The organism is Streptomyces sp. NPDC042364 (assembly GCF_056437585.1).
Genome location: NZ_JBWKAJ010000034.1, coordinates 1 through 54,247 on the forward strand (window position 1 = coordinate 1; position 54,247 = coordinate 54,247).

Below are 54,247 nucleotides of genomic sequence, written 5' to 3' on the forward strand. Positions count from 1 at the left end.
CCCGCGGAGCGGGATATGCAGCGCTGGCGCGCTGCATAGGGAACGGCTCCGCTGACGCTTCGCCAAATTCCCGCGCAAGCGCGGGAATTAAATTCCGCAAGCGGAATTTGACAGGACGTCAATTCGCGCACGCGCGAATTGAGCGCACCCGCGCAAGCGCGGGTGCCGAGGCTGGCAGCAAGAGGGGGTGCATCACGCGCGGGACTGTGTAGCTACTGGAAATCCCAGCCGCTACCTCTATAACGGAGGTGACGGGTCGTCGGCTCGACATGTGCCGGCCCTACCGCAGTAACGGGCTCCGCTGCGCTCCACCCTAACCCCTCCTCAACTCGCAAGACCCGAACAGGAAACCTACACAACGCTCCACCAGCATACAGGACAACCGGCCGCTACAGAGTGAGAATCGGCCATGCATCACTCTGGTGGTGGAAGTTGTCTCAAGGATGGTGCATCACTGTGATGCACTGTGTAGAGTCTGGGGACAGACACCACACCCCCGGGACGCAGCCACCGCGCGGGGAATCCCTTTCATATGCGCCACATTCCGCGAGAAGGAGACCACGGGGCATGGCCGTGAAGCTGCGTGACCACCAGATCGAAGCCGTTGCCGCCATCGTGCGCGGTCTCGATATCCCGCCGGGCGGTATTCCCTGGAATGGCTTGCGCGGGCAGGTGCACGCTGCGTGCGGCACCGGAAAGACGATTATTGCTGCCGCGTCGGCTAAACGGCTTGCGCCGAAGGGGCGCATTCTCGTCTTGGTGCCGACGCTGGATCTCCTGGCGCAGACGGTGAAGGCGTGGCACGAGGCCGGGCACAAGGGGCCGGCGGTTGCCGTGTGCTCGCTCCAGGACGACCCAGAGCTGTGGAACCTGAAGGTGCGCTCCACCACTAACCCTGTGCAGCTGGCGCTGTGGCACGGCCAGGGGCCCGTCACCATCTACGCGACGTACGCGTCGCTGGGCGTGCTGGCGGAGGCTTTCGAGGGCGTCTACGGCCAGCAGTTGGCCCCGGTGGACCTCGCCGTGGTCGATGAGGCGCACCGGACAAGTGGCTCGATGGGTAAGGCGTGGGCGGACATCCACGACCAGACCGTCATCCCGGCGCACCGTCGCCTGTATCTGACGGCGACGCCGCGGATCTGGCAGGAGCGGCCCAACTGGGAGGTTGCCGAGGGGGTGCGGGATCCGCTGCCGCGCGAGATGGCGGCCTCGATGGACGACGAGAAGGTCTTCGGGCCCGTCCTGTACAAGCTCAGCCTGGCGTCGGCTGTCTCGCGCGGTCTGCTGGCGCGGTACCAAATCATCGTGCTGGAGCTCCAGGACCCGGTCGTCACCCCGGAGAAGCTGATGGGTGAGGAGCGGCGCAGCGAGGAAGTGCGGGGGCAGCGGCTGGGAGCCTTGCAGGCCGCGCTGCTGCACACGATGGCGCAGCACAGCCTTCAGACGTGCATCACCTTCCACCATCGGACGATGGAGGCACAGGCGTATGCGGAGGGCCTGGAGCGTGTGGCGGCGAAGCTGCACGCCGATCAGCCGGAGAAGTACCCGGCGAAGATCTGGGCGGACTGGCTGTGCGGGGAGCACGTCCCGGAGCGCCGGCGCGGCGTGTTGGGTGAGTTCGGCTCCACCGCCTGGCGTGCGGTGCTGTCGAACTGTCGTGTCCTGGGTGAGGGTGTCGATATCAGGGCCGTGGACAGTGTGGCCCTGTTGGACCCGAAGGGGGCGCCTCACGACATCGTGCAGGCCATCGGACGTGCTTTGCGGCAGAAGCCGGGGCAGGGGAAATTGGCTTCTTTGATCGTGCCGGTTTTTCTCCAGCCGGGAGAGAAGCCGGAAGACATGTTCACCTCGGCATCGTATCGGCCTTTGGTGAAGGTACTCGAAGGTCTTCGGGCTCATGATGAAGAGGCCGTGGAATTGCTAGCGATTCCGCAGGAGCCGCAGAAGGACGTGGCGCAGCCGTCCGTGAACATCGGCTCTGCGCCCGAGGAAGGCGAGGAAGAATCTCGTCTGTTGCTCCGTTTCGCGGCTCCGCGTGACCCAGTGATGGTCGCGGACTGGGTCAGCTTCAATGTGATCGACACGGAGAAGCAAGACTGGGCGAGGGGCTGGGCGGCGCTGAAGAAGTTCACGGAGCGTGAGCAGCATGCCAGAGTCCCATATGGTCATAAAGAGGGCGCATACCCTCTTGGATCATGGGTGGCGGAACAGCGACGGGCCTACGGCGCGGGGCAGATAAGCGGCCTGCGTGCCCGGCGGCTGGAGAAGCTGGGCATGGTCTGGTCCCTGGCCGATGAGCGGTTCCAGGAGAACCTGGAGGCCGCGAAGGCGTACTACGACCAGCGCTGGACTCTCTGCGCTCCGAGGTCCGCAGTGGCCCTGTCCAGACCGGTAGGACAGTGGTTGAGCAATTTGCGCCGCGCGGGTGCGTTGGACGGCCACCCCGCGTGGGCGACAGCGCTCAAGGAGGTCGACGAGGACTGGAACCCGCCGTGGCCGGCCGACTGGCAGCGGCACTACGCCGCACTGCGCGGACTGGTGGCCGAGGAAGAGGGCCAGGCGGAAGTCCTGCCTGGCGTCACGGTCCACGGCATGGACATCGGCAAGTGGCTGGCCCGGCAGCGGACACCGAAGGTCTGGCAGGCCCTGACCGACGGACAGCGCGAGCGCCTGGAGCAGCTCGGCATCACACCGCTCGCCCCAGCGCCGGAGGAGCCCACAAGGGCTTCCACGACGTTCGAGCGGGGCGTGGCGGCCCTCGCGCAGTACAGAGCCCGCACAGGCTCTGTGAAGGTCCCCAGGCCCCATGTAGAGCTACTGGAGGACGGGGCCGAGGTCCGGCTTGGAGTGTGGATCATGAACCAGAAAAGCCGCCGCGCGAAGCTCACCACCGACAAGCTCTCTGCACTCGCCGCGCAAGGGCTGGAGTGGGCCCATGAAGGCTAAGGAACGGGATAAATTTGTGGTTAAGCAATGCCTGCCTGAAGTGAGGGTACAGGGTCATGGCCTCTGAGGAAGAGCTGTTCGCGTCCGTCGACGCTCTGTTGAACGAGGAGCCGCACCTGCCGCCTCCGGCGGAGCGTGCCCGGCTGCGTGAGGCCGCCGGTATCACCCAGGCCCGCCTCGCCACCGCGTTGAAGACCACGACCCAGTCAGTGAAGAACTGGGAGAACGGCCGTAGCGAGCCGAAGTCGCCACGCCTGGAGGCATACCAGCGGCTGCTGAACGGGTGGGCGGCGAAGTACCCCGCCCCTGGCGCAGCTCCGACAGTCTCGGTTGCCGCGGCGTCTACCGAAGCGGGTGCGTCCAGGGTGGAGACGGCAGATGCCCTGCAGGCTCCCGCCGTTCCGGCTGCGGCGCCGGCGCGCCCCGCCGTCCGGCCCGCTGCGGCATCGCGGCGTCCGGCCACGAAGAAGGCGGCGCAGCCCGCAGCCGACCTGCGCTTCCCGCACGGGCCCCTCGCGGTGCTGGACGGCGACGGCTGCGCGTACGGCGTGGACGGAATCGTGCTGGACTGCCCCGCGACCACCGTGCCCGAGCTGGTGGAGTGGACGCTGCGCGAGTCCGGCCTCGGAGCACCGCGCCTGCACCGCAACGGCAAGGACAGCGACCCGCTGATCGTCCTCACCGCCGCGGCCGCCGTGAAGCTCGGGCTGCCCGAGCGCCTGGAAGGCCACGAACAGCGCCGCTCTCTGCGCCTGCCGGAGGACCACCCTGTGGTCAAGCAGGTGGTGAAAGCCAAGTGGCGGCTCACCCAGCGCGGGTTCGGCCCCTGGGCAAGGATCTACCGCAAGGCCCAGGGCCGCGAGCGGCAGTGCGTGCAGCTGGCGATCCTGTCCTGGGACGCGCTCGACCCCCGGTCGTGGCCCGGCGTTACGGAGATGGAGCCGGCCGACGTCGCGCGCGTCCTCGGTGTGTACGCCACCCGGGTCATCACCCCGCGCGGGTCGGCGGCCGTGTCCGGACTGGAGCTGATGACGGCGCTGCGCCCGCCCACCCGCGCGGTGCGCGACGAAGCGACCGGGAATTGGGTGCCCGGCCACAACCCCGGCAGCCTCGGGACGGAGCCGATGGACCCCGCGCCGCCGGAGGCAACCGCTGAGCACCCCGTGGTCGTGGACAGCGGCTGGACCGGTGGCTTCCTCAATGAGGAGGCGTATCAGTGGGTGCGCGAGGTCAGCCTGCTGACGGATGAGGAGTGCACGCTGCCGTACGCGGTCGGCCTGGACCTCAACACCGCCTTCCTCGCCGCCGCGGCCCGCCTGGTCGTCGGCCTGTCCGCCCCCGACCACTTCCACGCCCCGGCCTTCAACCCAAAGATCCCCGGGAGCTGGCTGGTCGACCTCTCGCACATCGAGGTGGACCCGCGCCTGCCCTCACCGTTCACACCGGACGGCACCCGGCCCACGGGCCCGGCCTGGTACCAGACACACACCGTCGCCTACGCCCAGGAACTCGGCTACAACGTCCAGCCTATGGAGGCGTACCTGCGCCGCGAGACCGGCGCCTACCTGGACCCGTGGCACGACCGCCTCAAGACCGCCTACGTCGACACCCTCGCCGACCTCGGCGTCACCAAGGACCTGACCGACGCGGAGTTCCTGGCGGCGATGGAGCGGCACAAGGACGTCGACCCGGCCCTGGCGGCGGTACTGGCTGCCATCAAGGCCACCATCAAGGGCGGCATCGGCAAACTCCGCGAACGCCCGCAGGGCAAGCGCTACAAGGAGGGCGAGCGGTGGCCGGCCCTGCAGCGCCCCACCTGGCGCCCCGACATCCGCGCCGCCGTCATCTCCAAGGCCCGGGTCAACATGCACCGCAAGATGCGCAACATGGCCACGATGACGGGTCTGTACCCGCTCGCCGTGCTGTCCGACTGCGTCGTCTACCCCTCACCGGGCGACAGCCCGCTCGACTTCCTGCCCTACGCCGCCTCCGGCAAGCCCCAGCCCGGTGCCTTCCGCCTCGGGCCCACACCTGGCCTGGCAAAGCTGGAGGGCGTTCAGTCGATGCTGTGGGCGGTCGACCTCATGGAACAGGGCCTCAACCCGGCCCGTCACATCAAGGGCGGCGACGCTGTCCTGGACGAAGGCGAGTAGGCGCTGTGGGAGAGATCGACGACGCCATCGAACGCGCCGACCGGGAAGCCTTCACCCGCCAGCCACCCAAGACCCTCCAGGCCCGCATCAACTTCCTGATCAAGCAACTCAAGACCACCAAAGCCGTCGCGGCGGAGATCGGGGTCAGCCAGCGGTCGGTGGAGCGTTACCGCAAGGGCGAACGTAAGCACCCGCCGAAGGGCATCGCCGCGAGGATCGACGATGCCGTGCGGCGGCGCTGGCAGCCCCAGGTCCGCAAACGCCGGCGCAAGCAGGCCGCCACGACCGGGATCACGGTCGAGACCCGCGCCCGGTTCGGCTACACCGCGCCGATCGGCACGACAGACGACGGACGCTTCCGCCGCCTCACCGTCCGCCTCCCCGCGCACTACGCGCAACGTCTGTTCGACGCCCGCGACGCCGGAGCCACCGACCAGCAGATGCGCCAGATCATCGCCGAAGGCTTCAAAGACATCTACTTCCAAGACGGCGGAAACCGCGCCATGGGACTCTCCGACGTCACCCTCAACGACATCGACTACCTCGACCTCGACTACTGACCCAGCCCCGGCTCGCAGGCCCGGCCCCGGCTCGGGTGAGCCGAAGCACGATAGCTGTCACACGCGACGGGATGGGTGGGGAAGCTGTTGCTGGCCTCGGGTGCCTTTCGGGTGGCTCCCCTGCAGGGTGAGATGACGCTGTCGTTCCTGGGGCGGATCGCGGACAGGTACGGGCTGACGGTGCGGAGTCTGCTGTCGTCGGTCACCGAAGTGGCCGGCCAGCAGAGCGTCGTCGGGGCTCTGCAGGGCGACAGTGAGGTGTTCTTGAACGCCGCGGCCCGGGACCGGGTCGCGGCGCTGTGCCGTGTGCCGCAGGTGGACATACGCCGTGCGCTGCCGGCCTGGACGCGGGAGGAGCCGCTGGGCCCCTCGACGGAGAGACCGGCGGCGCGGCTCCACAACGGGGTGGAGACGGTTGCTGCCTGGGGTCCGGCGTGCCCGGGCTGTGTGGCTGCACGGACCGGCCGCGTTGCACCAGCCCGGCTGTACCTGGCGACGCACCAGCGAGTCTGCCCACGCCACCGGTGCTGGCTGATGGGCGTGCCTGGCAGCGGGGGCCGTGTCGTGGGGCTGGCCGGATGCCCGGAGGTGGTCCAGGCGCAGGCCGATCACCGCAGGCTGCTGCGCCGCTCCCCCGTCGCTGCTTCGGCATTCGAGGTTGCTGAGGCGGTCACCGCCTCGTGGTGGGCGCAGAAGTGGCCCGAGGAACGCCTGTGGGCGATGCGGCTGGAGGCGGCCATGCCTGCGGGCGAGGATCCGCAGCGGTGGCGGATCCTGGCGCGGGATCTGGTCACCTACCCCGAGACCGTCGCCCTCGCCACGCTTCTGGCCAGCCGGGCCTGGCGGCTCCGTGTCGCGGCTGACGGTGATGGTCACCTCCCCTACCGGTTGGCTGATGTGCCCTGCGTGCCCAGCGAGCTGGGCCATCGCCTGCGGCGATCGTGGCTCACCGAGCGTCTGGCCGCCTGCACCCACGGACCGCTGTTTGCCTGGACGTACCAGTGCATCCGTACCAAGGGCGGCCGTGGAGACGCCGAACAGCGGCTGTGGCAGGTCCCCTTGGCGCTCCGGCCCCGGCCTCTCGCCGACGTTCTCGCGGGCTACCAGCGTCGGCAGACCGCGGGCACAGAGGGTCTGCCGGCTCAGAAACGGCTGCGGGGCCACAGCGTGCACGCCGACGGGGCCTTCGCCGCCGGCCTGGCCCACGCGCGTACCTACGCCGCCCAGCACGGCCACCTCGCCACCCGACGCGACACGCGAGTCGGTTCCTTCTCCCTGGGGAAATGGGTGCACAACCAGCAGTCCCACGCCTTGGCCCTGCCTGAAGAAAAGGCCGCTGCCCTGAAGGAGGTGGATCCGTGGTGGAACATCCCCTGGTCGGTGAAGTGGCAGCGCTCCTACTACCGCGCCCGCGACCACGTCAGACGCCACGGCCCCCTCAACGCCGCCGACGGCTTCCCCGACACCCACGTGCTGACCGGGGAGTGGCTGTACCTGCAGTGCACCGACTACAACTCACTCCACCCCGAACAGCGCCGTCTGCTGGCCGACATCGGCATCACGGCCCAGGCCGCCGGCAGCGCACGCCCGCGCCGAACGAGCCGGACCGCGGGCATCGATACGGCTGTTGCCTGTGCGCGTGCCTTCGTCGCCGAACACGGATGCCTGGCCCTGGCCACCAAGAACGTCTCGTACCAGGGGTTTTTGCTCGGGAAGTGGCTCGCTGCCCAGCGTTGCCTCACCCGCCGCCAGGACGAACCAGCGCACCTTCAGATGCTCGACGCAATCGACGTGTGGTGGAACCCGCCGTGGCCCTTGGCGTGGCAGCGAACCTGGCACCGGATCCGCACTCATGCCCAAGACCGGCACCAAGGGGCTGCAGAAGAGGGCTGGCCGGACGGCAGTGACGGCTGGGCCACGTGGCTGTCCGTACAGTGCACCGGCTACAAGCAGTTGCATCCCCCGCAGCAGCATCTGCTGGCGGAGATCGGCATCACCGCCGAGACCGCCGCCGCTCGCCCCCACGAGATCATCGCCCGGCTCTGCGGTACGGGCCCCGGGCTGGCCCACGCACGCACGTACGCCGCCGCACACGGCCACCTCGCCACGCCCCAAAAGGCTTGCCTTGAGGGGTTTCCGCTGGGCCGGTGGCTGAGCGAACAGCGCCGCCAGGCGCGGGAGCACCGTCGCAGTACAGGCGGGACATGGCCGGTCAGCACACTCCTCGCAGCGCTCCACCCCTGGTGGAACCCGACCTGGTCCTTGGAGTGGCAACGCAATTGGAGCCGCGTACGGAAGCGGTCAGAGTCCGCGTCCGCAGCCGACAGCAGTGGTGGTATCGGCATTGAGGATCTTGAGAAGGAGCTGGCCAGCTGGCTGAGGCGCCAGTGCACCGACTACAGCAGACTCCACCCCGAACAGCACCGCCTGCTGACCAAGATCGGCATCACCGCCGAAACAGCCCGAGCCGCCCAACCACCAGCTTCCCGCACCGAGCCCGGTCTCCTGGACACCGCTCTCGCGCAAGCTCGCGTCTACGCCGCCGCGTACGGCCATATCGCCGCGCCCGCCAGCACCGTCCTGGACGGGTTCGAGCTGGGGAAGTGGCTGGCCTGGCAACGACGACGCGCCCGCCAGGGCCGCCTCTCCCCCACCCGTGCCGAAGCCCTGACCATGATCGATCCGTGGTGGAACCCGCCCTGGCCCCTGCAATGGCAGCAGGCCTACCACCGCCTCCGCACAGCAGCTACAGGTGCCGACGGCGTACCGACCACGAACCTCCCCCGAGGTCTTTGCCACTGGATCCGTGTCCAGCAGGATTCCTGGGAACATCTCCACCCAGGCCAGCAGGACCTCCTGACCACCCTCGGCATCACACCCCACACCGTCGTAGGCAAACGACCCGCCCCGGCCACACGCTCCTACCCCGCCAGCCCCGGACTCCACCACGCACACGCCTACGCCGCCCAGCACGGCCACCTCACCCCCGACAAGCACACCCGACAAGCTGGCTTCCCCCTCGGCCAATGGCTGAGCCAGCAACGCCGCAAAGCCCGCGCCGGCACCCTCTCCGCCACCACCGTAGCCGCTCTCACCAGCCTGGACCCGTGGTGGAACCCACCCTGGCCCTACACCTGGCACCGCACCTGGCAGCAATACCGCGCCACGATCAGGGGCAACGAGCCCCTCCCCGACACACTCCAACGGTGGGCCAACGCCCAACGTAGTCAATGGAGCACTCTCCACCCCGGCCAACAACAACTGCTCACTGACACCGGCGTCACTGGATGAGATCGGGTGTCCAACAAGCCGGTCAGCGACCATGCGTGACGAACCATCAACTCACGACGTGAGCTGCATCACACATTTTTGAGCACGGCGTGCCCATGCCCTGGCCGCAGGGGTGGGCCGGTAGGTTGCCCACCAATTCTTGGTGGGCAACCTACCGGCCCACCCCTCGCGTTAAGGGCATGACCTGCAGGAATGCAAGTTGCCCGCCTCCACGAGTTCCCACCAGTCTTGACGGCGTGCCGCGGCGCCCGGCACGCCTCAACATCACGTCAAGCTGGAGGGGAAAACCCCTGTGCTCAACACCATCGGCAGCCTCCTGCCCACGCTCCTCGGATGCCTCGGACTCATCGCGCTCGCCTCGAACGCAACCGCGCCCTGCGGCACCCGCGCCAAGAAAGCCGCCACCACGGTCACCGACCACCTGCGCGCCATCACCAACCACGCTCGCGCCATCGTCGCGGCCATCACCAATCGCAGCGGCCTGAACGGCGACCAGGACTGAGCAACCACACCCGAGCACCAGTTCCATCCTCAGGCAGTCACACCATCGCCGTTCCCGGAAAGGCCGCCTGAGGATGGACTGCTCCACGCCCCCAGAGGCTTCTGGGCGCGACGTTTCGCCTCGATTCCCGGGCCGCACCGCTGCCAAAAGCATCAGACCAGCCCTCCCATCACGGCCGGAGACGCTCCCGTCGGCCGGGATGGGATCTTCGGTCGCTCTCCTACGTTGACGCGCCCTCTGCAACGTTGGGATCCCAGCTCTCCCATGCCTCACCAGACGCTAGAGTTTTCCCACCTCGTCCCGAAGTGGTGTGTTTCAACGGCGCGTTGACGGCTGCTGGCCACCCGCGTGTCCGTGCCGTACAGCAAGGGAGCATTGTGCGACTCGTCGAACTCAGCGTCACCAACTTCCGCTCGCTGGGCGACGTCCAGGGCATCCCGATCCACAAACAGACCATCCTGACGGGGCACAACGACTGCGGGAAGACAGCGACTCTGGACGCCATCGCTTTCCTGCTCGGCGAGCGCCCTCTCGCGGACAGTGACATCTCTCAGTTTGCCGAGAGTGAACCCGCGCGCGCTGCCCTGCCATCGGACGAGGACGCCGCGGAGCCGATCGCGGTGACGGTGGAAGGCCGGTTCGACCTGTCCGACGCCGAGAAGAAGGCCCTGGGTCTCCCCTCTTCCATCCAGGTGCGCCGTCGGCACGTGGAAGGCGAAGGCGTCTCACTTGAGTGGCTGGCGCAGGTGCCGCAGAACCCCGCGCTACGGAACATCTCCTCCCTGAAGGCGTCCGAGCTCCGCAGCCTCGCCTCCGATGTAGGCGTCAAGTTGCGTGAGGGCCAGCCGAACGTCAAAGCGAGCTGGACCGAGGTTCTCGAGGAGCATGCGGCCTCAGCCCCGACGGTTGCCGGTTGGGCGCAGGCGCCCGAGCACGTCGTCAGCGCCCTGCCTCAGCTCCTCTATTTCCGGGGCGATGCTGCGGAGACTCCCGACACCGTGGTCCGCAGCATCCTGACGGCGAAGTTGCGCGAGTACACCCTGCGCGAGGAGACCCGGCAGAAGATCACCGATCTGGAAACCGATTTTTCCGGCCTGCTCAAGGACGATGCCGCCCGCCTGCAGAAATTGGTCGAGGAACGATGCGGCTTCGACTCCTTCTCGCTGGAGCCGACCGTGCAGTTCCGGCCGACTGTCAGTGGCGTCTCAATGACCGCTGCGGCACCGGGTCAGCGGGCCGTGTCACTGGCTGCGGCCGGGGCCGGCCGGTCCCGCCGGATTTCGCTGGCGCTCTGGGAGGCCAGCCAGCAGCTTCTGTCGGAAGCAGCGGAAGACGGCGTCACAGGCGGTGTGATCATCGCTTATGACGAGCCCGACACGCACCTCGACTATGAGCACCAGCGTCGCATCATGGACATGATCAAGGTGTCGGCGTCCGCCGCTCAGTCCACCGTGATCGTTGCCACCCATTCCCTGAACCTGATCGACGGTGTCGACATCCAGGACATCGTGCATCTCAATAGCAGGGACGGACGAGCCTACGTACAGTCGCTCGGCGCAGAGGACACCGACGAGGACACCCGGCGCTTTCTGTCGAACATGGCGGTTTCCCTGGGCTTCCGCAACAGTGTCCTCCTGCACGAACGGTGTTTCGTCGGTGTCGAGGGCCCCACCGAGTACGCGGCTCTGCCGGCACTGTTCAAGCTGGCGTTCGGCTACCCGATCCAGTCCGCGGGCATCGCACTGTGGGACTGCGGCGGCAACGACGGCGCCCTCAACTTCGCCAAATTCCTCAAGAAGCACAAGCGCACCGTCGTGTTCCTGGTCGACGGCGACTCTATCCGCGACAAGGAAAAGGAGTTCAGCCTCAATCGTTTGGAGAAGTACGGTTTCTCCGAGAAAGACTGCCTCTTCCTCGGAGACCCGAACGAACTGGAGGACGTCTTCAGCGACGATCAGTGGGCCGACACCATGAACGCCGAATGGCCTCGCAAGGACGAGCAGCAGTGGACACCCAAGGATGTCGCAGACCTGCGCAGCAGCGGCAAGTTCAGCAAGTCGCTTCACAGCCTGCTGTACCAGCACTCCGAGCAGGCTCCGCGTAAGAAGGAGAGCATGGTCGTCGAGTTGACTCGTCGGCTGCGCAAGCCCTCCGACGTCCCGCCCGCGCTAGTGAAGTCGTTCGAGGACGCAATCAAGGTAGCCCGTGAAGCCGGACTGGCCTACTGGCCCGAGGAAAGCTGAGTCAGGCGCAGTGCACGGCGGGCTCGCATCCGGCTCAGACGCTGCTCTCGGGTGGGCTCCTCCCATGAGTGCACACCCACAGACGACGCCCAGCGCCGACCATGCCGGCTCTTCTCCTCACCGCACCACCGGCATCCAGACGGCGCAGGGGGGCCTGAATGGCGAACACGGACAGCCATAGCATGCACCTCAGTACTCTCCGCTCGTTGTGCCGGTGACCTACTCAAAGAGTCCCACGCAGCACTGACAATCGGCAGAGCGGGAGCAGAGCCCCAGCAAGCTGGTACCGCCCGGAAACAACCAGCCCCCCGCGCGACGCCTCCAGACCGTATGCCGCAGACCGAACACCGCTCCCCTGAGAGATCAGTAGTCGATGTCGGTGAACTCGACCTCAAGCTGTTCAGCACGGTTCCCGTGGTCCTTGAAGGACACCTCCTGGATACCCTCAGCAATGACCTCATATGTGATCTGAGCAGCGTTGCCCCCGCTGGGCGTCGAATGGGCGCCGGGCGTACTCGGCCGACAGGCGGACGGTGATGCGGCGCAGACGTCCGTCGTCGGTGGTGCCGACGGACGTGATGCAGCCGAAGCGAGCGCGGGCCTCCCCGGTGCTCCCGTTACGGATCACAGCCTGCTTGCGGCGCCGGTCGCGGACGCGGTGCTGCCAACGGAGCTCGAACCGCCACGTCGACACGGCCAGCGATGGCCCTGGACGGCTGTTTGCGCTCGCCGGTGCGGTAGCGCTCCACAGACCGCTGAGTGATCCCGAGTTTCTGGGCCACGGCCTCGGTCGTCTTCAGCGGCTTCAGCAGGAAGTCCGATCCGCCCTATTGAGGGTCTTGGGCGGCTCGTGGGTGAAGACACGGCCGCCGGCCGATCAACGCAGGGCGGTGAGGTGGCCTCGCCTTGTGTCTGACGGTCAGCTTCCCGGAGGAGCTTCGGTGCCGTTGCCTGCCCTCACCGGGTTCTGCCATTGCCTACAGCGCTGCCGACGGCCCCTCGCATGTCCTATACGTCGTCGAAGCTGGGCTGACTCCATGGCTGGTCGGGGGGTGGGCCTTGGGCGCCGAGGAGCTGGGTGATCTTCTCGGCTTCGTCGCTTGAGAGATCAGAGAGCAAGCGTGTCGTTGTGCCGAGGAGGGCGTCCAGCGGTACCTGGGTACGTGCGCCGCGAGCGCTGGCGATGCCGGTGCCGAACAGGCACTGGAGAGTCTCGCCGGAAGGGATGCGGGCATCGGCCTCGATGACTCCCTCGGCCTGTCCCAGCGCGTCGCTGATGCCGTCGAGTTGGGCGTCGTGGGAGATGTCGTCTCCGGGGCCGCCGTATCCGACGTGGCGGTCCGTGACGACCATGCGAAGAGAGGTCAACGGGATGCCGAAGCGGTCGGCCCTGTTCCTCACCTCGTCGAGGCGGGGCAGATCGTGCTCCTGTCCCTGCGGGAGCTGGCGCCGGGACTGGGCAACAAGCACATGGAAACGCGGGGTCTGCAGGATCAGCTGGCCGGCCTTCACCGCCCAGCGCCACGGGCTGATGTTCGCGTCAGCCATGCCGGGCACGATCATGCAGACGCGGCTGGTCCAGAGCTGGATCGCCTCACGCATCAGGTGCTGAAGGTTGCCGGTGCCGGCGGCCGGGGTGCGCAGCAGGATAGGGAGGCTGATCATGCGGACGACCCGGTTCCAGAATGCGGAGTCGGTGATGTCCTCGGATTCCAGCAGGTACATCAGGGCCGTCTCGTCGAGATGGCCGACGCCTCGCTGGGGCGCTGGGAAGCTGGCGAGCGTGGATCCGCCGCCCTGCCAGAGCGCGGCGAGGAAGGTCGACATCCGGTCGGCGACGTCGGTGGTCATCCGTGCGGTGAGGGCGTCGACGGCGTCGCGGGTGGGAACGCGTTCTCCCGCACGGGCGGCCTCGGCTCCCTGAACGACCGTGTTCAGGAACTCCTCGGTCGCCGCTTTGTCGAGGGTGCCGCGGCCGCCTTCGAGAACGGAGCGGGACACCAGACGGGGGATGCCGGGAGAGTCGTCGGCCGGTTGGAGTGCGCCGAGTGCGGAAGCGTCGAGGAGCAGCGCGGTGCTGCTGCCGGGCAGCGAGGGAAAATCTCCTTGCTGCCGTTCGGTGGGCAGTTGACCGAGCGCCAGGAGCACCGGCCGGTCGGCACGGGGAAGGCGCTGCAGGTCGTCCTCGAGCTCGCGCTGGTCGGATGTGGTGCGCAGGTAGATGAACCGGCGCGGTGTGCGGGGTCTGCCGGGCCATTCGAGGACCATGTCGGGGACATGGGTGTGGTTGAAGAACTCGGTCTTGGTGATGGTGGCGCCGGGGTCCATGCGGCGCAGGTGGCGGGCGACGATGTCTTTGACCCGGGTGAACATCATCCGGTCGTCGGGCTCGTCCATGGCCTGGGAGATCGACTGTTCGACGAGGTTCACCACGAGCCCTCTCTGCGGGTGAGTTCGGCGGCGACGATGGCTGCCCAGTCCTTGAGCGGCAGAAGGGTTTCCTGCTTGTCCGAGAGCACGATCAGCCACAGGCGTGCGGCGACCGACTGGGCGAGTTCAACGTCCAGGAGTTTTCGGGCTTCCTCGGTGTCGCTGGTGCCGAAAACGCGGCTGCTGTGCTGAAGGACCGCGGTCTCCACCTGGCTGGGTGAGTTGAGGGTGGACCAGGAGTTCGCGCGGAAGGGTGCCCAGGTGATCCACATGAAGTGGTCGCTGAGGTGGTGCTGGGCCTGGGCTGCGACGTAGCACTTGGCGAGGAACTCGTCGAACTGGGTTCCCTGATCGCTGGGTTGCGCGTAGTTCTTGACCTCCGCGCAGAACATGTCGTTCTGGTAGGGGTCGCCCCGCATGGCGCCACCCAGATCGAAGGAGAACGTCCGGCCTCCGTACGGCCAGGACAGCGTCAGCCGGCGGCCGCAGGACTCCGAGTCCGTGTTCGCGTACGCGCCGAAGATACGCATCGTGCCCTCGAGCCACTGCTTGGCTCTGCGGGCCCCCGAGAAGCCCTTCACCTGAGCATCTTCGCCAACCACCACGTGCGTAGCTTAGTGCGATCAGATCATCACGGTGCGCTTGAACGGGCCAATCCGCCGCCGCACCGACGCCTGCAGTCCCTGAAAGGGAGACTCATGGCCCGGGGAAGTAGACCGATAACGGGACCGAGGACCGGCCGGCTGCTGCGAAATCCCCCGCCCAGAGCGGTGAACACGAGACCGTGGTGGAGTGACTCATCTTCCCCGCCCATTGCGGACAGCTCCCCTGCAGGGGGAGACGACCTCGTCGCTGATCTGCCGCATCGCCAGCCGATATGGGATGGAAGCGAAGGTGCTGCGGGCCTGCTGGAAGTGGCGCAACTACCCGCCTGGGCACGAGGGCGGAGGCGCACGTGCCGACGCCGAGGTGCTGCTGAACGCAGCCGGACGCCAGCTCCTGGCGGGCATGTGCGGCGTGGAGGAGGACGTGCTGGCAAGGGCGTTGCCGTCCTGGGAGGAAGGGGACACCAAGCTACGCGCCGAGGATGGCGATCCGGTGGGGCTGTGGCGGATCGGTGGCGCGGTGGTCGGTCCGGTGGCGTTCAGCTGCCGACTGTGCACGGCCCGGCGCACGGGGACTGCTCTCCGGGCGGTGCGGTACGCGCCGCGGTGGGAGCGGGTGTGCGTGCGGCACGGACGGTGGCTGCTGGACGCGGACGCCAACCAGCCGCTGGAGCACCTCGACCTGCGCGACCTGCCGGAGGTGGTGGCGGCGCAGCGGCGGTGGCCCTCGGTGGCGCGGCGGGCGGTGCGGGCCGGTGCGGAGCCGGAGAGGGTGTTCGCTCTGGGTTATGCGGTGGTGGCCCGGTGGTGGGAGCAGGCCCTGCACTGGGAGCGCGAGGCGGTCTGGCCGCGGCGGCTGCACCAGGTCGCGGGCGGCAACGCCGGGACGGAGCTGGAGTGGTGGCGGATCGTGGGCCGGGACTCGGTCGTCTTCCCCGAGGTGGTGGCCGTCGCCGACGCGCTGCTGGACCCGGTCATGGCCGAGCTGGCGTGGCGGGACAGCGGGGCCGGGCAGCCGCGGCCGCTGCCCGCTGACGGGGCGTTCTGCCGCCGGCTGGGTGAGCGGGTCGGGCGGGGGTGGCTGGGGCCGCTGGCCGCCACCGACTACGGCGGCCCGCTGACCTCGTGGATGGGCGCCGTCATCCGCATCCGCCGCGGCGCCGGGGGCCCGCCCGGCTACGGCAACGATCCGTGGTGGCTGAGGCAGGAGCACCAGCCCGCGTCCATGGCCGCCCAGCTGCGTGTCCTGTCCAAGGAACGCAGCGCGCCCGGCTCGGGCACCACGTGGCGCTCTGCGGTGCCGGCCGAGCAGCGGGCACGGATCACCAGCCTGGTCAACGACGCCGAAGAGCAGCTGACCCAGCTGCGCGGTGCCCAGTACGGCAAGACCGCCGACGCCGCTCAGCAGTTGCTGGGCAACCTCGGCCATGCCGCCACGCTGATCGAGCAGGCCGTACAGGAGACCGCAGCGGCAGCCCTCGGGGCCGGGATGGCACTGGAGGATCTGGCGCGCTGGGCCCGCCTGCCGGCCGATGTCCTGGCCGAAGCACTCCCGGACCACCACCGCAACAGGCAGCCGGGAAAGGAGCGGTGAGCAAGTGTCAGGAGGCAGGCAGGGTGTGCACGGATCGTGATCTGCAGGGCATACCTCATCGCCCGGCACTCGTGATCAGAATCCGTGAAGCCGCCCGCCAGCGGGGCGGGACGGGCTTGACTGGGGCGCGTGGGCAGCAAGGACGCAGCGGCCGCAGCAGGCAGCCGCTCACAGCACATGCAGAGGGACACCGGATCTGAGTGGGAGGCGGTCTTCGTCGACCCCGTCGGGCAGGTGGTGCAGCAGCGGTGGGCGGACGCGGTTCTCGCGGTGGCCTTCGAGGAGCTGGAGCCGGTGTCGGCGTTCCCGGTGGTGCCGGGGCGGCGGTGGGGGCCCGGCCAGTGGTGGTCGGCCACGACCGGCCGGCATGTGGCCTGCGGGTCGGCCGCGATGCGGGCGCAGCTGATGGTGCTGGACCGCGACCCTGAGGTGGTCGGCCTGGCCGGGCGGCCGGTCCGTCTGCTGTGGCGGGAGGCGCGCGGCCAGGTGCGCTCGTGGGTGCCGCAGCTTTTCGCCCGCCGCCGCGACGGCACCGCTGTGCTGGCCGACTGTCCCAGCCACCCGGAGGTCGGCGGCGAGCGGGCGCAGCGGGCTGCGAGGGTCCTGGAAGCGGCGTGCGTGCAGGCTGGCTGGAGCTACCGGCGCCTTGAGCCACTGGAGAAGATCCTGGCCGCGAATCTGAAATGGCTGGCCGGCTACCGCCACCCCCGCAACGCCGGGCGTCCCCGTCTCGCGGCCGCCGTTCGTGAGGCGTTCGCACAGCCGCGGCCGCTGATCGAGGGGGCCGAAGCGGTGGGCGACCCGATCGAAGTCCTGCCCGCTGTCTTCCACGCCCTGTGGCACGGACACCTCACCACGCCCCTGGACATACCGCTGCACGAGCGGGTCCTCGTCAGCACCGGCGCCGGTGGTGCGAACGGCCGCGGCGGCCCGGGCAGCTGGGACGGGCGGTGAGCGGGCGGCGTGGCGGGCGGCCGGTGCTGCAGGTCGGAGCGCACGTCCGTTTCCGTGAGAGCACCTGGCAGGTCATCGCTGTGGCGGGGCAGCAGGTCCACCTCGCCGGTGAGACAGGTGAAGACGAGACGGTCGTGGCCGGGCATCTGTTCGCCGACCCGTCCTTCGCCATCGTGGGCGCCGAGATGCCCCAGGCCGTGACGCAGTGGGGGCTGTTCGAAACCGCGCCCGAGGACGCGCGGCGCAAGGCGCTGGCCTGGCAGCGGCACATCCGCGAGGTGGAGTCCGGCCTGCCCGGCGGGACGGACAGCGGCGGGGTGCCCCGGGCCGAGTACGACCCCGACCGGTTCACGCTCGCGCAGCGCGAGGAGGCCAAGGCGGCAGAGCTGACCGCGATCGGCTTCGGACCGGTCTCCCGGACCACGGTGCAGCGCATGCGCCTGGCTTACCGCAAACAGGGCTTGTGGGGGCTGGTCGACCACCGCACCACCCGCCGGCCCGTGCCTACCGGGCGCACCGACGAACGCGTCATCACCGCCATCGAGGAGGCGCTGCGGCGCCAGCGAGGCCGCTCCAAGGGCACCGTCAAGGGCCTGATGCCCCTGGTCACCCAGATCCTCTCCGACCGGCATGGGCGCGGCACGGTGACCATGCCCTCTCAGGCCACCTTCTACCGGCTCGTCCACCAGCTCGCCGGTCCCGCCGAACACCCCCACCGCCCCGCCCGGACGCTCCCCTCCCCGGCCGGCAGGCGGGCGTTCACGCCGACCGTGGCGCTGCGGCCGGGCGAGCAGGTGCAGGTCGACACCACGCGGCTGGACGTTCTGGCCGTCTTCGACGACGGCACCACCGGCCGGCCCGAACTCACCATCGCCGTCGACGTGGCCACCCGCGCCATCCTCGCCGCCGTCCTGCGCCCCGCCGGCACCAAGGCCGTCGACGCCGCCCTGCTGCTCGCCGAGATGGCCGTCCCCCACCCCGCCCGCCCCACCTGGCCCGACGCACTGCGCCTCGCCCACACCCAACTCCCCCAGCTAAAGCGGCTGATGGGTCTGGACGAACGCCTTCAGGGCGCAGCCGCCCGGCCGGTCGTGGTGCCCGAGACGATCGTCGTCGACCGGGGCAAGATCTACCTGTCCACGGCTTTCAGCGCCGCCTGCGAGAGTCTCGGCATCAGTGTCCAGCCCACCCCGCCCCACGCCCCCGCCGCCAAAGGCATCGTCGAGCGCACCTTCGGCACCATCAACGCCCTGCTGTGCCAGCACCTGCCCGGCTACACCGGCTCCGACGTCACCCGCCGCGGACCCGACGCCGAAACCGAGGCCTGCTTCAGTGTCGCCCAGCTGCAGGACCTGCTCGACGAATGGCTGATCCACTACCACCACCGCCCCCACGAAGGCCTGCGCCACCCCACCCTGCCCAAGAAGGCCCTCACCCCGAACCAGATGTGGGCCGCCCTCATCGCCGTCGCCGGCCACGTGCCCCTCCCCCTCAGCGGCAGCGACTACCTCGAACTGCTACCGGTGCGCTGGCAAGCCATCACCGAACGCGGCATCCGCATCGACCACCGCACCTACGACGCGGACGTCCTCGCCCCCTACCGCGGCCAGCCCTCCCCCGTCACCGCGCGCGGCGGCAAATGGGAGATCCACACCAACCCCCACGACGCCCGCCAGGTCTGGATCCGCCTGCCCGACGGACACCTGACAGAGATCCCGTGGATCCACCGCGACCACATCCACGCCCCGTTCAACAACGCCACCTGGCAGCACATCAAAACCATCACCACCCGCCACGGCGACCGCGACACCCACGAAACCGACCTCGCCGACGCCCTCGACCAGCTCATGCGCCGCGCCCACACCGGCACCGCCACCACAGGCGAGCAACGCCTGATCACCCGCACCGCACCGCTGAAAACACCCCCGCCCACGGCCGGCACCCGCACGCCCCACGCCCCGGAGCCGCAGGCCGACGGATGGGACGACGACAGTCTCGACGACCTCGACGACCTGCCTGACGACCCAGAGCAGGCTGACGGCGAGGAGGAAACCGTCGACAACGGCGACGCGCCCGTCCCGTACACCGGACTCGGCCTCTACGACCCCGCCCAGGAAGCCCTCAACTGGTGACCAGCCCCGCACGCAACCACCACGCCACCACCGACACCAGGGCACCGCTGCCCGGCACGCACGCAGCAGAACCGGAGTGGCCGATCACCACCTGGCAGGGCTGGCAGCACTTCGCCACCACCCCGCCCCTCGCCCCGCCCCAGCCCGGCGATACGCCCCGCGGCACGGAAGAACGCCTCGCCTACCACTCCGCGTTCGTCACCGTCCGCACCCCCGCCATCAACACCCTCGCCACCCAGGTCCGCACCCTGATGCTGCTCGGCCGCCACCAGCAGACCACCGCCCGCCCCTCACTGATCGTCACCGGCCCCGCCGCAGCCGGTAAAACCACCGCGCTCCTCGAAGTCGGGCGCACCTGCCACCTTGCCCACACCCGCAAGAACCCGGCCCCGCCCGGACGTGCCCACGAGCAGGTGCCGGTCGCGTACCTGCTGGTGCCGCCCGGCGCCACCGCCAAGACCCTCGCCATCGAATTCGCCCGCTACCTCGGCATCCCCGTCACCAACCGCATGACCCAGGCCCAGATCACCAGCGCCGTCTGCCACACCTACACCCAAGCCGGCGTCCGCCTGGTCCTCATCGACGAGATCCACCGCCTCAACCCGCGCACCACCACCGGCGCCGAAGCCGCCGACCTGCTGAAAGACCTCACCGAACGCATCAAAGCGACCTTCGTCTACAGCGGCATCGACGTCGCCGCCACCCCTCTGTTCAGCGGCATACGCGGCGCCCAGCTCGCCGGCCGCGCCAGTCTCATCACCTGCGGCCCTCTCCCCGCCCGCCACGGAAACACCCGCCCCTTCACCGACCTCGTCACCGACATGGAAACCGCCCTCGACCTCACCCAGCACACCCCCGGCACACTCCCCCGCCACGCCTCCTACCTCCACCAGCGCACCGCCGGCCGCATCGGAAGCCTCGCCCGCCTCATCCGCCAAGCAGCCATCACCGCCATCTGCGACGGCACCGAACGCATCACCAAGAAGGCGCTCGAAGCCATCCAGCTCGACCACCTCGCCGAAGAAGCAAGCCGCCCCCGAACCCGCCAACCCGCCAGAACGGCATGATGCGGACATGAAGACGACCACCGAGACACCGGGCAGCAACGAGTTCGCTGCCCTATGCCGGCATGCCTGGGACACCCTGATCCCCGCCCGCGCCGGCTACCTCGCCGACGTCTCACCTCACTACGACGAGGTCTTCCACGACGTCGCGCAGCGAACCGAGTACACCGGCAGCCTCGGCAAGACGGACATCGCAGCCCTCGTCGTCTGGAAACGGCTCTCCGCACAAACCCGCTGGGTGACCGCCCTCATGTCCCTGCCCGACACCCACGTACGAGCCGTCACCGAGCGGGCCGTCACCGCCGTCTGCGACACCACCCTCACCCGCAGCGAAGCCGCCAGCACCGGACGCAGCATCATCGCCGAACTGCCCGGCTTCCGCACCGGCGACGCCCTCGCCTCAGCCGTCCTCACCGCAGCAGCACCCCAGCGAATGGCCGTCTACGACCGCCGCGTCCAACACGCCCTCGACACCCTCCGCCTCCCCCTCACCCCCGCACCGGGACGCTACGGCCGCTACCTCCAGCTCCTCGACGATCTCCTCCACCACGGCGGAGCACGCGCCGACGGCTGGAGTGCACGCGACATCGACACCGCCCTGTTCTGGACCGGCGGCAACCCGCTCCAGCCGGTGCCGGTGTAGGCCCACCCCACACAAGCCCTGACCACGCAACAAGCCGCTGACCAGCACAAACCCGCACCAGCTCTTTAGATGCCAGGAACCATCACCAACACCACACCGCTGTTATCAACGAATCCCGAACAACCGCAGCCCAGACGCCCCATCACCACTTCCTTCAGCGTCCGCAAGCGCCGAAATAGTTATCAGAGAATCCACAACATCCCAGCTCAAGCCACCCTCACCACACCAACTACGAACCCCGGAATCACAGCACCCCCTCACCCCGGGCGCTGGCGCTGTCGGCGATCGACCCCTGGTGGAACCCGCCCTGGACCCTGGAATGGCAGCGTTCCTGGCACCAGGCACGCACCCACGTCCAAGACGGTCACGTCCTGGACGCCGCGTCCGGGTTCCCCGGCACCAGCAGCGCGCTGGCCACGTGGCTGACCACCCAGTGCGCCCAGTACGACACCCTCCAGCCCGACCAGCAGGACCTCCTCGCCCACATCGGGCTGACCGCAGACCGGGCTCGCGGCGCTGCCGCACGGCCCGCCGAGCGCGAGACCGACGTTGCTGTCGGCCTCGGCTACGCGCGCTCCTACCACTCCACACACGGCACCCTCGCCGCCGCGATCAGTACCGTCCACGACGGGTTCGAACTGGGGCGGTGGCTGCGCCGGCAACGCCAGCACGCCCGAACCGACGCCGACAGGGGCGCGCCTCAGTCTGCTGCGGCGAAGGCGCTGACCGCCGTGGATCCGTGGTGGTGTCCGCCCTGGAGCCTGGCGTGGCAGCGCGCCTGGCAGCACATCCACGACCAGATCAAGGCAGGCCATCACCTCGACGCCGACCACCACTTCCGCAGCTTCGCCCCCGCCCAGCGCACCTGGCTACGCACACAACGCAACCACTACGACGACCTCCACCCCGACCAACAGAGCCTCCTCGCCGACATCGGCCTCACCAGCGAAACCGCCCGCACCCGGCCCCTCAACCCCTACGCCGAAACCGCGCTCGCGCACGCCCGCGCCTACGCCGCCGCCCACCACACCCTGGCCGTGGCCTACTCCACCATCCACGACGGTTTCCCCCTCGGCCGCTGGCTCAACGACCAACGCCAACAAGCCCGACGCGACACCACCACAAACGCCCGCCACCAGGCCCTCACCACGATCGACCCGTGGTGGAACCCACCCTGGGACCTGGCGTGGCAGCGCGCCTACACCCGCGCCCGCACCACACAAAGCCGCCCCACCGGCTTGCCGGCCGACGTACGAAGCTGGATCAGAGCACAACACGCCGCCTGGGATGGTCTACGCCCCCAACAGCAGAAACTCCTGACCGACCTGGACATCACCCCCGAAGCCGTCGGCCGCCGCCGGACCAGCCGCGTCTACCCCGCAAGCCCCGGACTCGCCCACGCCCGCGCCTACGCCGCCCTGAACCGCCACCTCTCCTGCAGCAAAGACACCCGCCACGACGGTTTCGCGCTGGGCGACTGGCTGACACAAAAACGCCGCGCCGCCCGACAAGGCCGCCTCTCCCCCACCACCGCTCACGCCCTTGAAAACCTCGACCCCTGGTGGAACCCACCCTGGCCCCACACCTGGCAACGCACCTACCACCAAGCCAAGCTGCACCACCACACCGGCCAGGACCACTCCCCCACCCTCCAAAGGTGGGCCGAGCGGCAACGCACCCGCTGGAACACCCTCCACCCCACCCAACAGGAGCTCCTCACCACCATCGGCATCCACCCCGGATAGAACCGACAACACCACCACTGTCAGACCCATACGGAACAATCCCGCCATGGGAGATTCCCTCGCGACACAGTTCCTGAGCGCGGACCTCGAAACGGCCTGCCCCGCCTGCGGCTACCTGATGTGGGTCCGCTACTCAGAGATCGTGGCCCAGACCGCCGTGACCTGCCCCTGCTGCTACACCCACATCTGGCTGGTCGACGAGACCGGCAGCGCGCAGAACGCGGGCGACGCCGTCCAGCAGCAGATCGCACAAGCTCTGAAAGGCCTCTTCCGGTGAAGTACCAGCAGCGCCTCCAGGTCGCCGTACGCGAACGCCTGCGCAAACTCATGACCGCGCCCTACTCCAGCGCCAGCCACGAAGTCCACCTCGCCGTCACCTGGATCAACAGCCAACCAGCCCTCAAAGGCCTCCTCGAAGAAGCGTCCCGGGCAGAGCCAGGTGTAGACCGGGAGCGATTCCGCACCGGACTGACCCGCAGCGGCCGGTTCGTCTGGCCCAGCCGAACCGAACAAGGGCGAGCCGCTCTCATCTGGGAGCTGATGCAGGACATCGCTTCCAAGGAAGCGAGCAACCCCGACGTCGGGCTGCGGACCGCGATCGGTTACAGCATGCAAAAACGCCATCAGGACAGTTGGCGAGAGTTCGCCGAGGACATCCTGCAGCCCCTGTTCGACTTTCTCAGCGAACGCGTCGGCGCCGAAAGCAGCATCCTGCACACCCTCGAGCGCTACCGCACCCGCATCGAGTGGTTCGACCGCGAAGAGCTCTACACCCGCTTCGACGCCGACCGCACCAACGGCGAAGAGGTCTACAACCTCGACCTGCAGCGCTTCCTCTTCCTCGAAGGCGACCACATCACCCACGCCAAGCCCCGCTCAGCTTCTGGCGAAGCCGACCTCATCGGCGACCTCGACGGCCGCGACCCCCTCGTCTGCGACGGCAAGATCTTCGACGGCAAGAGCCGTAGCAAGAGCTACCTCGCCAAAGGCGTGCACCAAGTCATCAAGTACGCCCACGACTACGGGCAGCACACCGCCTACCTCGTCATCTACAACATCACCGACAAGCTCCTCGAACTCCCCACCGACGGCACCCCCGGAGCCTGGCCCCCCTACACCGAAATCTCCGGCGTCCGCGTCTACTTCATCCACGTCCGCGTCCTGCCACCCACCACCACCGCCAGCAAAGCCGGCAAAGCCTCCCGCGTCACCCTCACCAAGGAGAACCTCACCAACCCGGACGCCGCCTGACGTCCGACTCAGCAGGTACAGAATCCATGCCTCAGCCATTTCGACGGGGAGCACTGTGAACAGCCGGGACCGCATCCCGTACTTCCGCTGGCAGCGCCACTTGCCGCGCCTCATACAGGACCGGAGCGCAGGCCTGATGATGGCCGCGGCGGCGGTCATCGCCCTCTCGTTCAGCGTCATCGGCGGTCTCGCTGAGCTGTCCAGCCCATCATCAGACCCGTGCCAGCGGGCCCGCGACATCGCCGATGACGCCCGCCCCGCCGACGGAAGGGTCGACTCCGGCATCGAGCGCGAGCAAGCCATCGAACCAGCAGGCGACTGGCTCGACGCCGCGACCGAATGCCGACAGCGCGGCGGTGACCCGGGCCCCGGGTTTTAGCCCGACACCACAAACGATCACCTGACGCCGCACCACACGACACCTCAAGTAGCCGCCCAGAGAAACTGCACTGCGCTCGATCAACCTGTGTACAAGCAGGTCAGACAGTCGATGTCCTCCGCCCAACCCCACACTCCGAGCACCCCAGCCACCACAAGAGCACCCAGAAGAAATGAGAAACCGCAGTGCACACGCACAACAACAGCGCAGAAAGACCGGGCGACGACAGCGGGCAGCTTCGCCGCATCGTGATCGCGGAGCCGGGGGTCTGCGGGTGACAGCAGCTGGGCCTGCCCGGCCGGGGGCTGGCAGCAACTGCACCCTGGCCTGCGGGGCGGCGCCCGCTACCGGCTGCATCGTTGCGGATTTGCCCTACTGGCGGTCCAGGGTCTGCTCTGACGTAGTGCGGCGGGCTGCCGGGCACTGGCTGGTCGCTGGTGGAAAGCAGCAGTGTGCGTGCGTCGCCCAGTCGGCAGGCGTTCGTTTCCTCTACCGACGTATACGTGTGGACAAAGGAGCGCCGGTGGGCCCGTCGTTGGTGATCGAACGGTTTGAGTTCCAGCGCGGCGGGGTCTGGTATGCCCGCTACTTCAAGGGGCTGGTGACCTTCATGGTCGGGCATTCGAAAGCGGGAAAGTCGACCGCTGTGGAGGCTCTGCTGTATCCGCTGGGGCTGACGACCGCGACGGTCATGCCGGAGGTGCGCAGCTGTCAGTATCTGCGCCTGGTGTTCCGCGTCGCCGGGGTGCGCTGGCAGGCAACGCGCAACGGATCGGATCCGCGGGCGCGGGTGTCACTGAAAAATCTCGACGATCCCCGCGCGATCGAGCTTTCGCTTGCGGTCACGTCGTCGAAAGCCACGGAGATGACGGCGGGCGCGTTCGTGCAGGACCTGCTCGGCTTGTCGGCCGCGGTCCGCGGCACGTCACGTGCTGGGCTGGATGAGTTCTACACCACTGTGATGGCGTTGCGGCAGAACACCATCGCCTCGGAGTTCCTCGGCGGGGGCAAGGACGCATCGCGCGTGCTTGCGCTGGAAGTGGTGCTCGGGCTGTGGAACGAGGAGCTCGCGGGTCTGGAGAAGAACGCGTCCGAGACTGAAAGCCGATTTCGGGCTGCCCAATCTGCGCTGAGGCAGTTCAAGAAGCTCCGTGACACCGGCGCTCTGGCCGATCCGGACAGTGTGCGCGCCGAGTGTGAGCAAAAGCAGCATGAGCACCAGGCTGCCGCCGGTCGCTGGCAGAAGGCAGCCGGTGCGCTGACCGCTGCGGTGGGGGAACACGGGCGCTTGGTTGCCCTGCACAAGGCGGCGGACCAGCAGCGCAGGAAGGCTGCGTGGCAGGCCGAGGTGGTCCAGGGCAAGCTGAGCCGGGTCATGGCGGATCAGGCCGGACGGAGGGCGAGCTCGCCGCGCTACTCAACCCGGTGGCGCAGGACTGCTCTCACTGCGGGCAGGTGTTGCCCGAGCGGGCGCCCGGCCTGTGCCCGCAGTGCGGCCTGGTCCACCCCGGCGGCCAGGACCGGCGTGAACGGCAGATCGCCACCGCGCGGACGCGATCGGAGCGGCTGGCTCGGAAGGTTAAGGCGCTGCAGGAGGATATGACGACCGTGGCGCAGGCAGCGCAGGAGGCGGAAACGGCCGCAGCAGATGCGCTTGCCGCGCGTGATGCCTACGACCGGAACCATGTCGCTTCAGCCCGCACGCTTGCTCAGTCGGCGGAGAAGGAGGCCCATGGTCCGGGCCGGGACGTGGCCCAGCTCAAGCGGCGTCTTCAGGACGCCGACTACATCAGCGCCCAGGAGACGGCCGTCGCGGCGGCGAAGGAAGCGATGGAGCAGGCGCAGGCCGCCCGCGACGCCGTGAAGAGCACCCAGGAGGTACGCCGAAAGGCGGTTACCGGTCGCTGGTCGCAGTTCTTCCTGGAGCGGCTGCGTCAGATCAACCCGGCTGTCGAGGCCGCCTCCATCGATCCGTTGGACTTCACCACACGGGTCAAGGAGCACGGCGATGTCGACAAGACGTTCGCCGACAGCTCGGTCGGAGGCAGCCCGAGGGCTGCCACGAACGTCGCGCTGCTACTGGCCCTGCGTGACCTCGGCCGCGTGGATCCCCTGGCCCGGGTCCCTCCGCTGCTGATCATCGACTCGCCTCTGGCTGGCCTGGGCGCGACAGGTCTCGACCAGGACACTAGTCTGCGTCTGATCGACACGCTGATCTCCATCGCCGATGACCCCTCGGCCGACGGTTACGCCTGTCAGGTCATCGCCGCAACCAACGACCCGCTCCCCCGTCCTTACCCTGGTGTGCGGGAGATCCACATCAACGACGAGCACCGGTTCTTCGATCACGCCCCCGTCCACGCTGGCTGAGCGAAGCAGGCCGGGAGTACCGAGAGGCCGGCCGGTCCCCTCGGTCCCGGCGGCCGCTGCGCCAGCTCGAGCGGCAGCATCTGGCCGCCGAGTTGCTGGCTTTGCCCGGCGGGCACCGGTGTTGCAAGCCATGGATCAGCGACGACGCCTGGAACACCCCCTCCACGCTGCCGCGGGCGGTCCAAGCGGTGCGTGTGAAAAGCCGTCGTCCTCCGAGCGAGGCAGGCCATGGGCGGACGCTGGAGATTGCCCTGCCCGCGAACGGGGCAGCTCTTTTACTTTCACCTGTGGTCGGGGAGCGGCGAATGGCGCGTAGAAAGTCGTTGGCGGCGCAGTTGTTGCAGGCGTACCGGGACAGCCAGAAGGCCAAGGCCGCAGCGGCCAGGGGGGCTGAGGCGGAGCAGGCGCGTCAGGCGCGGGCCGCGGAGCGCGAGGCCGCCGAGCGGGTAAAGCAGGAAGCACGTCGAGAACGCGAGCAGGCGCAGGCGTGGATGCGCGCACAGAAGGAGAAGCAGGCACAGCGGACTGCCGAGTCACGTAAGGCCGAGCAGATCGTGCGGGATCTTGAGAAGCGTCAGGCTGCGCGGGCGAAGGAACTCGAGCAGAAGCGTCGCGCGGAGGCCCGCGAGAAGGCTGCGGCGGAGCGGCGCGCGAAGCAGGAGAGCGTTGAGAATTTACGCCGGGAGGCTGCAGGGCGGACGGCCCAGGTTGAAGAACGGCTCGAGGAGCTGACTGCTGTCCTGATTGACCGCCCCGGTGGGTTGCCCGGGCTGCGGCTAGAGGCGGAGCAGGCGCTCGGTGAAGGAGACTTCGAAGGGTTCGCGGTCGCAGTGGAGAGGGCGCTGGGCTCCATCAGGTATCCGGAAGGCCTTGGTGGCGCTCGGCGGGCGGCGTTCGCTCCTGAGTCCCGGGAGCTGATTTTGGAGATCGAGCTCCCCGTCCAGGCGGTGGTTCCCTCGGTCACGCAGTATCGGTTCAAAGCCTCTGCTCCCCCGGCTGTGGTTCCGCAGCCACGCAAGGAGAGTGAGTGCAAGGCGTTGTACAGGGATTTGGTGGCCAGACTCGCGCTACGGGCGATCGACGAGGCCTTCGCTGTGACGCCGCCGTCGCTCGTGGACGGAGTTGCGTTCAACGGGAAGGTGCACGCCAAGGACCGTGCCACCGGCAAGTCGATCGAGCCGTGTCTGATCAGTGTGCGGGTCAGCCGGGAGACATTCGGTGAACTCGTGCTGGACGAGCCGGAACTCGCCCCGGTGCAGAGCCTGCACCATCTCAACGCGATCGTCTCCCAGCACCCTTACGACCTTGAACCGGTTCCGCCCGTTGTCACGTTCGACCTGACCCGGTACAAGATCGCCCCGGAGCGGGACGTCGTCGCCGGCCTCGACAGCCGGCCCGACCTCGTCGCGACGGACCCGATCGATTTCGAGCATCTCATCCGGCGCCTGTTCGAGAAGATCGGGCTCAAGTCGTGGGTGACCCAGGCGTCTAGGGACGACGGCATCGACGCTGTCGCGGTCAATGAGGAACCCCTCATCGGCGGGCTGTGCATCATCCAGGCCAAGCGCTCGAAGAACGTGGTCTCCGCCGAGACGGTGCGGTCGGTCGCGGGCATCGTGAACGATAAGAACGCTTCGAAGGGCATCGTGGTCACCACCGCGTGGTTCGGCAAGGCGAGCTGGGACTTCGCTCCCCGTAACCGCGTCGAACTCATCGACGGCCGGCATCTCAAAGCCCTGCTGCTGGAGCATCTCGGCATCGACGCTCTGATCGGCCTGCCCAAGCTCCCGCCGGGCTGGCAGACACGCGACCTGAACTGACGCCACCCTCGTGTCCTTTCGTGCCGGTGTGCGGTTGGAGACAGCGGTTCGACACGAGAGGAACAAGCATGTCGTACGGATATGGCGGCGGGCCGGACTGGCCGATGATCCAGGCTAGGCGCCGAGCCGAGGAAGCGGCGCGCTCGGCTGCCGGCCAGGCTGTGGCCCACCAGGCGTCGGCTGACCGGTGGAAGGCTGCGTTCGAGGCTTTGGCCGGCCAGGTTCAGGCAGCGGTGGGCCGCAGTGGCGCCGAGCACCGTGACGGCGGCAGGTGTGGCTGCCCGTCATGCTGGGAGGCGCTCATCACCCGGCTGGCCACCGAGGCGCAGGGACACCGAAGCTCAGCCGCAAGCGCCGGTTCCTTCGCGTTCTCGATCGATGATCTGTTCGGCGGGACCGGCACGCAGCGGCATCCCTGAACTCACCGGGCCCGTCAGCGCTCGGGATGCCGAGTTTTCAGGCGCGAGGAACGGGTGTGATGTGCAGGGCCTGAAGAGGCTGCCGGGCAGTTGCGGGCAGGACCTCGAACCACGCCTGACCGTCGTCCAGATAGCACTGCGCCTTGCTCCAGTAGCGCCAGCCCAGGTCGACGAAGCAGTCGATCATGTGATCGCTCGCGCCCGGCGTCATGTACCGGTCGTGCACCTCGGCGCGGCCCAGTTCGAGGCCGGTGTTCTCCAGGTGAGCCAGCGCTGCGGCGGCTGCGCGGCGCAGAGGGCTGTTCGAGGTCCACCGGTCGTCCATGTGCTCCAGCGCTGCGGCAGAGCGGGGCTGGGCGTCGCTCAGAGCAAACGCGGCGACGGTGGCCGTGCCTTCGGTGCTCCAGCGGTGCAGGTCGATACGGACCGGACGCGGGAGCTGGTCGGCGATCGCCTCGTAGGTCGGCAGGACATGATCGCGCGGCGCACGGCCGGCGGCCGCATCGGGGGTGATCGCGGCCAGCCGCTGCCGGGCGATAGTGATCGGCTCGCCCTGCCGCCACAGCAGGAGCAGTTCGATCCCTTCCTTCTCCAGGGCTTGGCGTTCCTGGAACTGGAAGCTGACGCCGCGGCGGTTGCCGCGCAGAGCCTGTCGCATCGGTGCGTAGCCGTCGCGGCCGCTGAAGAGCGCGCTGAGAGAGTGCTGGGTCCAACGCTCGTCGGTGGTGTGCTGGATCACGACGTCGATGTCGCCGACTTCCAAGGCGCCGCGGATGTAGGAGCCGAAGAGGTGTACTTCGGTGATGAGGTCCAGTGGCCAGATGTTCTGCTCAAGACGGTCGAGCATCTCGTGGAGAGTTGCGGTCGCCCGCTCACGCTTCATGGGCAGCTCCAGATCTTCACAAAGCAGTCCGCGCCGGACAAGCGGGAACTCTAGCGGCTGGCACTGACAACGCCCCGTTTTCTCCAGTGAGTACGCGAAAGGTCCGTGGGGCCTCCTGGCCGGGGGCTCGTTTCAGCGGGGCGCGGGACTGCGCGGGTTCATGAAGGGCTGGGCTGCAGGCTCTTGCCGGCGTTGGGGTTCACTCGGGCTGCAGAGGGGTGGCACGGGCTCAGGAGGGGCAGGGATTCTTGCGCGGTGTCGGTTGCGTCAGCAGGTGCGGTGGGGTGGGGCTCTGCGATGGCTTGGGCGTAGTAGGTGCCGAGGGTGTGGGCCCGGGCGAGGAAGTAGGCGTAGGCGGCGCGCAGCGGAGCTTCTGGTTCGGTGAGACCTTCTTCCCATGCTTGGAGTGTGGTGGTGTCAACGCCGATGGCCCGGGCGAGTCGGGTCGGTGTGAGGCCGAGGCTGTTGCGCAGGCGGCTGCGTTCGGCGGGTGGGGGCAGCGGGGTTTGCTCGGCCAGGAGCACCTCGATGGCTCGGTAGCTGCTCGTCATGGGTTCCTTCTGCGTGTGCTGGGACGTTCGGGGGGCGGGGTTTGCGGCGAGGAGGCGGCAGGTCTCCGTGGCGTGGGCGATCTCTTCTTCTTCCCCGCGCGTGAGCCGGAAGGGCTTGTTGGCGTCCGTGAGATGGGCGGGCAGTCCTGGGCGGGCGTAGTTCTCGAGCTCAGTGTGGTCGTGGGCGGCTTCGAGAAGGAGTTCGGCCCATCTGGGGAGATCGGCGGGAAGGTCGGCCTGTGGGCGTTGCGGTGTGGGGCGTGTGAGGTGGGCCAGCTGGTCGATGCCGTAGCCGGCCAGTGCGCGGACGGCGACGGCTGCAGCATGGACGGGGTGGGCGATGCGGGTGTGGATGCGCTGAGCCACGGCCTCGTGGCGAGGGCTGGGGGCAGCAAGGTCGGTGAGCGCCGGTAGCGCGACGGGGGGCGGCACCGTGGCGCGGCCGGGCAGCAGGTTGACGGTGCCGCGGGAGGTGGGAGTGGTGGTGGCGGGTCTCCTGCCGGGGCGCCGGGAGCGTGGGGGCAGCGCGTACCAGGGTTCGTCGTCTGGGGCGGGGAAGGGGGCGGCGTGGTGCCAGCCAGGGTAGTTGGAGGCGTGTGAACGGGGCTGCGCGCCGGTGTTGAGGTGCTGGCGGGCGGCTTCGAGGGAGTCAATCTCATGGTGGCGGACGGCGCTGAGGACGGTGGCCAGTGCGGCCGGTGGTGGGCCACTGATGACAAGGGTCAAGCGGGTGCGGGTGCGTTCGCGCAGGGCCATGAGGTACTCGAGGTGGCGTTCGGTGATGCGGTGGGCACGGCAGATGACGTAGTGGTCGAGGTGGAGGGCCTGGGTCCATGCGAGCGTCACGCGCCAAAAGGATTCGGCGTTGAGGGTCCACCAGGGCGCTTCACGGTGCGGGGGTGGAAGGTGTTTGCCCAGGGCTCTGAGGCAACGCGTCGCCATCGCCCGTGCGCTCGTGGGCGCCCCGGACCTGCTGCTCGCCGACGAGCCGACCGGCGCCCTGGACACCGCGTCCGGCGAGGTCGTGATGGAGCTGCTGCACGAGCTGAACGCGGCAGGCACCACCATCTGCGTCATCACCCATGACACCGAGATCGCCGGCTCGCTGCCCCGCCGGGTCCACTTCCGCGACGGCGAGGTGGTCTCCGACCACAGGGCGCCGGTCCGCGCCGCTTCCCGCCCCGAGGTGATCACATGACCTCGGCACTGCGTCCGGCTCGCCTCGCCCCCGGCGACATCCTGCGCGTCGGTGCGGTCGGACTGCGTGCCCGCCGTGCTCGGGTCGTCCTGTCCGCACTCGGCATCGCGATCGGCATCGCCACCATGGTCGCGGTCGTCGGCCTGTCCACCTCCAGCCGCGCAGATCTGATGAATCAGCTCGACCGGCTGGGCACGAACCTGCTGACCGCCGAGGCGGGCAAGGACTCCTTCGGGCAGGAAGTCAAGCTGCCCAAAGCCGCCGTCGCCATGGTCGAGCGCATCGGCCCCGTCCGGCACGCGACGGCCACCGCCAACGTCGACGCCCGGATCCGCCGCAGCGATGTCGTACCCGAGGAACAGACGGCGGGCGCCACCACCCAGGCGGCCCGCACCGACCTGCTGACCGCCCTGGGCGCCGAGGTGGACAAGGGAGTCTGGCTCGACACGGCGAGCGAACGTCTGCCGGCCACGGTCCTCGGCTCGGTCGCCGCCGGGCGGCTGGGCATCACCGAACCCGGCGAGAAGATCATGATGAACGGCGAGTACGTCGTGGTAGTCGGCATCCTCAAGCCGATCGAGCTGGTCCCCAACCTGGACCGCGTCGCCCTCGTCGGATTCCCCGCCGCCGAACGCCACTTCGACTTCGACGGCCACCCCACGACCGTCTTCGAGCGCTCCACCGACGCCTCTGTCCAGGACGTGCGCGCTGTCCTCGCCAACACCGTCACCCCGGTAACCCGGCCGGGGTCAAGGTCTCCCGCCCCTCCGACGCCCTCGCCGCGAAGGCCGCGACCGACAAGGGGCTCACCGCCCTCATGCTCGGGCTCGGCGCTGTGGCCCTCCTCGTCGGCGGCGTCGGCGTCGCCAACACCATGGTCATCTCGGTGCTGGAACGCCGCCAGGAAATCGGTCTGCGCCGCGCGCTCGGCGCCACCCGGGGCGCCATCCGGCTCCAGTTCCTCACCGGATCCCTGCTCATGTCCGCCCTCGGCGGCCTGGCGGGTGCGGTACTGGGCACGGCCGCGACGTACGGCTTCGCGCTCTTCCAGGACTGGACGACTGTCGTCTCGCCCTGGAGCCTGGCGGGCGGGCTCGGTGCAACCCTGCTCATCGGAGCCCTGGCCGGCCTCTACCCCGCCATCCGCGCCTCCCGCCTCGACCCGACCACCGCGCTCAACGCGACCTGAGAGCAGGTGCGGCTTGTCCATCGCCGTCGGCGTACGGACGCCGGAACCCGGCCCGCCCGTTCGTGTACGGCCGCCGGCATCGGCCGCCCATGACCGAGACCACCGCCCGCGTACGGGGCGGGACGGCCCACCCAACCAACTCATGCCAGAAGGCATTACTTCGTAGAACCTGGACTCATACCGCTTCGCGCCGGGTGCCGATACGGGCAGGCCGATCTCGCCGGTGACCTCGTCCGCTGCGCCCTGCGCAACGAGGTGGGAGACGACCCCTTGAACCCAAGGTGGAGATGCCAGGTGATGTCCAGCGTCCGTCGGCCTCGGCCAGGACGCAGCGTGCCTCGACGCCTCTGGTTTGTAGCCAGTGGAGGCGACGATAATGTTCTTGAGCCCGCCGTCGACGCCCCCAATGCCGGTCGCCGCGCCCCTTCCGCGTCTACTACTCCAGCCGTCGATCGCGATCTCGATGGTGAGCGGCGCCTCTCCGCCTACCCGAGTTCACCGAGACGGAGGGCGTCCCTTATCTCGCTGAGCTTCGCGGTTGTCGGCGCGGTCCGTTCCTTCGCCTGTTGGCCGAGACGCAAGGCGTCCTCAATCTCGCTGAGCTTCGCGGAGGACAGGACGCCCGCCCGCTCGATCAGGTCATCCCGGGACACGGTGGTCAGCCACGTGCAGGGGGTAAAGCCCGGGCGCGGGAACGCGAACCGCAGCACGCCTTCAAAGGGCAGTCCTTCCACGGCACCTACTTGCACTTCGACGCCCCGACCGCTGATGTCGACGCCCGCAGGAGTGACGACCTGCATCGCCCGGATCCTGGACGCGTCGTCTGCCGCCGGCAGCACGACCAGCCGCCGCTCGTCGAACTCCACCCACCAGACTTCGCCACGCTGCACATGTCCTCCTGACTCAGGACGGCAGGCGGAACTGCGCGACCCTGACGCGTAGTGGAGACGGGTGCGACCGCTGTTGATCATCATGAGTTGTGTGGACTGACGAAGAGACGGTGGCCGCAGGTCACAGCATAGAACCCGCCCGTGGGCGGGACGCGTTCGAGGGCCTGATGGGCCGGGATCGCGGGGCGCTTCGCCCGGGTCGAACCCCGACGCAGGGCGGCGCGGTTGGTGGACCATCGCCGAGTGGGCTGGTGAGACCACTCCGGACGACATGCAGGACCTGTCGGGCAGGGCCAAGTGGGATGCCGATCAGGTCCGCGACGACGTGTGCGCGTACGTGGTGGAGCACCTGCACGACGACCGGGCGGCGCTGGTCGTCGACGAGACCGGCGATGTGAGGAAGGGCACGGGCACGGTCGGCGTCCAGCGCCAATACACCGGCACTGCCGGCCGGATCGAGTACTCCCAAGTCGCCGTCTACCTGGTCTACGCAGGCAAGCGCGGCCACGCCGCAGTGGACCGGGAACTCTGCGTTCCGCGCTCCTGGACCTCCGACCCCGACCGCGTCCACGGCGGCAACCCGAAGCTGCGAAGCGCCCTGGAGGAACGCGGCACCGGCTACGTCCTCGCGGTGGCCTGCTCGCTCGAAGTCACCACCGGTGCAGGGAAGTTCGGTGCGGACATCTTGGCCAAGAAGGTACCCAAGCGGGCCTGGAAGAAGCTCTCCGCAGGGGCCGGGGCCGAGGGCCACCCCGTCTACACCTGGGCAGTCATCGACCTCCCCGGCCTCCGCCCGGGAGTCGTCAGCTACTGATCCGCCGTAACCGCAGCACCGGCGAACTCGCCTACTACCGCTGCCACTCGCCCGTGTCCGTGCCGCTGACCGTGCTGGTCAGAGTCGCCGGATCAAGATGGTGGGAGGAGGAGTTCTTCCAGTCGGGCAAGGGCCTGGCCGCACTCGACGAGCACCAGGTCTGCCGCTGTACCTCCTGGCCCCGCTGGGTCACCCTCGCCATGCTCGCGCACGCTTTCCTCGCCGTCGTGCGCGCAGACGAGCACGCCCGCCCCGCACCCGATGCCCTCATTCCGCTCCCCTGCAACGAGATCCAGCGCCTGCAGTCACTGATGGGGGCCGGGCAGCACGAACCGTCGAGTGCGCCGTCACGCCGAATCGTCTAGGAAGGCACGAGCTTCGACCGTGAAGTGGGTGATCCTCGTATTGAGGTTGGCGGTGTCCTGCTCAAACTCCTTTTGAACGTCCCCGAAGGCGAAGGCCGGCAGCAGCGTCCGAGCGACCTGCGCCAGTCTTTCCGCTGCGTCCGCAGCTTCCTGCGCGTACACCGCGAGCATCTTGGGGCCTTCCAACTGCACGGCTGGCAGCGTTTCGGCTATGGGTTCAAGGGAGATCGCCGCGCGACGGCGCACAACCTCGCGAAGCAGGGCCTGCCGGTCGAGCTCCAAGCCGTTGTTGTCGGCCTCGACAGCGCGCGCCAGATCCGCGAACCGTGTCGCTCGCTCGTACTGCCGGGCGGCTTTCAGGAACGCCGCGTAGGCGTCGCGTTGGTGCTGTCGCCGTACCGCATCCACCGGGCCGCGTCTCGCGCCGCTCGCCTGCGCACGACCGGCCGCGTACGCCGCCGCAGCAGCCAGCACAGCCACCAACGCCTGCAACAGCTCCCCCGAGACACTCACGGCAGCATCTTCGCGCCTCACCCGCCCTCCACGTAGCCCGTTTCCGACATCCATCGCCCCGGTCCGGTTCGCCCCTCTGCCTGCCCTTGCTCCAGGCCAACAGCGTCGATGAAGGCTCACCTCTCAGCGTCGAGCCGGTGAGGGGGCGCGTCAGAGAACGACGGCGAACGGTGCGTCAGATGACGAGTTCCGGCCGACGCAGCGCCGCGTCCATCCCTGCAGGCCGCCTTGGGATCCGCCCAGGCTGGGTCGTGTCTTCCGAATCGGGTGGGAAGGCCCGGCACCCCGCCGCGCGGGCCCCATCAGTTGGGGAAGGAGAAGTAGAGCGCCTCGCTGTAGAAGGACCCGAAGTGCCTCTGCCAGTCGGCTCGGACCAAGGCCAGCCAGTCGTCGTTCTGGCCGGCGATCGCCGCCTCGGCCTTGGCGACGGCGTCGGGGATGTCCTCGGACGCCAGACGCCGCACGCTCGCTGCCGGATCCTCGCCCGTCATCGAGACGATCTCCCCGGTCTCCAGGACGAAGTACTTCGCCTGCTGCTTGTCGAGATGGGCCGTGGTCGTGGCAACGCATTCGGCGAACTCGGCGTCGCCCTCCAGGCCCTCGCCGACCGCGCGCAGGAGGCCGCGCAGCAGAGCCGCCCCGTCGGCATAGTCCGCGGCGATGCCGATCGGAGGGTTCCAGATCATGGACGGAACGACCTTGGTTCCGCGCCCCACCATGAGCTTGTGCGCGAGCGGGATGTCCCAGTTGTGCTCGGATATGCATCGGATCCGCTTGGGGATCTCCGCCTCGTTCGGCATCGAGTCCGCAGAGTAGAGGTATGAACGGTTCGCCATGGTTGGCGACGCTAGCACCGGGGACCGACAACGCCGGCGCCGTCGGAATCCTCCAGCGCCGGTCAGAGCGCGCGGCAGGGTCTCGGCCCGGGTCCGGGCGTAGTTCCACAGGTAAGAGGAGCAGTCCAAGCTGCTCTGCTGCATCCTGGGGGACCATCGCGTCGGCCGCAACCGGCTTCCCCTCACGCGAAGTCCCCGCAGCGGTGGGTGTTCGAGATCGAGATCGGTGACTGGAAGTACGACGCCTGCTGACACAACATCAGTGAACACCCGGTCAACCAGCGTCGACGGGCCGCCGTCTGACCCGCGATGAGGTGGTCGCCTTGCTCAGCGTTGAGGATGCGCGGCCACACCTCCGTGCTGGTGATGCTGGCGGCGGTACGCGGTCACGTCCCACGGCTCGGTGGTGAACCCGCAGGTGTCAGCGCGGGCGATCACGGGGTCGGGGCGTCGGCCGTGGACGTGTGGAGAGCGGCGACGCTCGCGGGCTGATGGGTCAGGTAGCGGTGGTGCTCGTCCGCGAGCGTCCCGCCCGGCCCGTACTTCCCGTACAGCTGCCTGAGGCGTCCACGGTTGGCTTCGGCGAAGGGCTCCAGCTGCCGTACGTAACCCTCCCGCTGTTGGGCGCTGACGGACTTGAGGACGACCGCGAGGTCGAGGCCGCGCGTGGTCCGGGAGACCACGGACTCCTCCAGCAGCGCGGCGAGCGCGACGGCGACGGCGGAGGTCAGGGCCGCCACGTCTGGCTCTCACCAGCCGGCGCAGCGACGTACGTCTCCTGCCGTTCGCCTCCGATGTCCCGGCACCGACCCAGCGCACCCCCTCGCGCGCGCCGCGGCACACCACGCCGCGCCCGCACAGGCGATGGCCGGCGTCCTGCGCTCGGTGGCGCGGCGCTTCACTGTCCCGGACCTGCACCGGGCCCAACTCGGCGCAGTCCGAAGGGGCTGATGGTGCCACCGCTGGTCAGAGGATGAAAGCGACTCCACCGACAGCGGTATCGGCACTCTGGGTGGCTATATCCCCCTTGCTCTCCGAACAGACATGCCATGTCTGACGAAACCGAAGGCGTACCCGTCAGAAACATTGACGTCACCACGCCCCAAATCTATCTTCTGCTCGAACTACCGCACATTGTTCGCAATTTCGAACAATGAGGAGTCTCGATACCGCGATCGGCCTAGCGGACCGGTCGGCCCGGAGGAAGAGTTGAAGAGACCCGTGAGAACACTGCTCGCCCTGCGGGGGCCGCTCCTGCTCGCCCCGGTGGGCGCCCCCGCCCTTCAGGGCACGGCTTCTGCCGCCGCCCCTCCGGCCGGGCAGGCCACGCGCTGCACGATGACGGCGTTCACCAACAGCAGCGTGTCGAACATGTACGCGTACAACTCGCCGGACGCCACCGGCCTCACCCTGCGGGAGGTCCCTGCGTACACCCCGCCGTCCGGTCTGATCCGTGACCCCAGCATCTTCAAGCACACCGACGGCTTCCACTACCACGCGTACACCACCAACTGGACCGGGAACACGATCGGGTTCGCCCTGAGCACCGACCGGGTGAACCGGACGTTCCTGCACAACCACACGATCCCGATCAGTGGGCTGACCCGACCTGGGCGCCCGAGTGGCTCATCGACGCCGACGGCAGCGTCAACATCATCGTGTCCCTGACGTCGGCGGGCACCGCCACCCAGTTCACCGCCCACAAGATCACGGCGACCAACTCCGCGCTGACCACCTGGCCGGCACCCACCCAACTGTCCTGCATCGGCCCGAACTACATCGACACCATCATCGTCAAGGTCGTCTCCACGTACCACGCGTTCACCAGGAACGAGACGACGAACTACACCGAGTACGCCACCGCCTCCAGCCTCACCGGCCCCTACCCCATGCGGGAGGCGGGCGACTGGGCAGGATTCCGCAGCTGGGTCGAAGGTCCGGCCCTGGTGCCGCTCGACAACGGCGGCCGGCGCATCTACTACGACGGCTACAGCGCCGGGAATTACTGGTACAGCGACAGCTGCGACCACTTCGCCACCTGGACGCTCTCGACGGAGCTGCCCGGCCTGACCGGCTTCGCGCGCCATCTGACGGTCCTCAAGGAGACGGTCCCCGGCGGTGTCACCCTGCCCATGAACACCACCAGGTCGCTGCGTTCGGTCAACTGCCCCGATCGTTACGCCGTCGTCCGCTCCGACAGCCTCGGCTGCATCGACCCGGTGACCACCTCCAGCCACATCGCCGTCAACCAGAGCGCCACTCTCACCGTCGTGCCCGGCCTCGCCGACGCCGGCTGCTACTCCTTCCGCGACTCCTCCGGCCGCTACCCGCGCCACTACGACCACGCGCTGCGTGTGGACCTCTACCAGAACACCGACACGTTCCGCGCCGACAGTTCCTCCACAGTGGTCACCCCCTGAGCCTGACCACTTCTCCTTACCGAAAGGTTCGAGATGTCTTCCTCCCTCAGCAGACGGCGCCTCCTGCAAGCGGCCGGGGCCACCGTCGTCGCCTCTGCCACCGGGTCCCTCGTCGGCGCATCCTCCGCCCATGCGGTCGTCCCTCCCGCAAGGGCCGACATCGGGGTCTCCGCCCACCCGTTCGAGCTCGGCCAGGTCCGGCTGACCGCGAGCCGCTGGCTGGACAACCAGAACCGCACCCAGAACTACCTGCGGTTCGTCGATGTGGACCGGCTGCTGTACAACTTCCGCGCCAACCACAAGCTGTCGACCAACGGCGCGGCCGCCACCGGCGGTTGGGACGCCCCGAACTTCCCCTTCCGCACCCACGTCCAAGGCCACTTCCTCACGGCGTGGGCTCAGCTGTACGCCGTGACCGGGGACACCACCTGCCGGGACAAGGCCACGTACATGGTCGCGGAGCTGGCCAAGTGCCAGGCCAACAACAGCGCCGCCGGCTTCAACGCCGGGTACCTGTCCGGCTACCCCGAGTCCGACTTCACCGCTGTCGAGCAGCGGACCCTGACCAACGGCAACGTGCCGTACTACACCATCCACAAGACCCTCGCGGGACTGCTGGACGTGTGGCGCCTCATCGGCAGCACCCAGGCCCGTGACGTGCTGCTCGCCCTGGCCGGATGGGTCGACCTGCGCACCGGCCGGCTGACCGGCCAGCAGATGCAGGCCATGCTCCAGACCGAGTTCGGCGGCATGAACACCGTGCTGACCGATCTCTACCAGCAGACGGGCGACGCGCGGTGGCTCACCGTGGCCCAGCGGTTCGACCACGCCGCGGTGTTCGACCCGCTGGCGGCCAACCAGGACCGGCTCAACGGACTGCACGCCAACACCCAGGTGCCCAAGTGGATCGGGGCGGCGAGGGAGTACAAGGCCACCGGTACGACCCGCTACCGGGACATAGCCACCAACGCCTGGAACCTCACCGTCAACGCGCACACCTATGCCATCGGCGGCAACAGCCAGGCGGAGCACTTCCGCGCCCCGAACGCCATCGCCGGCTTCCTGAACAACGACACGTGCGAGAGCTGCAACACCTTCAACATGCTCACCCTCACCCGTGAGCTGTTCGCGCTGGACCCGAACCGGGCCGCGCTCTTCGACTACTACGAGCGGGCGTGGCTGAACCAGATGATCGGCCAGCAGAACCCGGCCGACGACCACGGCCACGTCACCTACTTCACCCCGCTCAAGCCGGGCGGCCGCCGCGGTGTGGGCCCGGCGTGGGGCGGGGGCACCTGGAGCACCGACTACGGCACCTTCTGGTGCTGCCAGGGCACGGGCCTGGAGATGCACACCAGGTTGATGGACTCCATCTACTTCCGCACGGACACCACGCTCATCGTGAACATGTTCGTGCCCTCGGTGCTCACCTGGACGGAGCGCGGCATCACGGTCACCCAGACCACGTCGTACCCGACCAGCGACACCACGACCCTGCGGGTCACCGGCAGCGTCAGCGGAACCTGGGCGATGCGCATCCGCATCCCGAGCTGGACCACAGGGGCCACCGTCAGCGTCAACGGCACGGCGCAGAACATCGCGACCACGCCCGGCAGCTACGCCACCCTGACCCGCTCCTGGACGTCCGGCGACACGGTCACCGTCCGCCTGCCCATGCGGGTCGTGATGCGAGCGGCCAACGACGACGCGAACGTCGCCGCGATCACCTACGGCCCGGTCGTCCTGTCCGGCAACTACGGCGACACCGCGCTCAGTTCGCTCCCGACGCTGAACACGTCCTCGATCACGCGGACCGGTAGCAATGCGCTCGCCTTCACCGCCACCGCCAACGGTTCCACCGTCAACCTCGGCCCGTTCCACGACGCGCACGGTCACAACTACACGGTGTACTGGAACACCACCGGCAGCGTCCGTCTGGTCAACGTGGCCAGTGGGCTGCTGCTGGGCATCCAGAACATGTCCACGGCCGACGGCGGCCGCGCCCTGCAGTGGTCGGACAACGGCACCGCCGACCACGACTGGTACATGATCACCGACGGAAGCGCGGTCCGCTTCCGCAACGCCCACAGCGGCAAGGTGCTCGGTGTCCTGAACATGTCCACCGCGGACGGCGCGACAGTGCTGCAGTGGTCGGACACCGGCACCGCCGACCACCGGTGGACTCTGCTCGACCAGGGGGACGGGACATACAAAATCCGCAACGTGAACAGCGGCAAGCTGCTCGCCATCGCGAACAACTCCAACGCTGTCGGCGCGTTCGCGATCCAGGACGCGGACGACGGCACCGCCGACAACCGGTGGCGCATCGTGCGGAACTGAGTCCGCCACGGAACCAGATCTCCATCGCTCCCCCCCCCTCATCACCCGCCCAACACTCCGACCATTGTTCGGGATTCCGAACATCATCCCCTGGTCGCAGCCCCATCCGTCCGGACGGCCCGTCAGCGGGCCGTCCGGATCCGCTCCCCAGAAAGAATGAGGTTCACGTGCTCACACGTACGTTCAGCCGCAGGCACCTGTCCGTGGTGCTCGCGGCCCTGGTCGCCTCGGTGGCGACGATCGTCGCCAACCCCAGCCCGGCTCAGGCGGCCAGCACCGGCGCCCTGCGCGGTGTGGGCTCCGGCCGGTGCCTCGATGTGCCGGGCGCCAACCAGACCGACGGCACGAATGTGCAGATCTGGGACTGCCATGGCGGGACCAATCAGCAGTGGACGCTGACGGACAACAACCAGCTGACCGTCTACGGCAACAAGTGCCTGGACGTCCCGGGCCACGCCACCACGGCCGGGACCAAGCCGGTCATCTGGTCCTGCAACGGCGGTACGAACCAGCAGTGGCGGGTGAACCCCGACGGCACGGTCCTCGCTGTGGAGTCCGGGCTGTGCCTGGACGTCAGCGGCGGCGCCACGGCCAACGGAACGGCGGTGCAGCTCTGGAACTGCACCGGCAGCAACAACCAGAAGTGGACCGGCCTGTCCGGGACGGGCAGCACGTGCTCGCTTCCGTCGACGTACCGCTGGACATCGACGGGTCCGCTGGCGCAGCCGGCGAACGGGTGGGTCGCGCTCAAGGACTTCACCACCGCGAAGTACAACGGCCAGAACCTGGTCTACGCGACCACCTCTGACGGATCGTCGTGGGACTCGATGGCGTTCCGTCCCTTCACGAACTGGTCGGACATGGCGACGGCCACCCAGACCGGGATGGGCGAGGGCTTGGCGGTGGCGCCGAAGCTGTTCTACCTCTCGACCAAGAACATCTGGGTGCTCGCCTCGAACGGCTGGGGCACCGCATGGCCCTTCACCTACCGCACCTCCAGCGACCCCACCAACCCCAACGGCTGGTCCGCCCCGCAGCCGCTGTTCACCGGCAGCCTCCCCGTGGGCGGCCCGATCGACCCGACCCTGATCGCCGACGACCAGAACATGTACCTGTTCTTCGCCGACGACCTCGGCAGCATCTACCGGTCGACCATGCCGCTCGGGAACTTCCCGAGCAGCTTCGGCTCGTCGTACACGACGGTCATGAAGGACACGGAGGACAAGCTGTTCGAGGCGCCGGAGGTCTACAAGGTCCAGGGCCGGAACCAGTACCTCATGATCGTCGAGGCAAAGGGCGCGGGCGGGCGCTACTTCCGCTCGTTCACCGCCTCCAGCCTGAACGGACCGTGGACCGAGCAGGCCGGCACCGAGAGCAACCCCTTCGCGGGCAAGGCCAACAGCGGTGCCACCTGGACCAACGACATCAGCCACGGTGACCTGATCCGCGTCAACGCCGACCAGACCATGACCATCGACCCCTGCAACCTGCAGTTCCTCTACCAGGGCAGGGACCCCGGCGCGAACAACCCCGACTACCTGAAACTGCCGTACCGGCCGGGCCTGCTCACCCTGCAGCGCTGACCGGGCGCGCGTCATCCCGAGCACATGACCATGCCCCCAACGCCCGCACAGCGGCTTCCGCTGCGCGGGCAAGGAAGGACCCCCGGGACTGTAAGACGTTCGGCCCTGTCTCACATTCGGTGGTGACGGAGGGTGTCGCTTATCCGAGGCGGATGCGGTGGCGAAGGAGGGTGAAGCCTGCTCGTCCGTGCATCTGGCGGGCGATCCGCTTGGTCTTGGTGTTGACGCCCTCGGTGGGGCCGTTGCTGTAGCGGAGTGTGAACGCGGCGATCACGGCGTCGAGGTCTCGCTCCAGCCCTCGGGTGAAGGCATGCAGGTGCGGCAGATCGGCAGCGCGGACCTGGGTGATCCAGAGCTCGAGCGCGTCGGCATTGTCTGGGTGAGGCTTCAGGAGCTGGGCGAAGTCCCTGATGCAGACGGTGAGTTGGGTCATCTCGGGGCAGGCCGCGATGAGCCGGTCCAGTAGGCGCTGATGTTCGGCCTTGAGGTTGTCGGGCATGGTGAGAAGCATGCGGGCGAGTCTGCGCGGGGAGATGTGGCTGCGGTCGGCGTCCGCGCGGCCTTGGTTGATGTACTTGTGCAAGAGGTTGAGGCAGCCGGTGAACCCTTGGTCTTTGATCTCTTCGAAGAGGTGCTTGACCGGGACGGCGGGGTCTTCGGCCCGGCGTTTGCGCAGGTGCTCGCGGTAGGGATCAACAAGGCTCGCGCGGTATTTGGGGACGCGGAGCATCCGCTCGGGCCGATCGGCGCGGGCGTAGCGTTTGACGGTCTTCAGGGCCAACTGCAGACGGCGGGCGCATTCGAGCAGGCCCACGCCCTGGTCGAGCAGGTCGTGGATCTGGTGCCAGCGTTCCAGGGTGGTCTGTGCACGGGGGCCGTCGTAGAGGGGCGCGTCCAGGACGGTGGCCCAGCAGGTGCTGTGGGCCTTGACCTCGCTCAGCGCGGCTTCGCACAGGTTGTGCCACAAATGCCAGCGATCACCAACCTGCACCGCGTCGGGCAGAGCACGACGGATGGCCTCGGCGTAAGTCGCGGAGCCGTCGCGGCAGACGACCTGGACGCCCGGATGAGCGCGTAACCATGCTTCCAGGGTGTCGGCCGTGCGGTCGGGCAGCACGTCGATCCGCTCGTGGGTCTCGGCATCGATGATCACGGTGGCATAGCGGTGGCGCCGGCGCAGAGCGAAGTCGTCAACGCCGATCACGCGGGGTATTCGGCCGGTGGGCAGTGGGATACGCAGCAGGGTCCGCAGGGCGGTGTGCCGCGAGACGCCCACCGCGAGTATCGCCGGCAAACGAGCCCCGGCCCGGCCCGCTAACTCCTTGACCACGGCCTTGACTTGCCTGGTCAGACGGGCCGTGCGTCGCTGGTATCGCTCCAGTACCCCAGGCACCTGCTCACGGAAGGTGTGCCGACAGCCTCGCGTGGGACACACCAGCCTCCGCACCCGCACACGGACTACTGCCCGTCGCCCGTCCACCGGTACGTCGGCCACCGTCCGCAGATGAAAGCCATGCACCCGTCCGGACGGCGCCCCGCAACTCGGGCACGGCACCATGTCCGCGGGCGTCCGTGCTCGCACCAGGATCCGCTCGCCTTCGTCGGTCACGTCCTCGATGACCAGCGGTAACAGCCCCGAGAACACCACATCTACAAGCTCGTTGACATCTCGCACGTGAATGTCAATGACCTTGGCCACCCTCCGTCACCACCGAATGTGAGACAGGGCCAGACGTTCGGTGTAACTCCCGATCATGGAAGATGCATCGATGACCTGTGAGAACGTGTCCGAGTCGGGGACCGTCGCGCCCTCGAAGGCTGCGTCGACGAAGGCCGTGGACGACCAGTTGATCGACGAGCTCGTGCACCGGGCCCAGGCGGAGGGGCTGCAGCCGACCGGAGAGGGCGGGCTGCTGCAGCAGTTGACCAAGCGGCTGCTGGAGTCCGCCCTGGAAGGCGAGATCACGGACCATCTCGGCTATGACAAGCACGACCCGGTCGGCAAGAACGACGGCAACTCCCGCAACGGCAAACGCTCCAAGGCCGTGCTGACCGACGTCGGCCCAGTGGGGACAACGGTGCCGCGCGACAGGGACGGCTCCTTCGAACCGGAGATCGTCAAGAAGCGGAGGCGGAAGCGCCTGAACGGCGTCGACGAGATGGTCATCTCGCTGGCCGCGAAGGGCCTGACCACTGGCTGCGATCGCGCGTCTCCTCAAGCCCGTCCACACGGCGCCGACCGAGGAGGCCGCCCTACCGCAGTTGCAGCACTCGTTTGACAGTCCCGATCCCCTGCCACGGCCTTCGTGCTGGAGGTGTGTGTTCCTTGGTCGGAGCACAAGTCCAGACGAAGGCCGCTTCTGTGTACGGCAGTTACCGGACCGAGTGATCAAGTTCGACGCACGATTCGACGCCGCAGGTTTAAGACCAAGTCAGGGAACGAGCCTGAGGAGCCTGTTGGGTGAGCCCGACCCGATGTTCAGCAGGACTCCGGTCGTCGCCCCGTTGACGAGGGCGCTACGGACGGTGGCCGGGCTTGCCGTGGGGTGCGAGGTGAGGTAGATGGCCGCGGCCCCCGCGACATGCGGCGCAGCCATCGAGGTGCCGGAGAGGACGGCTGTCGCCGTGTCACTGGTGTGCCAGCCGGCGGGGATGGACGAGCCGGGGGCGAACAGGTCGAGCACGGAACCGTAGTTGGAGTAAGTGGCCCGGTAGTCCGTGCTCGTGCTGGCTCCCACGGTGAGGGCGGCGCCCACCCGGGCCGGTGAGGAGAAGGCGGCGTTCACGCTGGAGTTGCCGGCGGCGACGGCATACGTGACACCGGAGGCGATGGAGTTCTGCACGGCGGTGTCCATCGCCGTGCTGGTGGCCCCGCCCAGCGACATGTTGGCCACCGAGGGCCCGACGCGGTGCGTGGTCACCCAGTCGACGCCCTCGATGACGTCGGCGGTCGTGCCGGCCCCCTCGTTGTTGAGGACCCGTACCGCCACGATCTTGGCGGCCTTGGCCACGCCGTACGTGGTGCCGGCGACCGTGGTGGCGACGTGCGTTCCGTGACCGTTGCCGTCGGCGGCGATGAGGTCATCGTCGATCGCGTCGTAGCCGTACACGGCTCGCCCGGCGACCTGCGTGTGAGTGATGCGTACGCCCGTGTCGAGCACGTACACGGTCGCGCCGCCGCCCGCCGTGTCCGGATAGGTGTAGGACCGGCTGAGGGGTCGGCGGGCCTGGTCGATCCGGTCCAGGCCCCATGGCGGGTTGACCTGGGTGGCGTCGAGATGGAACTTCTGGTTCTGCTCGACGGACGCGACGGCCGGGTCTGCCGCGAAGCTCCTCGCTCCGGCGGCGCCCACACGGATGGAATAGCCGTTGAGCGCGGAGGTGTACGTCGTCTCCACGGTGGCGCCATACTCGGCTGCCAGCCGGCCGCCTTCCTTCGAGTCCGCCCTGAACCCGGCGGAGTTCTTCAGCGTGACGATGAAGCTGCCGTCCACGGCGTTGACGGAGTCCTCGTACAGGACCCTCCCTGCGGCCGGGTTGGCTTCAGCGGGTAGGGCCGTACCGGACCCGATGACTGCGGCGGCGGCCATCACGGCGATGGCCGCCGCGATCCGCCGCCGGGTGGTGAACATGTCTCCCATGGTGAAGAGCCTTCCTCGGGCGGACCCGCAACGGTGCCTCTGATGCTGTTGCTCCGAAGATGACCAGGCGATTCATCACTAAAGTGCCGCATAGTCACTTTTCACCTATAAAGACCAATAGAGACCGCATGTAGGTGAATTCCACGCCGGAGTGCCTGAGGACAATGCGGGCCGAGCCCCCGGGCTCAGCCGAGGCCCTCCGAAAGCAACGCCCGCACCAGTCCCACCACGTACAGCGCGTCCAGCCGGGTGCCCGTACACCGCCGCACCGCAGCCACCCTCCCGTCCCAGACGCCACTGCCGACCGACCCGGCGCGCTGTCGGCACGCCGCCGTCCCCGACCGCATCGGCTTCGCCGCCAAGCCGCACCGGCGGTCTCAAGCGCCCACCGCGTCCCACACCGGCCGGACCCCGGCGCCGACCACCTGGCCGGACGGGGGCAATGGGGCACCCCGCCCCGTCCTCAGCCGTCGGCGTTCCGGGTGATCGCACCCGCGAGCAGACCGTGCCGCCCGAACGCGGACACGGCACGGTGACCGGCGTTGGGACGGGCGCGCCCGGAGATGCGCCAGCCGAGATGGCTGCGCGCCCTGTACCGACGCCGGGCCCGCGCGATCGCGGTGAACTCCTGGCACGTCATCGGCGTGTGCCGACGCAGGCTGCCCCCTTCGCCGCGGTGGTCTGGGATCCCCGACGACAGGCGTTCCCGACGTTCCCCCGCTCAATGCCGGCCAACGCCCCGCAGTTCGCCTGGCTCCACGACGACTGGCGGGCCTGGCACGTCCCCGCGGCACCGCCCTCGATCCGGGGCGTCACCCGCAGCGACATCCCGACCCTGCTCCTGTCCGGCGGCTTCGACGCCCAGACCGCACCGAGCAACGGGGCATACGCCGCCCGCACCCTGAGCCGCTCCACCGCCGTGACGGTCCCCTACATCGCCCACGTCGCCCACGTCGTCTTCGCCGACTCCCCGTGCGCACGATCCCTCACGACATCCTTCTTCAGGACCCCGACCCGCCCGAACACCCGCTGTCTGGCGGGCTCCAGGCACCCCCATTCGAGATCGCGTCGTGAACAGCCCGGAGACGCCCTCACCCCGGCCGCAGAGAGGCGGCCGGGAACCAACGGACCGACGGACGTCCGTCCCTTTGCTCCGGGCGAGCAGTGGATGACGGCCCTCGACCCGTCCACGCGGAAGGCACGGCTGTTGCGGCGACCTCTGTACGGCCCCTCGATGTCAGTGCCGTCTCCTACCATCCGCATCATGCGGAGGTTCTTCACGGTGAGTGGGCGGAAGCTGTCGTACCTGGACTTCGGGGGTCCGGGAACGCCGCTGCTGGCCCTGCACGGTCATTACAACGAAGCGTCGGCGTACGCGCCGTTGGCCGCGGCACTGACCCCGCTGTGGAGAGTGATCGCGCTCGATCAGCGAGGGCATGGCGAGTCCGACCGCGCCCTCACCTACGAGCGGGACGAGTACGTCGCCGATGTGGCCGACTTTCACCAACACCTGGGAGTCGGCCCCGTCCCGGTACTGGGTCACTCACTGGGCGGAGTGAACGCCTACCAGTTCGCGGCCCGGCACCCGGACAGGGTCAGCGCGCTGATCGTGGAGGACATCGGTGCTGTGGTGGACTGCGACTGGTCGTTCACCACACGCCTCCCCGAAACCGCACCCTCCCGCAAAGCCCTGGTCGCGGCTCTGGGCGCAACGGCCCCCTACCTCGAGTGTGCCTTCCGGCAGAAGGACAAGGGCTGGGGGTTCTCCTTCGACATCGACGACACCGTGGCGTCGCAGAAGGACCTCAACGGTGATCACTGGGACGACTGGATATCGGTGTCGTGCCCCACGCTGCTGATCCGCGGAACGCGCAGCGACGAACTGGCGGCCGATCACGCCGAAGACATGGCCGCCCGCTGCGCCGACAGGGTCCTTCTGGCCGAACTGCCCGCCGGTCACGTCGTACATCACGACGCTCCGCGACAATTCGCCAACGCGGTCACCACTTTCCTCTCCGAATCCGACTGAACCCCAGCCCTACGACAGCTGCCCTGGCGCACGGTCAAGTCAGTTCTGGGCATGGCGCCCTTCAGCCCCAGCCTGGTGGGCGTGGGCGTGGGCGTGGGCACCACCGTGCACACGGAGAGCGTGGACGGATCACCGAACTCACCCTCGGCCGGATCGTGCCGCGCGGCAGCGCACACTTCGTGGAGGAGGAGGCCCTCGATGCTGCTGAACGCAGCGCCGGTTCCGGTGTCGGCAGCGGCGTCGCTCGTGCTCATCGCGGGGGACGCCGCCGGGGAAAGAGCGGACCTTCGGCGCTGTGTAGCTGTGTACGGGCCGCTGACGGCCTTCGTCGCCCTGCTGCTGTGGGCCAATCTGACCGGCGTGGCACTGTTCCTCGGCATCGCGTTCGCCGCACAGCCCGAAGCGGCCCGCGCGAAAAATCTCCGGGGCGGTGCACCCGGACCCTGGACACTCCTCTGCCTCACCACGTAGTACGCCGTCTCCGACCTCCGGTGCCCAGAAACGAGTCACACGTCTCGCTCACCCGGCCGAGGCCGGTCCTGCGGGTGCGCGGCAGGTGGTCGATGACAGACGTCCTCCGAGCGTCACCGGCTCCGTGAGCAACTGGGGAACATCACAGTCGGAAAAGTTTTCGCCCGCAGGAATCGAAAAGTACCTTGTGCTTCTGATCAACCTGTTCTTCTTGTGCGCGAAAGAGGCTTCGCCGATGGGACGTCCCGAACTGCCGGTCGACCCGGCGGCCGGTCCGGTGCAGCGACTCGCCCATGATCTTCGGGAGCTGCGCCGCTCGGCGGGTGGCGTGTCGTACCGGACCATGGCGAAGAGGGCCGGCTTCTCGGTGACGACCCTGGCGAAAGCCGCGAGCGGCGAGCGGCTGCCGTCGTTGGCCGTGTTCCGGGCGTACGTCCAGGCATGCGGCGCCGACCCCGCTCCGTGGGAGGCGCGGTGGGCGGAGGCCGAGGCGCTGGCCGGGGAGGAGATGCAGGAGGATGCGGACGCCGCTCCGCCCTACCGGGGCCTCGCGCGCTTCGAGCCGGACGACCGTGAGCTGTTCTTCGGCCGGGACCGCATGGTCGACGAGCTGAGCGAGCTGGCGTACCGGGCCCCGTTCACCGTGGTCTTCGGGGCGTCCGGCAGCGGCAAGTCCTCGCTGCTGCGGGCCGGGCTGATTCCCCTGCTGCGGGAGAAGATCGCGCAGCAGGGATGTACGGCGGTGCTTCGGATATTCACTCCGGGGGCCCGGCCCGCCACCACCTACGGACATCTGCTGGCGCCGGAAGCCGATGACCCGGAGTGCTGGGTGGTGGTGGATCAGTTCGAGGAGGTCTTCACCCTCTGCCGTGAGCGCGCCGAGCGGGACCGCTTCCTCGACTTGCTGCTGGCCGCGCGTGATCCGGGAAGCCGACTGCGTGTGCTCATCGCCGTACGGTCCGACTTCTATGCGCGCTGTGCCGAGCATCCGCGACTGGCGGAGGCGCTGCACGGGAGCGGGCTGCTGGTCAGGCCCATGACCGCGGATGAACTGCGCGAGGCGGTGGTCCGACCCGCGCAGGCGGCCGGGCTCATCGTGGAGCGGACCCTGACGGCGCGGATCGTCGAGGAGGTGCTCGACGCGCCCGGCGGACTGCCGATGCTGTCCCACGCCCTGTTGGAGACCTGGCGGAGGCGCAAGGGACGGATGCTGACCCTGGCCGCGTACGAAGCGGCCGGCGGGGTGCGCGGCGCGATCGCGGCAAGCGCCGAGAAGGCGTACGGGGAACTCTCACCGGCGCAGGCGCACGCCGCCCGGCACCTGTTCCTGCGGATGGTCGAGCCCGGCCAGGGCAACGCCGACACACGCCGCCCGCTCAGCTGGGAGGAGATGGCCGGGTGGGACGACCCCGACGTGCGGGCGGTCGCCGCGCGGCTGACCCGGGCCCGGCTGCTGACCAGCGACGACGACGGGGTACAGGTCGCCCACGAGGCGCTCATCACCTGCTGGCCGCGACTGCGGGGGTGGATCGAGGCGGACCGGGAGCGGCTGCGCCACCACCGGCAGCTGACCGACGCCGCCCGCACCTGGCTGGAGCATGACCGTGACCCGGGCACGCTCTACCGGGGCACCCGCCTGGCGCGGGCCGAGGAACTGTTCGCGGGCGACGGCGGCGGTTACGACGGTCTGACGTCCGAGGAGCGGGCCTTCCTGGTCACCGCGGTGGAGCAGCGGGCGGCGGAGGGGCGGGCCGCTACCCGGGCCCGGCGCCGGAGCCGGACGCTCGCGGCTTCGCTCTGCGCCGTGCTGGCGGTGGCTCTGGTGGTCGGCCTGGCCGCTGTGCGACTGCGTCAGGACGGCGAGAAGCAAACCACGGACACGGCGGCCCGCCGGGTGGCCGCGGTCGCCGACGCGCTGCGTGGCACCGACCCGCGCACCGCGATGTTGCTCGGCGTCGCCGCGTGGCGCCTCTCTCCGCTGCCGGAGTCCCGTCGGGCCCTGCTGGGTGCGCTGGCCCAGTCCGAACTGGGCAGCTTCACCGATCCGGCGCCCGGTGACACCCCGGACCGGTTCCTGGACGTCTCCGGGCGCACACTGCTCAGCATCAGCGACGGCACCTGGCGGAGGTGGGATGTGGGCACGCACCGCCGTATCGCCTCGGGGCCGGTACCTCAGGGGGTGGTGCTCGCCGCGGGTCCGGGCGGCCGGGTGCTCGTCATCCAGACCGATGCGAGGACCCAGCGGCTGTGGGACACCCGAACGCGACGCTGGATCGGGGCCCCTGTGCCGTTCAGGGACACCGTGAGCTTCGGGGCGCGGGGCCGCAACTACCTGGTGCAGAGCGCGGATGACGACCGGGCTCGGCTCTACTCCCTCGCTGACGGCCGTCTTGTCTTCCGGACCCCGTCGGCGGGCAAGGGAGAGCTCGCCCACGCGGCGGCCGACGACGACCGGCTGCTGGCCGTCTGCCCGCGCGGCCGGGCCCCACAGGTCTGGGACACCTCCACGCGCAGCGTGCGGCGCGGTGCCTGGAGCAGCGCCCGCGGCGTCTGCGGTGTCGTCCTGCTGGGCTTCACCGGCGGCCGGCTCCTCGCTCTCACCGCGGACCGGGCGCGGGTGTGGGACACCACGTCGGGACGGGAACTCGCCGACGTCGCCGACCCGGGTCACGCCGTCGTGAGCGCGGACGGCTCGTTTCTGGCGACCGGCGGAAGCCAGGAGATCAGAGTGTGGCGTCTGCCCACCGGCGGCGCCCCCGTTTTCCGGCGCCCCCTGGCCAACGCGTCGCTCTCCGGTCTCGCCTGGGACTCCTCGCGGCCCCTGCTGCGGTACCTCGAAGGGGGCACGGTCCACACGCTCGACCTCACCACGACGCTCACCCGCGCCTGGCGCACCACTCCGCTCACCGGTGTCCGGCTCAGCCCCGACGGCAGGACGCTGGCCACCGCCGAACGCGTCGGTTACCGCTACGTCTTCCGGCTGCGGAACACACGCGACGGCCGTCTGCTGCGAACCCTGCCGGCCCCGTCGCTTCCGGATCTCCGCACCGGTATAGAGGCGGTCCCCGCAGAGGTCACTGAGCCCTTGCTGTCCTTCAGCCCCGACGGAGGCATGTTCGCCTACGGAGTTTCCGTCCCCATCAGGGACGCGGTGACTCAGCCTCTGACGGTGTGGGACGTGACCGCCGGACGTGCGAAGACCACGGTGGACCTGGCGGCGGCGTCCGCGGCGCCGACGGAGGCGATCGCCCTGGGACCGGGCGGCCGTACGCTCCTCACCGCGCGTGTGACCGACGGCGGCCTCGCCAATGAGGCATGGGACACCCTGCGGCGGCGGAGGACGGCGTTCCTGCCCGGCCCGGGCGGCGGTCGGCTGGCCGTCAGCCCGGACGGCAAGCTCCTCGTGACCGGCAACCGCGTCGTCCGAGCGGGCCGGTCCCACGCCCATGACCTCGTCCAGCGCGACATGATCGAAGAAGTCGCCTTCGCTCCCGACGGCTCCCGACTGGCGGCCGGCGACGGGACAGGCCGAGTGGCACTCTGGGACGGCGGCCTCCGGCACCGGGCGGGCATCCTCAGGAACGTCTTTCTGGCTCCCGTCGATCCGGTCTCCGACCTGGCCGAGACGATCACGGCTCTCGCGTTCAGTCCGGACGGCAGCACGCTCGCCGTGGGCGGCGACGCGGGCACGGTCCAACTCTGGGACATCGCGACCCAGCAACCGCTCGGCCCTCCTCTGCCCACCCCCGGTGGCAGCATCGACACGCTCGCCTTCAGCCCGGACAGCACCCTGCTGTACGCGGGCGGCAAGCACGTCCCGCTCCAGCGGTACGTCGTGGATCCTGACCGAGCGGTATCCCTCGTCTGCTCCCGGGCAGGGAACACGGAGCTGACCCGGGCGCAGTGGCGCACCTACGTTCCGGACCGGCCGTACCAGCGGGTCTGCCCTTGACCATGTTCAAGGATCATGAAAGTGCCGGGTCGGCTGCCCACTACACCGAGGTGGCAGTTCGGCCGGGGCAGCCTCGAACGCCATCACCGGTCCACATCCGGGTGCGCCCGCAGACGCAGGGAAAGGCCTCGCGACGAGTTCCGCGACCCGTCGCTTGCGCGCGCTGCTCGCGTGCATCGCCGTGGTCACGGGGGTGAACGCCGGGTGAGGGAGACACGGGAGCGCCGACGACCCCGCGCCCGGACACGGGATGTGCGTGCAAGTCGACCCTGGCGGAATTGTCTGCCGTGGCGAAAGGGGGCTGCCAAACAACTTCCCGGCTGTGAGCGTCGGTCGTGACATCGCTGCACGTCGAACAGTTCCGGAGCACACCTTGCCCCCCAGTGTCCTGGCCGTGGTCGCCCTTTCCGTCCTCCTCGGCTTCCTGGTGATCATCTTGCACTGGGTGGACAGCCACGGGCCGGACTCGGCGGCGGCGGACGATACGACGGCCGGCACCGAGACCGCCGCCGGCACGAAGCACGTCGGCTCCCCGCAGGCCCACTGGAACATCAGCCGCGGTCCGGGCGCCTACCTGACCATGCTCGACCAGCTGCGGAACCTCGCCGAAACCCCCGCCGACAGCGGCCACACAACCAATGCCGACACCGGGATGAACCTCTCCGTCACCGGCACCGCAGAGAGCCGACGTTTCGCCGACATCGTGATCAGCAGCGACAACCGAATCCCCACGGTCCATGCGACCGTACGGCACAGCGACTTCTCCGTGGTGCGGTTCTTCTCCAGCGACACCTCACACGACTTCGCCCTGAACCTCACCTCCGACGTCCCTCACAAGGACGGCGCCACCGACGACAACTGGTTCCTCGGCAAGGAGGGCTACGACGCCCTCACCCGCATCGCGAACCTGCCGCTGACCGCCGTCAATCTGAGCGAGTCCAGCCTCGAGAACAGCCTCAGGGACCTCGGCATCCGAGGCATCGACCGCACCGCACAGGCGCGCGGCATGCTGCGCTACATCATCGCCATCACCGAGGCCTCCCGGTTCCGCACCATCGCCGACCACATCGCGAGCGGCATGGGCAACGGGTCCGATGTCTTCCTCACCGCACAGCAGGTCGACCTGATGCGCAGCTAGGACGTGACCGGTCGATCATGTGAGTACTGCGCGTTCGGATCGTTGATGTGGACATGGGGCGGGGTGATCCGGCGGATGCCGAGTGGGCACGACTGCGGCCGTTCCTGCCGCTCGGCCACAGGCGTTGTGGCAGGTGGCGGGATCACCCGGCAGATGATCGACGGGATTCCGCGCCGGCATGCCGCCGGCGAGCGCGCTGATCCACCGCCGGCTCCCCCTCAACGGGGGACGCACCCCGAACACGGGTGGCTGTGAGGTGAAGCGGGGGTTGCCCGCGTCTCACCACGAGGGTGGTGCAAGCGTTTTCATGGGTCGGCGAGCGGGGCGGCGGGG

37 protein-coding genes and 6 pseudogenes are annotated in these 54,247 nt (G+C 68.8%); 32 read left to right on the forward strand and 11 right to left on the reverse strand.

What is annotated here, in order from left to right:
* The first annotated feature begins 567 nt into the window (after nt 1-567).
* The 6 genes from AC067N_RS37150 to AC067N_RS37175 all read left to right on the forward strand — a co-directional run bounded on the left by AC067N_RS37150 (nt 568) and on the right by AC067N_RS37175 (nt 11,695).
* On the forward strand, nt 568-2,946 hold the full coding sequence (locus AC067N_RS37150; RefSeq protein ID WP_478683372.1) for a helicase associated domain-containing protein: 2,379 nt from the start codon (nt 568-570) through the stop codon (nt 2,944-2,946).
* A gap of 56 nt (nt 2,947-3,002) precedes the next feature.
* On the forward strand, nt 3,003-5,099 hold the full coding sequence (gene tap, locus AC067N_RS37155) for a telomere-associated protein Tap (RefSeq protein WP_478683373.1): 2,097 nt from the start codon (nt 3,003-3,005) through the stop codon (nt 5,097-5,099).
* A gap of 5 nt (nt 5,100-5,104) precedes the next feature.
* Nucleotides 5,105-5,659 (forward strand): telomere-protecting terminal protein Tpg, encoded by a 555-nt coding sequence (tpg, locus tag AC067N_RS37160; protein ID WP_478683374.1) that lies wholly within the window; start codon nt 5,105-5,107, stop codon nt 5,657-5,659.
* Between the two features lie 111 nt (nt 5,660-5,770).
* Entirely contained in the window at nt 5,771-8,950 is a 3,180-nt protein-coding gene (locus AC067N_RS37165; RefSeq protein ID WP_478683375.1) for a Helicase associated domain protein, read from the forward strand.
* A 292-nt stretch (nt 8,951-9,242) separates the two neighbouring features.
* Nucleotides 9,243-9,452 carry a hypothetical protein gene (locus tag AC067N_RS37170; RefSeq protein ID WP_033314519.1) on the forward strand — a complete coding sequence of 70 codons (210 nt, stop codon included), beginning with the start codon at nt 9,243-9,245 and terminating at the stop codon, nt 9,450-9,452.
* Nucleotides 9,453-9,829: 377 nt separating this feature from the next.
* A complete protein-coding gene (locus AC067N_RS37175) occupies nt 9,830-11,695 on the forward strand; it encodes an ATP-dependent nuclease (protein WP_478683376.1) in 1,866 nt (621 codons plus the stop codon).
* A gap of 1,008 nt (nt 11,696-12,703) precedes the next feature.
* Here the strand turns inward: AC067N_RS37175 and AC067N_RS37180 are convergent.
* Nucleotides 12,704-14,128, reverse strand: a complete 1,425-nt coding sequence (locus AC067N_RS37180) for a hypothetical protein (protein ID WP_478683377.1) — start codon at nt 14,126-14,128, stop codon at nt 12,704-12,706.
* The gene (locus tag AC067N_RS37185; RefSeq protein WP_143657753.1) at nt 14,122-14,730 is read right to left on the reverse strand and encodes a hypothetical protein; all 609 of its coding nucleotides are present in this window, start codon (nt 14,728-14,730) and stop codon (nt 14,122-14,124) included. The genes AC067N_RS37180 and AC067N_RS37185 overlap by 7 nt, the downstream gene beginning before the upstream one ends.
* A 277-nt stretch (nt 14,731-15,007) precedes the next feature.
* Between AC067N_RS37185 and AC067N_RS37190 the strand changes: the two genes are divergently transcribed.
* The 14 genes and pseudogenes from AC067N_RS37190 to AC067N_RS37255 all read left to right on the forward strand — a co-directional run bounded on the left by AC067N_RS37190 (nt 15,008) and on the right by AC067N_RS37255 (nt 29,101).
* The gene (locus AC067N_RS37190) at nt 15,008-16,324 is read left to right on the forward strand and encodes a DNA-binding protein (protein ID WP_478683378.1); all 1,317 of its coding nucleotides are present in this window, start codon (nt 15,008-15,010) and stop codon (nt 16,322-16,324) included.
* Between the two features lie 177 nt (nt 16,325-16,501).
* Complete coding sequence (locus tag AC067N_RS37195) at nt 16,502-17,278, forward strand: TnsA-like heteromeric transposase endonuclease subunit (protein ID WP_478683397.1); 777 nt, start codon at nt 16,502-16,504, stop codon at nt 17,276-17,278.
* A gap of 23 nt (nt 17,279-17,301) precedes the next feature.
* A complete protein-coding gene (locus AC067N_RS37200; protein WP_478683379.1) occupies nt 17,302-19,410 on the forward strand; it encodes a Mu transposase C-terminal domain-containing protein in 2,109 nt (702 codons plus the stop codon).
* Between the two features lie 83 nt (nt 19,411-19,493).
* Nucleotides 19,494-20,477, forward strand: coding sequence for a TniB family NTP-binding protein (locus AC067N_RS37205; RefSeq protein WP_478683398.1), 984 nt, complete (start codon nt 19,494-19,496; stop codon nt 20,475-20,477).
* A gap of 7 nt (nt 20,478-20,484) precedes the next feature.
* Nucleotides 20,485-21,117 (forward strand): hypothetical protein, encoded by a 633-nt coding sequence (locus tag AC067N_RS37210; RefSeq protein WP_478683380.1) that lies wholly within the window; start codon nt 20,485-20,487, stop codon nt 21,115-21,117.
* Between the two features lie 491 nt (nt 21,118-21,608).
* Nucleotides 21,609-21,788, forward strand: a pseudogene (locus AC067N_RS37215) (helicase associated domain-containing protein); the annotation flags it as partial.
* Nucleotides 21,789-21,848: 60 nt separating this feature from the next.
* Entirely contained in the window at nt 21,849-22,862 is a 1,014-nt protein-coding gene (locus tag AC067N_RS37220) for a helicase associated domain-containing protein (protein WP_478683381.1), read from the forward strand.
* Between the two features lie 46 nt (nt 22,863-22,908).
* The gene (locus AC067N_RS37225; RefSeq protein ID WP_225664238.1) at nt 22,909-23,139 is read left to right on the forward strand and encodes a hypothetical protein; all 231 of its coding nucleotides are present in this window, start codon (nt 22,909-22,911) and stop codon (nt 23,137-23,139) included.
* Nucleotides 23,136-24,113, forward strand: coding sequence for a hypothetical protein (locus AC067N_RS37230; protein ID WP_451279002.1), 978 nt, complete (start codon nt 23,136-23,138; stop codon nt 24,111-24,113). The genes AC067N_RS37225 and AC067N_RS37230 overlap by 4 nt, the downstream gene beginning before the upstream one ends.
* A 55-nt stretch (nt 24,114-24,168) precedes the next feature.
* Nucleotides 24,169-24,492, forward strand: a complete 324-nt coding sequence (locus AC067N_RS37235; protein WP_142270619.1) for a hypothetical protein — start codon at nt 24,169-24,171, stop codon at nt 24,490-24,492.
* A 523-nt stretch (nt 24,493-25,015) separates the two neighbouring features.
* Nucleotides 25,016-26,095, forward strand: a complete 1,080-nt coding sequence (locus AC067N_RS37240) for a hypothetical protein (RefSeq protein WP_478683382.1) — start codon at nt 25,016-25,018, stop codon at nt 26,093-26,095.
* Nucleotides 26,092-26,862 carry a hypothetical protein gene (locus AC067N_RS37245; RefSeq protein WP_478683383.1) on the forward strand — a complete coding sequence of 257 codons (771 nt, stop codon included), beginning with the start codon at nt 26,092-26,094 and terminating at the stop codon, nt 26,860-26,862. Before AC067N_RS37240 ends, AC067N_RS37245 begins: the two co-directional genes overlap by 4 nt.
* Nucleotides 26,863-27,167: 305 nt before the next feature.
* Nucleotides 27,168-28,682 carry a restriction endonuclease gene (locus tag AC067N_RS37250; protein WP_478683384.1) on the forward strand — a complete coding sequence of 505 codons (1,515 nt, stop codon included), beginning with the start codon at nt 27,168-27,170 and terminating at the stop codon, nt 28,680-28,682.
* A gap of 68 nt (nt 28,683-28,750) precedes the next feature.
* On the forward strand, nt 28,751-29,101 hold the full coding sequence (locus AC067N_RS37255) for a hypothetical protein (RefSeq protein ID WP_032769644.1): 351 nt from the start codon (nt 28,751-28,753) through the stop codon (nt 29,099-29,101).
* Nucleotides 29,102-29,138: 37 nt separating this feature from the next.
* On the opposite strand, the gene AC067N_RS37260 is transcribed toward AC067N_RS37255, so the two are convergent.
* Complete coding sequence (locus tag AC067N_RS37260) at nt 29,139-29,984, reverse strand: nucleotidyltransferase domain-containing protein (protein ID WP_478683385.1); 846 nt, start codon at nt 29,982-29,984, stop codon at nt 29,139-29,141.
* A gap of 158 nt (nt 29,985-30,142) precedes the next feature.
* The gene (locus tag AC067N_RS37265; RefSeq protein WP_478683386.1) at nt 30,143-31,381 is read right to left on the reverse strand and encodes a helix-turn-helix domain-containing protein; all 1,239 of its coding nucleotides are present in this window, start codon (nt 31,379-31,381) and stop codon (nt 30,143-30,145) included.
* Nucleotides 31,382-31,460: 79 nt separating this feature from the next.
* Between AC067N_RS37265 and AC067N_RS37270 the strand changes: the two are divergent.
* Nucleotides 31,461-31,733: pseudogene (locus AC067N_RS37270) on the forward strand (ABC transporter ATP-binding protein); the annotation flags it as partial.
* A pseudogene (locus AC067N_RS37275) lies at nt 31,730-32,922 on the forward strand (ABC transporter permease). The pseudogenes AC067N_RS37270 and AC067N_RS37275, both read left to right, overlap by 4 nt.
* A 485-nt stretch (nt 32,923-33,407) precedes the next feature.
* Here the strand turns inward: AC067N_RS37275 and AC067N_RS37280 are convergent.
* A complete protein-coding gene (locus AC067N_RS37280) occupies nt 33,408-33,812 on the reverse strand; it encodes a type II toxin-antitoxin system PemK/MazF family toxin (RefSeq protein WP_478683387.1) in 405 nt (134 codons plus the stop codon).
* A gap of 167 nt (nt 33,813-33,979) precedes the next feature.
* On the opposite strand from AC067N_RS37280, the pseudogene AC067N_RS37285 reads away from it, so the two are divergent.
* A pseudogene (locus tag AC067N_RS37285) lies at nt 33,980-34,991 on the forward strand (transposase).
* Here AC067N_RS37285 and AC067N_RS37290 read toward each other — a convergent pair.
* From AC067N_RS37290 to AC067N_RS37300, 3 genes are all read right to left on the reverse strand, one after another.
* Nucleotides 34,974-35,504 (reverse strand): hypothetical protein, encoded by a 531-nt coding sequence (locus AC067N_RS37290; RefSeq protein WP_478683388.1) that lies wholly within the window; start codon nt 35,502-35,504, stop codon nt 34,974-34,976. The pseudogene AC067N_RS37285 and the gene AC067N_RS37290 sit on opposite strands and share 18 nt — an antisense overlap.
* A gap of 302 nt (nt 35,505-35,806) precedes the next feature.
* Nucleotides 35,807-36,340, reverse strand: coding sequence for a DUF7822 domain-containing protein (locus tag AC067N_RS37295; RefSeq protein ID WP_478683389.1), 534 nt, complete (start codon nt 36,338-36,340; stop codon nt 35,807-35,809).
* A 434-nt stretch (nt 36,341-36,774) separates the two neighbouring features.
* Nucleotides 36,775-37,080 (reverse strand): hypothetical protein, encoded by a 306-nt coding sequence (locus AC067N_RS37300; protein ID WP_478683390.1) that lies wholly within the window; start codon nt 37,078-37,080, stop codon nt 36,775-36,777.
* A 481-nt stretch (nt 37,081-37,561) separates the two neighbouring features.
* Here AC067N_RS37300 and AC067N_RS37305 point away from each other — a divergent pair, with 481 nt between their 5' ends.
* The 4 genes from AC067N_RS37305 to AC067N_RS37320 all read left to right on the forward strand — a co-directional run bounded on the left by AC067N_RS37305 (nt 37,562) and on the right by AC067N_RS37320 (nt 42,683).
* Nucleotides 37,562-38,008: a hypothetical protein gene (locus AC067N_RS37305; protein WP_478683391.1), complete on the forward strand. Its 447-nt coding sequence runs from the start codon at nt 37,562-37,564 to the stop codon at nt 38,006-38,008.
* Nucleotides 37,999-38,760 (forward strand): AbfB domain-containing protein, encoded by a 762-nt coding sequence (locus AC067N_RS37310; RefSeq protein WP_478683392.1) that lies wholly within the window; start codon nt 37,999-38,001, stop codon nt 38,758-38,760. Before AC067N_RS37305 ends, AC067N_RS37310 begins: the two co-directional genes overlap by 10 nt.
* Before the next feature lie 33 nt (nt 38,761-38,793).
* Nucleotides 38,794-41,100 (forward strand): beta-L-arabinofuranosidase domain-containing protein, encoded by a 2,307-nt coding sequence (locus tag AC067N_RS37315; RefSeq protein ID WP_478683393.1) that lies wholly within the window; start codon nt 38,794-38,796, stop codon nt 41,098-41,100.
* A 167-nt stretch (nt 41,101-41,267) separates the two neighbouring features.
* The gene (locus AC067N_RS37320) at nt 41,268-42,683 is read left to right on the forward strand and encodes a non-reducing end alpha-L-arabinofuranosidase family hydrolase (RefSeq protein ID WP_478683394.1); all 1,416 of its coding nucleotides are present in this window, start codon (nt 41,268-41,270) and stop codon (nt 42,681-42,683) included.
* Nucleotides 42,684-42,822: 139 nt separating this feature from the next.
* Here AC067N_RS37320 and AC067N_RS37325 read toward each other — a convergent pair whose 3' ends face one another.
* Entirely contained in the window at nt 42,823-44,358 is a 1,536-nt protein-coding gene (locus AC067N_RS37325; RefSeq protein ID WP_478683399.1) for an ISL3 family transposase, read from the reverse strand.
* Between the two features lie 94 nt (nt 44,359-44,452).
* Between AC067N_RS37325 and AC067N_RS37330 the strand changes: the two are divergent.
* Nucleotides 44,453-44,881 (forward strand): annotated as a pseudogene (locus AC067N_RS37330) (transposase); the annotation flags it as partial.
* 234 nt (nt 44,882-45,115) lie between these two features.
* Here the strand turns inward: AC067N_RS37330 and AC067N_RS37335 are convergent.
* On the reverse strand, nt 45,116-46,315 hold the full coding sequence (locus AC067N_RS37335) for a S8 family peptidase (RefSeq protein WP_478683400.1): 1,200 nt from the start codon (nt 46,313-46,315) through the stop codon (nt 45,116-45,118).
* 475 nt (nt 46,316-46,790) lie between these two features.
* A pseudogene (locus tag AC067N_RS37340) lies at nt 46,791-47,018 on the reverse strand (NAD-dependent protein deacetylase 1); the annotation flags it as partial.
* Between the two features lie 30 nt (nt 47,019-47,048).
* On the opposite strand from AC067N_RS37340, the gene AC067N_RS37345 reads away from it, so the two are divergent.
* The 4 genes from AC067N_RS37345 (at nt 47,049) to AC067N_RS37360 (ending at nt 53,914) form a co-directional block, all read left to right on the forward strand.
* Nucleotides 47,049-48,353 (forward strand): alpha/beta hydrolase, encoded by a 1,305-nt coding sequence (locus AC067N_RS37345; RefSeq protein ID WP_478683395.1) that lies wholly within the window; start codon nt 47,049-47,051, stop codon nt 48,351-48,353.
* Between the two features lie 198 nt (nt 48,354-48,551).
* Nucleotides 48,552-48,824, forward strand: coding sequence for a hypothetical protein (locus AC067N_RS37350; RefSeq protein ID WP_478683402.1), 273 nt, complete (start codon nt 48,552-48,554; stop codon nt 48,822-48,824).
* A 235-nt stretch (nt 48,825-49,059) separates the two neighbouring features.
* Nucleotides 49,060-52,776, forward strand: a complete 3,717-nt coding sequence (locus tag AC067N_RS37355; protein ID WP_478683401.1) for an nSTAND1 domain-containing NTPase — start codon at nt 49,060-49,062, stop codon at nt 52,774-52,776.
* 373 nt (nt 52,777-53,149) lie between these two features.
* Nucleotides 53,150-53,914: a ribosome-inactivating family protein gene (locus AC067N_RS37360; RefSeq protein WP_478683396.1), complete on the forward strand. Its 765-nt coding sequence runs from the start codon at nt 53,150-53,152 to the stop codon at nt 53,912-53,914.
* Nucleotides 53,915-54,247: the final 333 nt, after the last annotated feature.

Coding starts and splice junctions, on each gene's coding strand:
- AC067N_RS37190 (WP_478683378.1), top strand. CDS start 15,008: ATGGAAGCGAAGGTGCTGCGGGCCTGCTGGAAGTGGCGCAACTACCCG.
- tap (WP_478683373.1), top strand. CDS start 3,003: ATGGCCTCTGAGGAAGAGCTGTTCGCGTCCGTCGACGCTCTGTTGAAC.
- AC067N_RS37150 (WP_478683372.1), top strand. CDS start 568: ATGGCCGTGAAGCTGCGTGACCACCAGATCGAAGCCGTTGCCGCCATC.
- AC067N_RS37195 (WP_478683397.1), top strand. CDS start 16,502: ATGCAGAGGGACACCGGATCTGAGTGGGAGGCGGTCTTCGTCGACCCC.
- AC067N_RS37210 (WP_478683380.1), top strand. CDS start 20,485: ATGAAGACGACCACCGAGACACCGGGCAGCAACGAGTTCGCTGCCCTA.
- AC067N_RS37315 (WP_478683393.1), top strand. CDS start 38,794: ATGTCTTCCTCCCTCAGCAGACGGCGCCTCCTGCAAGCGGCCGGGGCC.
- AC067N_RS37250 (WP_478683384.1), top strand. CDS start 27,168: ATGGCGCGTAGAAAGTCGTTGGCGGCGCAGTTGTTGCAGGCGTACCGG.
- AC067N_RS37350 (WP_478683402.1), top strand. CDS start 48,552: ATGCTGCTGAACGCAGCGCCGGTTCCGGTGTCGGCAGCGGCGTCGCTC.
- AC067N_RS37345 (WP_478683395.1), top strand. CDS start 47,049: ATGCCGGCCAACGCCCCGCAGTTCGCCTGGCTCCACGACGACTGGCGG.
- AC067N_RS37245 (WP_478683383.1), top strand. CDS start 26,092: ATGACGACCGTGGCGCAGGCAGCGCAGGAGGCGGAAACGGCCGCAGCA.
- AC067N_RS37260 (WP_478683385.1), bottom strand. CDS start 29,984: ATGAAGCGTGAGCGGGCGACCGCAACTCTCCACGAGATGCTCGACCGT.
- AC067N_RS37335 (WP_478683400.1), bottom strand. CDS start 46,315: ATGTTCACCACCCGGCGGCGGATCGCGGCGGCCATCGCCGTGATGGCC.
- AC067N_RS37295 (WP_478683389.1), bottom strand. CDS start 36,340: ATGGCGAACCGTTCATACCTCTACTCTGCGGACTCGATGCCGAACGAG.
- AC067N_RS37225 (WP_225664238.1), top strand. CDS start 22,909: ATGGGAGATTCCCTCGCGACACAGTTCCTGAGCGCGGACCTCGAAACG.
- AC067N_RS37255 (WP_032769644.1), top strand. CDS start 28,751: ATGTCGTACGGATATGGCGGCGGGCCGGACTGGCCGATGATCCAGGCT.
- AC067N_RS37355 (WP_478683401.1), top strand. CDS start 49,060: ATGGGACGTCCCGAACTGCCGGTCGACCCGGCGGCCGGTCCGGTGCAG.